The following is a 57,671-nucleotide window of genomic DNA, read 5'->3' on the forward strand; positions in this document are numbered from 1 at the left end:
TACCCCTATGGGTTTAGCTATTGCACAAAACAAGCAAGATATTATAGAATTTTTTAATGTACTATTCCTACTCCTAACTCTAGTCTAGAAGGAGTTTCTACCTGTAGTGGCAATACTAGGTTGCAGAAGTGATTTTTGGGAGCTATTCAAAATCCCATACGCTCAAGGTAAGGAGAAATAGCAGAGAAATAAATATTGAGTTAATAATTTAGAGATTCTTCTTAAGAAATTATTTTCTTGATGATTATGATTTTTTGAATATACACTTTTATTTTGGATTCAAAGAAGACTCAACAATTAGCTGCTCTACATCTTCCACTTTCTCGAGCTTGGTGTTGGGGTTTATGATATTGTACAGCGCAAAGCTCATACAAACCAATCCAACTACTTCCACAGCTACTGCTACTGTGACATCGATTTTCAAAACATAAAATACAACACCGCTCACCAATAACACTGTGCCAACAATACCTGCTACGATTGCCTGTCTTTGCCGTGTTAAGGATTTTCATCTACAGTGTTGCCAGATCCACTACATGGCTCAGCGAAAGATGGGCTGTCAGCTCTATCAACGGAAGTTGACTCTACAGTAGTTGAATCATTTTGCACTTCTTCGCTGCTTTCACATATAGGTTGAAGATCTTCACTATTTATATTACATAATTTAGTGTCAGTTTCTATAGCTTTATCAATTACGTGAGTAGCATCTTTATGCTCTATATTTATTACACTATATTTACATACTTCATGCACTTCCTTACTATTTTCATCTTTAGCTGTAGTAGTTTTGGCTGTTACAACAGTGGGCTTCTGGGTTGCTCTCCTATTAACAAGTTCTCCGGAGAATTTTAAGATTTCTTCTACAGCTTCACTATTTTTACGTGCTTCAGCATAGGTAAATGGGGTGTAAGTCATTTCCTTGCCATTTGAATGTTTTATAATTATTCTCTTTTTTAGAATATCTTTCAAAATACCATTTTCCTCAGAGATCTTTAACACTACTCTCGTAATGTCATTGTCTCTACGTAATATAGCATCTGTAAGTATTGTATGATTTTCTTCCCGACCATCTGAATGTTTTGTGTTCATTTCTTCATTCAGAACTTCCTTTAATAGCTTTTGTTTTTTGGCTTCTTCCAAAAGATCTTTTACAGCTTGATTATTCTTATGACTTATAGCATAATGTAGTAGTGACAACGTCTCCTCTCTACCCTGATATTTGTAAGCTATTTTCGCTAAAAGAATCGTGCTTGCGTTATAGCTGGATTTTTTAAATATTCCATTTCTGAACCTTCCAGCAATACTTTTCCCTTCCTCTATTTCTCTTGCTAGCTTTTGAATATTCTTTCCATCTTTATTTGTTAACTCATATATATCACATACTAATGTCAGTTTTGACGTTTTCATAATGTTTTTCTCTCTATTAAGATTTATTGATTTAGTTGTAGTAGTTGAAATAGCGCAGTTGCTCGCTCCATAAATTTGGTGCTCTTTTTCAATCAAAGGTGTCTTGCTGCTTGAAATGTTTTCCTTGTAAAAATTTAGCTTATCTTTTACATTGAAATAGCATTAAGACGATTTGCCTTTTTTTGGATGTAGAAATTTTCTAGGAATTGTCTTCTTGAGTTCTATGGTATTTTGTTTAACATTGAAACAAGAGTCTGTTGTCGTTTAATCTGCACAGATTGAAGATAAATGAATACCTTCAATACCATGATAAGGGGAGCTGGCGGAGTTTGTCAAGTAGGTTTTTTCGTCTCTATTCCCAATAAAAGTTCGTTATTGGTTATGCAGGAAGTCTAATACTGTCGTAAAAGGAAGTTTTCTTGTGCGTGTGAAACTTTTTTTCCAACACAATGGATCTTCTGAAAAGTTTTCGAGTATATTGTATTTTTAATTTGTAAAATAAGATTTTTCCCTTTTTGCATGTTTCACCTAAAAAGGACACATTTTAGACTTCTTTGTTGAAATAAAACAGAAACAAAAGTGCTGTTTATTACAGCTTTTGGGTAATTAAATGGTAAAAATTTTAGAGAGAAATTTTACACACAATCGCAGACATTTTTCCTTAAGTTGACGCCATTGAGTGAACGGTTACCTTAATTAGAAGTCTAGCTTTAACTTTAAATGGACTACTCAACCGTGACAGACTTAGCTAAATTTCTTGGACAATCGGCATCTAACCCTTTTTTTGCTGCAGTATAGTAAGCAAGGAATTGCATAGCAACACTATAGATGATAGGAGAGATAAAATTATCAGTGTCTGGAAGTTGCACCACATCTGCGCAAACTCCCCTTAGGAATGGCGCTCCTTGCTTATCACTGAAGGCAATTACTTTGCCTTTTCTTGCAATAATCTCTTGTATATTAGATAGCGTTTTAAAGAATAAACTATCATAAGGGATAATTGCTATAACAAGCACAGTAGAATCTATTAAAGCAATAGAACCGTGCTTCATTTCTCCCGCTGCAATGCCAATGGTATTAATGTATGAAAGCTCTTTTATCTTCAATGCGCCTTCCATTGCAACTCCGTATGAACTTCCTCTGCCGATTAAAATAACGTTATTGTGTTCTAATATACTGCCCGATATATGTTGTATTTTCATCACATTCAAAACGTGCTCAACATACTCGGGAATAGAATTGATAGCACTGCTTAGCTGTTTTATTCTCTCTCCACCCAGTATACCTTTTATTTTTCCAAGCTCCACGGCAAAGCATGCTAAAGTTGCAAGTTGCGCAGAAAAGGTTTTTGTTGAAGCAACACCAATTTCTGGCCCAGCAAGAGTATGTAACACAATATCTGAGATCTTTTCAATGCTGCTGTTAAATGTGTTAGTTATACTAATGATTGTTTGCTTCTGTGATTTCGCATAACGCAGCGCTTCTATGGTATCTGCAGTCTCGCCAGATTGAGAGATGAATAACCCAATGCTGCCTTCTTCTAGCTTGACGTTGCTATACCTAAATTCTGATGAGATTTCTAGATATACTCGAACTTGAGCGACACTTTCCAGCCAATATTTTGCTATTAGCCCGGCAAAATAAGATGACCCGCATCCAACTATAGTAATGTAACTCCGCTCAGAAAACAATTTTTTGTTGACCTCTTTATATTGCTTGTAAAATTGATTTATTGTTTTGTTTAATGCACGCGGTTGCTCAAAAATCTCTTTTAACATGAAGCTAGGATACCCATTTTTGCTAATTAGAAAATCACTTGGACTACTATTTTCTATACTACGTTTAACTTGTGTACCATTGTTGTATATACTAACTCCACTAGATTTTATCACTGCAATGTCACCATCTTCCAAATACGATATTCTTTCCACAAATGCACTTAAAGCATTAGAGTCAGATGCAGCAAACACTGTGTTACAGTTATAGCCTATTGCTAAAGGCAAATTTCTCTTCGCAACAAATAAGGCATCTGGATATTCTGCAAATAATAAGACCAAGGCAAATGAGCCATGTAAGTTGTTTAAACACTTAAATAGAGAATCAACTGGCGACAATCCTTCATCAAGATATAAGGTTAGCATATTTGGTATGATCTCTGTGTCAGTATCAGTATGGAATAACATTCCCCTTTCTTCTAGACCCTTTTTTAGCAGATTGTAATTCTCAATTATGCCGTTATGAGCAACAACAACATTATTTGTATGAATGGGATGAGCATTTTTAAGGCCTGGAACTCCATGTGTAGCCCAGCGAGTATGTGCTATACCAACTGTACTGTGAGACATCTTGCTTTCATCAACAACTTCATACAATCTTTTAACTTTACCTTCTGATTTTTTGACTTCTATCTCGCCTTCGTTATTTATGATTGCTATACCTGAGGAATCATATCCCCTATATTCCAATTTCTGCAACCCAGTTAGTAAAGTTGGTATTACTGAATCACCGCTACTTACTACACCAAATATTCCGCACACAAATGGATCACCAAATGAACTTTCTTTTAAAGTTATGCAGCATTTTTGCCTTTATCATCTTTTCCCTTTTTACTTTCCTCTGGTGGTTGATTTTTATTCTTTTTATCACTCTTTTCGATTTTGCCTTTTTCAATTGGTTTAGCTGCCACTTTTTAAGTTTCTTTGTTTAAAACTTCAGATATAGCGGACTTTAGGACTTTCACCTCAACTTTTGGTGCTATTTCTATTATAAATTGTGCATTTGCCTCATCAACTTTATTAACTTCACCTATTATCCCGCCAGAAGTAATGACTGTATCACCACGTTTTATTTGATCTATAATTTTTCTATGTTCTTTTAGTTTTTTGTGGTTTGGGCGAATAATAAGAAAATAAAATACCACAAATATTAAAATCAATGGAATAAAACTAGCAAAAGATGCGCCGATACTTGATGCATTGCTAGTTGCATCTGCTGCAAAAACTTCAGAAATGAGCATATTTAATCCTAATTGTTAATGATAAAAACAAACCTATTTAAGTATTAATTACAATACCATGCCATGTCAAGTCTGGTGAAAACGTTTCTAAATACCGGCAATAATATTGCGGATTTTAGATTATGCTAAAACTAGTATGGCGGGAGTGATGAGACTTGAACTCACGACCTCATGCGTGACAGGCATGCGCTCTAACCAACTGAGCTACACCCCCCCTAATTTCTTTTTAGCGTTTTCGGGCTTCGACTTTAAAGCTAATAAACATGTTGCCCTTTGTCAATATTTTTTGTTTGCGCTTTGCTGTCTTTTCTATTACTATGTAAATAATTTAATTTCACACATGGCTTGTACAAGTAGTCCCATTAGGGTTATGCCATGGAAGATAAACTATTTGGAGGAATGATATATGACAAATTTGCCTGAAGTCACTGTGCGTGATTTAGCCGAATCTGGTGTACATTTTGGTCACAAAATTAGTCGCTGGAACGCAAAAATGGCTCCATACATATATGGAGTGCATCAAGAAAATCGTATACATATAATTGACTTGCGAAAAACATTACCATTGCTACAGGTGGCCATGAAGGCTTTATATGACGTTGCATCTCAAGGTGGTCGCATTCTATTTGTTGGTACAAAGTTTCAAGCTTTTGATATTATTGCAAGTGAAGCGATTCGTTGTGGTCAATATTATGTGAATCATCGATGGCTTGGTGGTATGCTTACTAATTGGGGCACTGTTTCTTCTTCGATAAAAACCTTGATACAATATGAGAAAATATTAAATGACGAGGATAGCATTTTAACAAAGAAAGAATTGGGGAACATTGAAAAGAAAAAGCAAAAGCTTGATAAGGCGCTTGGTGGTATTAGAGAAATGGGAGCAATTCCTGATATCTTATTCATCATTGATACTAATAAAGAGCATATTGCGGTTAAGGAGGCTAAAAAGTTAGGAATTCCAATAGTTGCAATACTTGATACTAATTCTGATCCAGATGATATTACTTATCTAATACCTGGAAATGATGACTCAAGAAAATCAATAGAGCTCTATTGTAAATTAGCTACCGACTCTATATTAGCTGGAATAGAGTCTAGTCTAGCAAGATCTGGAGTTAAGATTGATAATATAAAAGGTGATGAGTTTATTCAAGAAAAAGAAGATAGTATTGTGCAAACTAAAAGGAAACGTAGTAAAGTTTACAAAGAAGAAGAAAGGGAGGTAGTAACAAATGAAGATGAATCCAGATAATATAAGGGAATTACGTGATAGGACAGGGCTTGGCTTAAGTGACTGTAAAAAAGCATTAGAAGAATGTGATGGTGACATCAAGAAAGCCGTTGATAAGTTGCATACAATAGGTCTTGCTAAAGCTGACAAAAAATCTGATAGAGTAGCTTCAGATGGGCTCGTTGCTATGTGTTTGACTGAAAATTATGGTGCATTGGTTGAACTCAATTGCGAAACCGATTTTGTTGCAAGGAATGAGAAATTTATAGAGTTAGTTTCAAATTTAGCATCAATTGCTCATCAAGAACGCTGTATCAGCGTTGATGAGTTAAAAAATGCCAAGTATGAAAGCATTGGCACAGTGCAGGAAGCTATTATGAATGGTACGTCAGTTCTTGGTGAAAAGTTAGAGTTGAGCAAGCTTTGTTACCTAGAGACTAAGGATGGAGTTGTTGATGGTTATGTACACGGTGATGTACGTGGTTTAGGTAAAACTGGCGCTTTAGTTGCATTGCAATCACCCGGTGATAAGGCAAAGTTACAGGAAATTGGAAAACAAATAGCGATGCACATAGTTGCTATGAAGCCTGAAGCTTTGTCTATAGATGATTTAGATCAAATGAAGTTGAAAAATGAACGTTCTATAATTGAAGAGCAAGTAAGGAGCTTAAATAAACCTGAAGAAGTAGCAAAAAAAATAGTAGATGGACGAATGGCTAAGTACTATGAAGAAGTTGTTTTACTAGAACAAAAGTTCATAAAAGATGATAAAATGAAGGTTTCTGATTTTATAAAATCAAGCGAGGTGAGTGCTATTAAATTATCTGATTACAAGTTACTTGTTTTGGGCAGTGCAAACTAAATGGCAAGAAATGTCTTCCTTAGCAGATAAAGTAAAATACTCTAGAGTGTTATTGAAGATCTCTGGTGAAGCTTTGATGGGGTCACAGTCTTTTGGCCATGATATGGGAATAATAAGCCAATTATGCAAAGATATAGCTGACGTTAACAGGCTTGGAGTTCAGGTATGTATTGTTGTTGGTGGTGGTAATATCTTTCGTGGCGCATCTGCGTCTTTAAGTGGCTGTGAAAGAGCAAGCAGTGATTATATTGGAATGCTTGCAACTATAATCAATGCTTTAATTTTACAAAACTTTTTAGAAAAAAATTTAGTAGCTTCTAGGGTATTATCTGCAATACCCATGACCACTGTATGTGAACCTTACATAAGAAGGAAAGCTATTCGTCATTTAGAAAAAGGTAGAGTGGTAATTTTTGCAGCAGGCACAGGCAACCCATTTTTTACTACAGATACAGCTGCAGCCTTACGTGCTGTTGAAATAAATTGTGATGTTATTCTAAAGGGTACACAAGTAAATGGTGTATACTCCGCTGATCCGAAAAAAAATGAGGATGCTGTAATGTATGATAGGCTTTCTTACACGGATTTATTGACTCGTGATTTAAAAGTTATGGATGCATCAGCAATTTCACTTGCTCGTGAGAATTCTATTCCAATTATAGTTTTTTCTTTGAAGGGAGAAAAAATAGTCAATATTATTAAGGGTCAAGGTACTTATACTATAGTTTCAGATTGTAAACAGTAGGTAATTTATGTTAAATGAAATAAAAGCTAAAACAAAAGAAAGAATGCTAAAAACTATTCAGTCCTTTCATGATGATATTAAAGGCGTACGCACTGGTAGAGCTAGCGCATCGTTGCTTGATGGTATAGTTGTAAATATCTATGGTGGACATCAAAAGTTAAATCAGGTTGCAGGCGTTTCAGTTATAGAGAACAAAACCCTATCAATTAAAGTTTGGGATATTAATATTATAGGTGAAGTGAAAAATGCTATATTAAATGCCAACTTGAATTTAAATCCTGTTGTTGAGGGCAATACCATACGTATAGCTCTTCCGGATTTAACACAAGAAACCCGTGAAAAATTAGTAAAATTATTGCATCAGTTTTCTGAAAATGCGCGGATTGCCATCAGAAATATACGCAGAGATGTTATGGAAGAAATAGAGAAAATGAAGGGAAATAAGGAGATCTCAGAAGATGATTTTCATGGTGCTAAGAAGGAAATACAAAATATTACTGATGATAATATAAAAAAGATTGATGGTGAATTGTCCATCAAAGAAAAGGATATATTGCATCACTAAGGTAATATGAAAGAAACCTTCAGTAGTGAATATGAACGTTTTGATTTGAGAGCAAATTCCACAAAGAAGGGCGCCATCCGAGTAGCTGACACTGGGATCCAACTTCTTATCCAACCTCATCAAAAACGTTTATTTAGTACAAGATTAGCTACTTTCTGTGCTAGTTTGCTTGTCTACAAGCAAACTTTTCTGGATCCCAGTGTCAGCTACTCGGATGACAGAAGAGAGTACTGGGGTTACAGAAGAAAGTGTTGGCGGGTGGTTTAGGTGAACTTTAAATGTTGAATCAAGAATCTTTACCGAAACATTTAGCAATTATTATGGATGGTAATGGTAGATGGGCGAACAATCAAGGAAAGGTAAAAATTGATGGTTATAAAAAGGGCAGTGAAGTTGCATACGATATTGCCAAGTATTGTACGGACCTAACCATACCCTACTTAACTTTGTATGCATTCTCTATGGAGAATTGGCTTAGACCCAAAAACGAAACTGACTGTCTATTTGATTTATTTTACTCCGTTTTAACTAATGAAAATAAAGTCAATTTCATTTGCAACTGTAACATTAAGTTGAATTTTATTGGCAATTTAAGTCTGTTATCCAGTAAAATATTGGATCAAATTAAAAAAGCAGAAGAAATGACACATAAGAACGATGGTTTATTACTCACTGTGGCAGTCAGTTACGGAGCAAAGCAAGAAATTACACAAGCTATAAGCAATATTATAAAAGAAAATATTGCTTATGTATCAGAAGAGGAATTTGAAAAATTTCTATATACTAAAGATCTGCCAAAATTGGATTTATTAATTCGCACTGGCGGCGAAAAAAGGTTAAGCAACTTTTTATTATGGCAAGCAGCTTATGCTGAATTATATTTTTGTGATACTTTATGGCCTGATTTTTCTTGTCAAGATTTGAGCAAAGCATTAGAAGATTATACAAAAAGAGAGAAAAAATATGGTAGATAATAATTTTATAATTAGAATATTGTCCTCAATAGTAATATTATTCATATTTTCTTTTGCTACATATTTCAGTGATTTATCGTTTTACCTATTGATTTTTTCAATAGCAGTTTTATCTTCTTTTGAATGGTATAATCTAACCCAAGGAAACAAAATTTTATACGTTTTCGCATTATTATTGATTGCACTACCAAGCGCCTCATTAATATATTTATATAACCTACCACAGGGAAAATACGCATTAGTATGGTTCGTCTTAACCATTTGGGGAATTGACATTACTGCCTACCTATTTGGTAAGAATTTTGGTGGAGCTAAAATTTGCCCAATTCTTAGCCCTGGAAAAACTTGGACAGGACTTCTTGGTGCGATTTTAGCTGGAGTAGTGTGCACAATTTTTGGATCAATATTTTTTGGTCTATTTTCAATTTTTTATTCTCCAATCATTGGCCTTGCAATCGCTATTCTAGCGCAACTTGGCGATTTCACTGAGTCGCTTGTTAAAAGAGCTTACGGTGTTAAAGATAGTGGAAGTATGATACCTGGCCATGGAGGAGTGCTCGATCGTATGGATAGTTTCATTTTTACTGCCCCTCTTCTTGCTATTTACATAAGCTAAGTCTGCAGAAGAAATAAAGTGCCATTAGAGTTCATCCCTAGTCAGCTCCCCAACCGCTTCTACAGTACAGTCATGGACAAACGTCTTTTCACAATAAGGGCAGGCTATTTCCTCTTCTTCTCCCATATCTAAATATATTAATGGATGGCCGGAACCCTCATTATTCTCATCACCATGACAACAAACTTTTCTATTATTAACCCTCACTTTTGACATGCTACTCCTTTAGCTTATAACATTTTATATATTGAATATACCCATTCAGAAATAAAAAACAACAAGCACTATTCTCCATTTTTTATCCTATTCAGGTTAATCAATTCGTTTTGAACGCCTTTTGATACAAATTTGCTAACATCTTCTCCTAATCTTGCTATTTCCTTTACAAAACTTGATGAGATAAATTGAGTATCTTCAGAAGCAGGAAGAAATATGGTTTCGATTTCAGGAAGAAGTTTATAATTTACCCAACTCATTTGAAACTCGTAATCAAAATCCGATACTGCTCTTAATCCTCTAATAATAACAGAAGCATTCTGCTCTTTGGCAAACTTCACTAGCAACCCATTAAAAGATATAACATCTGCATCAATTCCTAGCCCTTTGATTTCACTTTCAGCCATGCTTGTGCGTAGCTTTGTGTCAAAGGCAACATGCTTATTAACGTTTTCTGCAACTCCTATTATTAATTTATCGACTAGTTTACACGCTCTTTTGATTATGTCAATATGCCCAAAAGTTATAGGGTCAAATGTGCCAGGGTAGATTCCTATTCTGTTATTAATGTTCATCCTTTATTTTTATATAAACTACTTTAAAAACTTTTGATAGACATAATAACATTTTTTATCTAAAAATGAAAGTATACAGTTGGCCTGATAGCTCAGTTGGTAGAGCAAAGGACTGAAAATCCTTGTGTCGCTGGTTCGATTCCTGCTCAGGCCACTTCTCTTTCTTACCAAATTTACCTTTTTATTGTAAAACGTTCTATAATATGTTATGGTATTAATATAAGTGTTGAGAAGGTAAACTATATGTATAAATGTTATAGTAGAATATTTAATATCTTATTAATTATAGTTCTATTATTAAGCAATATTACTTATGCTGATGTTAGCGAAAAACCGGCATCTCAACATGTAACCAGAAAAGAAGAACCAGTGTCAACTGCCTTGACGGCAGAAAATACAGTAAATAATGACATAGTTGTTGGTTTGTTGAAAACGGAAGAAGAGACATACCCATATGAGCTTGGGCTATCTCAAAATATCTACGAGATGTTTAATAACTTTGGGGTTAAGACTGTACTGATTGATTATAATAAGATAATTAGCCTTAAAAAAATTCAGACAGAGTCACTTAATCTTGCAAAACAAGATGAAACATTGGCAAAGAAGCTGACATTAGACCGAATAAAAATTGAAGTTGCAAAGTTTATTAAAGAGCACAAAATAAATAGAATATTTATTCCGGATAATTTACACTCAGCACCCACTCCTTGTCGCCAGCTTGTTACTGAAGCAATTGCAAAAATAGTGGATGATAACCCTGCAATTCATTTACTTGGCATATGTGAAGGCATAATGAATGCAAAGGGAATTGAAGTAGTGAGTGTTGTGAGTGATGAAGAGAAGCGAAGATCTCATTTAAAATCAGCACCTAATCCACATAAAGAGGATGCACCTCTCCAGCAGATAAAGATCGTTCCAAACAGTCGTTTAGCAGAATTAGTAGCTAAATTCTTAATACCTAATGAAAATGGCTGGTTTTCAACATATTTTCCAGATGCTCATTCAGGGGCAGTAAGTAATACACCAGAAAATAGAAGAAAATTGGAGTTACTTGGATATAAAGTTGCAGCATTTTCCAGTGATGGGGTAATAGAGGCTATTGAAGATAAGCACGGTAATATTTACTTTCAATGTCATCCAGAAGCCCTTGTTGTAAAATCATATAAAAACCTCTATTTATCAAATCACAAGGAACGTCAAGTGTCTACACTAGTTGCTATAGCGATTATAAATGATTTTCTTTATCGTGCTTAATGGATATGTACCTATAGCTTTAGATTTACCAACGATTTGATAAACGACAAATTCGTCATCCCGCTGCTTGTTAGCGGGATCTAGAGATACCGCGGCGGTATGACGTACTGACTTGCATTAGCTATAAAATAGTAGTTTATATAAATCCCATAGCATGCCGAATGAAGCTTTTTTTGAGAAAATTTGAATTTTCAACTGCAATCAAGCCAAGATTTCTTAGTGCTTTAGCGCAGAATATTCTGTTGGAGAACATCCTATTTAATCCATCAGTTGCAAGCGCCATTGTAAAATTATCAAAGTATCTGTTACGTGAAATTTTCTTTAATAAATAACTACTGCCAACATCAATACCAGATGCTTTTGCAGCAACTATATGCTTTATAACACTTTCTACATCTCTAATTCCAAGATTAAGCCCTTGACCTGCAACTGGATGAATTGAATGTGCTGCATCGCCAATAAGCAAAACTCTACCCTTATATAACTTTTTTGCGAAAACAAAACTTAAAGGATAAAGTTTTCTTTCACCCTCTAATTTTATCTCTCCTAAATAAGAACCAAATCTTTTTTTGAGCTCTATAATAAATTCTTCTTCAGACAGATCCATTAGCATTTTTGAAATTCCAGGTTTTTCTGTCCAAACTATCGAAGAAGTATAGCCACCCTTCATCGGCAGAATTGCAAATGGACCGCCAGGAAAAAAACGCTCTACAGCTAAGTTTTGGTGATGCAGTTCATGCTTTACATTAAATATTATGCTACTTTGTTTATAATCAAATTTCACTGTCGGTATAGAAAATAACTCTGGTAGTTTAGAGTTTTTGCCTTCAGCGCAGATAAGTAGCGATGATATTAATTCCTGGTTATTATCAAGAATAACTTCCACATATCCTGAATCACAAGCAATTGTTTTATAGGAATGTGGAGAGTATATATTTAGTTTATTCAGAAAATTATTGTTGATTGCATTCCATATAGTAGCATTGTTAATAACATAACCCATTGGTTCTTCACCAACCATTTTATGATTGTAATGCACAGTAACCGCATCTAATATGCATATATCAAGTATTGGCTCAGCTTCGCTTTCTATAAACTGCCAAATCCCTAATTTTTCCAATATTTTTTTCGAGCCTTGAGAAATAGCAAATGCTCGGTTGTCATCTACTACACGTGGTAGATTATTTTTTTCAATCACAGCTACAGACACAGAGTCACAACTGAGGCCAATTGCAGTAATAAGACCAAGCAACCCACCACCTGAAATGATTACATCATAATTCATTTTATTCACGCTAATTGTAAAATTATATTTTATCTATTTTGAAAATAGTTTAAACAAGCTTTATAGACAAAGACCTAACATCTTTAGCAATGTCTTCATAAATTTCTGCCAAATCTTCACTTAGCATTAAAGGATTTCCACAATCAGAAGCATGACATATTTGTGGATCCAGAGGAATCCTGCCTAATAGTTTGATGCTCAGCTCCTCAGACATTCTTTTTGCGCCGTCTTTTCCAAATATGTATATTTCTGAGCCGCTTTGAGTAAAATAGCTCATGTTTTCCACAATGCCAATAATCGGTATACTGAGCTTTGTAAACATATCATAAATTTTGCGAGCATCGATTAAAGAGAGCTCCTGTGGAGTTGAAACTATTATCGCCCCGGTTAAGTTAAAATTTTCCATAAGACTTAAATGCACATCGCCAGTTCCAGGTGGTGTATCAACTATCAAATACTCTATATCGGACCATTTTGTTCCCATGAGCAGATTATAAAGTGCTTTTGTGATCATAGGTCCGCGCCATATTGCTGCACGATCCTTGTCAACAAAATAGCCGATTGAAATAGTATGCAGTCCATACCTTTCTATAGGTATTGCTTTTCCACCCTGTATTTCTGGCTTTAATTTTTCAGTGCTAAGCATTTTAGGAATTGAAGGACCATATATATCTGCATCAACCAGCGCAACTTTATGTTTCAACTTTGCTAATGAGAGAGCAAGATTTAGCGCAACTGTGGACTTGCCCACACCGCCTTTACCAGAGGCCACAACGATTATATTTTTCACTCCTTCGATATGTAATTTAGCTTTTTGTTGCCCAGTTTGTTTTTGACAAGTAGCAACCACGATCACTTTTGTCACCCCCGGTATAGCTTTAACAGCTTGCTCACAATTTCTTCTTAATTCTTCGTTTGCTTGCGTGTTACCGGCAACTTCAAGCGCAAAACCAATGTCCCCGCCTTTAATAATGATTGAGGATATTATGCCAAGAGCGATCACATCTTTACCGCTTTTTTGCTCTATGACTTTTTTTAAGCTCTCTCTTACAATTTCTTCGTTGATCATTAGACCTCTTACATAGCAGATCCCAGTGCGGAACATTTGTTTCGGAAACAGTATGTTAAATATTATAGCAGGTTTTGCCTAGAACACAAGCCAAGTAGCTTGACACTGGTTCACTCAAACAGGGTCGGAGGTAAAATCCCTGACCCTGAAAACGCTGGTGTTAGTTTTTTTCATCCACTGCAGATATTGCACGGTACTATCCACTTGGTCGTCGTGGCGAGTTTCTGGGAACATTAAAATCTCATACTCAAAGTCATTGAGCCATACTGCTTGGTGCGGCAGAAAAACCTTGCCAGACTCTATAATCGGAACAATTTGATAAAATCGAGTGAGTTTGTCATCATGTGGTACTATTTCGATAATTGGTAAATCACTGTTTGTTTTTAGCTCTTGCACCAATTGCTGACCACTTGTTTTTGCTTCGATTAAAATTGCGTGTGGCGTCCATCTTGCAGCTAGTGACAGAACTTGCTCTTTAAGCTTTGGATACTCAAGCTTTGCGCGATATACATCAAGTAAATAGATTTATTGCCCACTTTTGTCCAGGTGGTGCAGACGCTAAAGTTGCTCATGCTGCTTGTTGAAACTGCAGTGTCCCAGCTCTGAGTGACATATGAGAGACTATCAGAAAAATTTCTATAGCGCTTCAGCCACTCTCGTTTAATTATACCACTTGAAAGTGGCAGAGGGTTCTGTTGATATGGTGCAGCAAAAGCGTAACTCCCAAGTTCAACTTTTATCATCTCAACTTCTTCTTTTCCTCCATAAAGGGGATATAGCAACTGACCTTCTTCTCTTGAATATAATATCCTTACAGGTGACGCTGGTTTATTATACAACCTCCTGGTCGCACAGTGCCGAGCTACTCGGATGACAGGAACAGGAGGCATTGGCTTTTTGATTGAATAAATAACCTGCTTATTTTCAGAAATCATTGGCAAACAAATATGATGCCATATGTTTTTTGGCTTGGAGAAAAGATGTCCGGTTAAGTCTTCCTGATGTAGCCTATGCATCACAAGAACAATGACTCCTTTTTTTCTGTTGTTAAGCCTGGTTACTAGAGTCTGATCGAACCAGTTTGTAGCGCGCTTTCTAAACATTTCACTCAAAGCTTGAGCAGAACTGAGCGGATCGTCCACGATGATGAAATCACCACCTTCACCGGTTAGTGTTCCTCCAACGGACGTTGCGATTCTAAATCCTCTCTGCACTGTTTGGAATTTGTATTTAGTATTCTGGTCTTTGGATAGTTCTACTTCTGGAAATAGCTTTTTATACCAACCAGATTGCATTACGCACCTTGTATCAAGCGAGTGCTTTTCGCTGAGCAGCCGAGAGTAACTTGCAACTATTATTCTTGCCGTTGGCTGATTTCCCAGTATCCATGCGGGCCACGCAACGCTTATGCACATGGACTTCATTGAACGCAGAGGCATATTGAATATTATTCGTTTCACTTCACCAGCGCTCGCTGCTTCTAGCCTGTCTGCTATGACTTTTATGTACCGATAATTATTATACTCACACCCCGGCACTACCGTTTGAAAGCATAACTTAATGAATTTTAGAAAGTTCATGTGTGTATTTTAGTGAGCTGCCACCCCAGCATCCTCTCCCTGTCATCCCAGTGCCCAGACACTGGGATCCAGTTTAGCTATAAAATTTAAGAAAATATTTAAGCAAACGAAAAAAAAGGCAAAAGAAGCCCCTTGGTCATTATCCGCTTTAAAATATTGGCGTTTTTTATGTTTTAAACGCTTGATAAGCGAGATTAAGCTGCTTTTAATTGCAACTAACCTACGCTGCAAATGTTTAAGAAATTTACCAAGCAGAAAAAAAGACAAAGAATCCCCGAGTTAGCTAGTCTTTTACTATCTTTGTCAAGTATTGGCATTTTTTGATGTCTTGTAACGCTTTGTAAGCGCGTTCAGCTTATTTAGATAAAAATCTAGATGTAGATGAAGTTTTGTAAAGACATACAGTATCTATATACTGCAAAAAATTGAACATAAGACGCCGATACATTAAGTAATCCTTACCTTTTAATCTGCAGATTAGCGAAAGCAAATACAATAGCTTCACTGTCATGATAAGGGGGCTGGCAAAATGTGTCAAGCAAGTTTTTTGTTTCTGCGGGCTACCTGAATAACGGCTACAATGTTTGTACAATTGTGCGTCATGCGCTGACCCATTTGTTGTGCTTAACAAAAGCAAATGTTCGTACAGTACGCTGCTACCCTGCAAAAAGAAACCTCTACTCCTTATTCTTTGCCCTTCCTGCACGCTTACGTTCATTTGGATCAAGGAATTTCTTGCGTAAACGTATAGATTTTGGAGTTACTTCCACCAATTCATCATCATCTATATACGCTATCATATCCTCCAGTGTCATTATCTTTGGAGGAGTGAGTTTTATGGCTTCATCACTACCTGAAGCTCTTACGTTTGTTAATTGCTTACCTTTTAGCACGTTTATCTCCAAATCATTGTCACGGCTATGCTGGCCGACAACCATGCCACAATATACCTTATCCTGTGGCTTGATAAACATAATTCCCCTGTCTTGCAAATTGAAAATTGCATACGCCACAGCCTCACCCTTATCTGTAGAAATTAAAACTCCATTGCGCCTTCCAGAAATTGGACCTTTATGTGGAACATAACTATGAAATAAACGGTTAATTATGCCTGTGCCCCGAGAATCAGTTAAAAACTCTCCTTGATAACCAATTAATCCTCTTGATGGCACTAAAAACGTTAATCTTGTCCTACCATTACCAGAAGGTCTCATGTCAGTCACTTCACCTTTTCGGAAGCTGAGTTTTTCCATGATGATTCCACTATATTCATCATCTACATCAATTACTACTTCCTCTATAGGTTCAAGTTTTTTGCCATCTTCTTCCTTAAATAGCACGCGAGGGCGTGATACTGAAAGCTCAAAACCTTCTCTCCTCATATTTTCAATTAACACTCCAAGCTGTAGCTCACCACGTCCACCTACTTCAAACGCTTCACCACTTGATGCCAAAGTTACGGTAATTGCAACATTTGTTTCTGCTTCTGCATATAAACGATCCTTTATAACGGTTGAGGTAAGCTTTGTTCCCTCTTGTCCGGCAAAAGGTGAATCATTAACACTCAGAGTAATCGCCATCGTCGGCGGATCAACTGGAGTTGAGCTTACTGCAGTTGTAACCTCTGGTACTGCTATAGTGTCAGAAACTGAAGCTTTCTCAAGTCCTGCAATTGCAATTATGTCTCCCGCCACAGCTTGTTCTACTGGAATACGTTTCAAGCCAGAAAATGAGAGCAACTTAGTTAATCTCCCTCGTTCAATTACTTTACCGTCCAGATCAAGTACCTTAAGATCTGAATTGACTTTTGCAACGCCCTGATAAATCTTTCCTGTCAATATTCTGCCAAGAAACTTATCAGACTCAAGTAGAGTGACCAACATAGCAAAAGGGGCATTTTGATCATAAACAGAAGGTTTTATATAATCTATAACCGTTGAAAATAATGGGCTTAAATCTTTTCTTTCATCAGAAAGCTCCTTAGCACACCAACCATTTCTACCTGAAGCATACAACACTGGAAAATCTAGCTGCTCGTTGGTTGCATCAAGGTTAAAAAATAACTCATATATTTCATTTAATACTTCATCAATTCTGCTGTCTGGTCGGTCGACCTTATTGATTATCACAATTGGCTTCAAATTTGCTTTTAGTGCTTTTGACAACACAAATTTAGTTTGTGGCATGGGACCTTCCGCAGCGTCAACCAGCAGCAACACACCATCTGCCATGCACAATACCCTTTCTACTTCTCCACCAAAGTCTGCGTGCCCTGGCGTATCAATAATATTGATTTTTTCATCACCCCACATTATTGATGTGCATTTTGCAAGTATTGTAATTCCGCGCTCACGTTCTTGGTCGCCACTATCCATAACTCGCTCTTGAACTTCTTGATTCTCACGGAACGTGCCACTTTGTTTTAACATGTTATCAAGCAAAGTAGTTTTACCGTGGTCAACGTGTGCGATTATTGCTATATTACGGATCGATTTAAATTCGTTCATTTTCTATCATTTCAAAATTAATTTAGTAATAAGTATACATAAAATACACTTGGAGTAAATAACTAAAGCTGTGTATAAGTGCTGTGTTTCCAAGATATTATAGGATTACTTTGTTAAATATTCTCTACTCCCAGGTTTTGTTATGGGTAGTTGTTTTAATTCACTTGGAAGTTCTTCCTCACTGTAGTTTTGGATGTTCAGTTCAATCAAAGATATGACAGGAAAAGGCAGTTTCGTTTCACTATTCCTCTTTATTAAAGAAGCTTCAGCAATGACTTTACCTCCCTCCCCTTCTGCACATTTCACTGCTTCAAGTGAAGATTTGCCTGTGGTTATCACATCCTCGATAAGTAATATTTTCTCACCCTTTTTGATCTTAAATCCACGGCGTAATTCAAACTTGCCATTAACGCGCTCGCAAAACATTGTCTTTATTCCAAGCTGCCTGCCAATCTCATAACCTACAACTATTCCGCCAATTGCAGGAGATAATATTAAATCTATGGAGCTATTTAATTCTTTTTTTATTTTATCTGCTAATAATGCGCAAACTTTCATGGCTCTGCTTGGATTTTCAAAAATCTTCGCACACTGTATGTATGTGTCACTATGCAGTCCGGATGATAAAACAAAATGCCCATGCAAAATTGCTTCTGCTTCTTTAAATTCTTTTATTATTAGGTTGTTTTCGTCTAATATCATTTTTTAAGTTTCACTATTACATTCTTTATTAATTATCTGAGTGATACAAATATCAGACCACACGTTTATTGCAGTTTCAAACATATCGATGATTGTATAAATAGGCAAAATCAGTCCCATAATATGCAGAGGAACATTCATCGACATGAGATAACTGGTTGCCATAAAATAGCACCCCATCGGCACTCCAGCGTTACCAATTGCTGCACTAGTTGCTAAAAAAATCCATATAAACATTTCACTTAAGGAAAATGCGCATCCATTCATCTCTGCAACAAACATTACAGTGATTATTATAAATGCAGCACATGCATTCATATTAATTGTTGTGCATATTGGTAAAATAAAGGACGACAATTTCTTTGGCACCTTTAGCTTATTTTGCACACAGTCTATAGTTGTTGGCAATGTTGCACTGGATGATTTAGAAAAAAACGCAAGTGTGAGTGCCGGCATAACCCCTTTCAGCGTTTGAATTGGTGATATGCCTTTATACCACATAAGTAGCGGTAAAATCAGAAATGCCTGCACAAAATTTGCAGACATTATGCAAACAAAATACCATAAAAGACTGTAGAACTCGCTACCACCTTTTAATTCGTGCAAAAAACATGTAATAAAAGACCACACAGCAAGTGGAACAAGCTTTAGTAACCCCTGAGCAATTTTAAGTAACGTATCGAAAAGTGCAGAGAATATTTGATGTAATATGTCCTGCTTTTCTTTTGAAAGTGAAACAATAGCTCCACCCATCAAAAAAGCGATCAATATGCTACCAATAACGTTATTTTCAAGAAAAACTTGCACAAAATTCGAAGGAATGAGTGATTTTAAGTATGAAAAGTAACTGTAATTGTTATTATCCAAACTTCCTATCGTGTTACATATGAAATTTTTTTTCACTGGGTCTATTAGCAGGTAAAACAATAATGCAACAAACGCAGCTATAATAGTTGTAAGCAGCGTATAAAATAGTGTTTTCTTAACTAAGGTTTTAATTTCGATTGAGTCTTTAAGTCCTGAAATTGTGGAAACTATTGATAGAAAAACTAAAGGTAAACTTATTAATTTCAATAAACTAACAAATATGTCACTAAACAGCTTTGCTATTTCAAATATAATCTCACTGTTTAAATAGTAAGCAACTATTGCAAACAGTATAGAAAAGAGTATTGCAAACTTGTGCATTGAAAATAAAACTTCAAAGTAACATTATACAACAATTTTGCTGTTTTGGAATCAGATTGATAGACAAAATAACTTTATAGATTAGGGAAAGATAAGTAACATTTCATTATTAATTAAGTGTTAAAAATATGTCATGCGATGTACTTTAAATTCAGGTGCACTTAGCCCATTCTGGTGATAACAAATTGGAATAGATAAGGTATGATAACTAACTTTTCTGTGAGTATATAGTTTTGCCAGACACAACAGTACGTACCACGTGCCCTTTTACTTTGCGCCCATCGAAAGGGGAATTCTTTGATTTACTAGCAAAGTTGTCAGTTTTAATTTCCCATTCATGATTGAGGTCAACTAAAATCAAGTCTGCAGCAAGGTTTTTTTGTATACGACCACGTGATACGTGTATTATATCTGCAGGCTTATATGTCAATTTTGCAAGCACATCAAGTAGACCCATTTGCCCACTGTGGTAAAGTTCAAGTGAAAGGGGCAGCATTGTTTCAAGGCCAACAATACCAAATGCAGCATTTTCAAGTGGAAGATCTTTAGAATTACGATCATGCGGAGCGTGATCGGTTGCAATGCAATCAATCACACCTGTCTTTAAACCTTCAACCATAGCTAAACGATCTTCTTCAGTGCGAAGCGGCGGGTTCATTTTTGCAATTGCTCCATGTTGTTTTACTATATTTTCAGTCAAAGTGAAGTGATGAGGGGTTACTTCACATGTAACATTTAATCCCAAATCTTTCGCACGTTTAATAGCATCAAGTGAATCTTTTGAAGAGACATGTAGAATATGGTAGTACACATTTTCCATATCTTTCATGAGCAGTATATCGCGACTTACTATAACCGATTCTGACGCACTCAAGATTCCCTTTACTCCCAATTCTTCAGAAATTTTACCTTCGTTGATTGCACCACCTGCTGATAAATTTAAATCTTCTGCATGTTGAGCAATAGGAACACCCAGCATACTTGAATAAAGCAGCGCCTGTCTCATAATCATTGGGTTCATAACTGGCATGCCATCATCAGTGAACCCAACCGCACCTGCTTCCTTTAAAAGTGCCATTTCAGTCAACTTTTCTTCCGAAGTGGTGATTTTAGCGTAAAATTCAATGTTTACATGTGAAGTTTCAAGTGCTCTATATTTCAAATATTTAGCCAAAACAACGCTATCAATTGCTGGAACAGTGTTCGGCTGACAAACTACAGTTGTAACGCCTCCCGCAGCTGCAGATTTGCTGCCTGTATATATAGTTTCTTTATCTTCTTGGCCTGGTTCACGAAAATGTACGTGAATGTCAATAAGGCCTGGCATTAGAACAAGGCCTTTACAGTCTATTGTTTCATCGACTCCACTTGTTGAAAATAATGATTCACCAAAGTCAATAATTTTATCCCCTTCAGTCAATAATGAACCTTTTATATCAAGTTTAGTTTCCGGGTCGATAATACGAGCATTAGTATACGCAATTTTATAGCCTTCCTTTTGCCCTGTTTGCAACAAATTCCAAGTTTGAGTCATTATATTTGAGTATCGATTATAAAATAAATCTAAAGTTTTTTTAACAAAACACAACCAAATAAAAACGCAGACTAAAGTTGCGAGAGCTGTCTTGAATTAAAATTGTCCCAAAAATTTGGCTCTTATAACCTAGTTAGCTCAGTTTTAACGTTAATGTGTGAAACTCTTAGCTCTGTTGGAGGATTTTCTAGCTGAACATCTAACTTATTCTGTATGTTAAATAAACAAATCAAAGCTGAATCAAAATTTTCATCACACTGCTTCGCTTCATGCATACCATCGATTATTTCCTCTAATTCTTCCACATCATCCAGTTCTTGCGGCGCACTTTTTAATATCGCTTTTATTTGGCTTAAGTTTTGACAAATTTTCTCCTGATATCCAGCAATTCTCTCTTGATATATATCAATCATTTTTTGACATGCGTTGCCTCTAAATGGATGTTCTTTTTTCTCTTTTATGTAAGAACTTTGAAAGTCTTTACAGTTAAGGATTGCTTCTCTATGTTTTTTTATGTCATTAATTGCACTGACTATCAACTTATCTATTTTCTTCAAATTTTCTTCCCGTCCTTCTCTTTTAATTATACTTTTGGATTCATTTTTCATTTGGTTCATTTTGTCATACAGGTTTCTGCATTCTTTATAAGATACAATTGGTTGTAATATTCCTTCTTCTACACCTTTATTGTAAAAATTCTTCAACTCATCACTTGATAGTACTGTTATAGCATCTTCCCTTTTGCCTTGTGATTTAGGATACTTTTTATTCAATGAACTAACATGATTTAACAAGAAATCTTTAACTAGCTTTTCCTTTTTAACTTCAGCTAATTTTTCTAGTGTTTCTATATATTTCAGAACTTCCGCAAAGAGCTGTCCACCAGATGGAGCAAATCCTTGAAGTGGTTTACTCTGAGCTTTATAAAAATCGGTTTGTAAAAAATCTTCAGCTTGTTTTTTTATTACTGAAAGTTCATTGAAGGCTTTTTCTGGATTGATTTTTCTCAAAATACCAACAGTTTTTCTAATCGCTTTTTCTCTCTTTTTATTATCTTGCTTTTCATTTAATATCAGATGTTCAGTTTTGGTAAAAGCATTACCTTGATCACTCTTTGCAATGTTACAAACGATGTTTTTTACAACTTTTTCAGTTGCTGCATAATCTATTTCTTTTGCAAAGCAGTCAACAAATGATTGCCAAACTTTTTTATTAACAAGCTTACTTGTCTTATTTTCAAAATCTTCTCTACTTTTGAATCCTAAAATAGTATAGAGATTTTTTTCAACTATTGGTTCGGCATGTTGTTTTGCCACTTTACCTTTTATATTGAATGGAAATTTACTAATCTTAGTTGTACCCACAATGTTACCTCAATATTAACGCTATCTATAAAAGTATAAAGATTTAATATTTAATTTTTAATTAATACTAGCACAGCTAACTACGGGGGCATTATGCTAGCATCAATAGCAAGCGTCAATTAACACTTTAACTTCTAACTTGTCATCAGTAATATTGTTTATATAAAAACTATAATTTTTTATGCCTGAACTTGGGAATATATTGCTATTGGTAGCCTGCTTATTGTCTTTGACATATTTGTTTTTACCACTTAGTTCTTGTCGGTTTATTACCACTGCCATATTTTTTTGTGTATCAACATCAATGGCTATTTTGATCTACTGCCACATTACAAATGATTTCTCACTCGAAAACGTATATTACCACTCACACACAACAAAACCTTTGATCTATAAGATTTGTGGAGTTTGGGGAAATAAAGAAGGGTCTATGTTGCTTTGGACATTAGTGCTTACCTTTTACCTATTTCTGATGGGTATTTTTACTGATAACGACAGTAAATTGAAGAAAGTATCCTTGATCACCCAAGGCTTGATTTGCTTTTGTTTTTTACTGTTCACTTTACTTGAATCCAGCCCCTTCACTAAAATGCCAAGCGTTGAAAAAGATGGATTGGGTTTTAATCCGATATTGCAAGATATAGGCCTTGCTATTCATCCACCGATATTATATTTGGGGTACCTTGGATTTAGCGTTCCTTTTTCGCTCTCTATAGCTGGATTAATTGCAAATACTGAAGGAAATGTTTGGGCTAAAATTGTCAGGCCTTGGGTACTTATTTCTTGGTCGCTGCTCACTTTGGGCATCAGCTTGGGTAGCTGGTGGGCATATCGCGAACTTGGGTGGGGTGGATTTTGGTTTTGGGATCCAGTGGAAAACGTTTCTTTGATGCCGTGGCTAATTGCAGTGGCGCTGACACATTTGTTGCTCGTTGTACGAAATTTCAATACTTTAAGGAATTTCGCTATTTTACTTACGCTTACAACTTTTCTATTGAGTGTAACTGGAACATTTCTAGTCCGCTCAGGAATACTCACCTCAGTGCACACGTTTGCAGATGACTCAAGGTATGGACTGTATATATTAGCTCTACTTGGTGTAATTACAGTCAGTAGCTTAGTAATATTTGTAGTGTTTACGAGAAAAAATCGCACATCTTTCCAGTGCTCAACATTGGAATCCAGAAAGAAATCTGCTACTCAAGTGACAGAGGGTAGAAGATTCTTTTCACGCCTTACGATGATGCTGATGAACAATTTATTATTCATCACTGCCTTTTTCATCGTGTTCGTTGGCACTTTATACCCTACAGTGCTTGAGTATTTAACCGGTGAATTAATTTCAGTTGGAGCACCATATTACAATTCTTTATTTAATCCTATTGCACTGGCTATTCTAGTGCTCACCATGATCGGGCAATACTGCCGTTGGCAGGGAAATAGTCTATTGCCAATATTCCGTGAATACAGATTTTCATTCTGCAGTGCTGCAGCTATTTTGCCGTTTATCTTTCACATGGAGCTAACAATTGTGCTATCAATTACTATCTCCATAGCATTATTAATCTTTGTTTTAGAAGCATACAGTAAAAGAATTCGTTTGTTTAAGAGCGAATCAATTTTATTAGCAAGAAGAGTTTCTAAATCCTACTATGCAATGATTGCAGCTCATGCTGGAGTGGCAATTTTAGTGCTTGGTATAGCTTATTCAGTTGGTTGGCAGGAGAAAAAAGAAAATTACTTAAAAATAGGGAATAGCATAACAGTCAATAAATTTAAAGTTACTTTACGAAATATTGAGCTAATAAAAGAAAAAAATTTCCATGCAGTGAGAGGTAGAATGGATATCAGGAATTTGCTGAATAACAAGATATTGGGTGAAGTAACTCCTGAATATAGATTTTACCTTGCGGAAGGTCAGAAAAATGTTGAAAGCAGTATCTACCACAATTTGCTTTCTGATATTTATGTTGTAATTGGAGAGATTGATAAGAGTAAGAGCAAAATTGCAGCTAAAGTGCACTATAAACCTGGAATGTCTATAATCTGGCTTGGATCCTTCCTCATCGCTTTTGGTTCGCTCCTTGCTGCTTTGCCTTCTAGTGGACGAGCAAGGGTTGTTTAGCTGTGGGTTATACGGTATTTAGGAAGGATTATATTAAATCTCACTAAGAAAGAGAGGCATCTTATAAAAGCTCGCAACAAAAATTTCATATAGTTATTACTATAGATAGCTATCTTATGAATATATGAAAAAAAAGTTATAAAAAATAATATACTATCATAAAACCTTATGGTAAAGCATATGTTTGTTTATATAAAGAAAGTAATATGAGCAACTCCAACGATAGCGATGACAAAAAGCACACTGACTCTATAAATTACAAAATAGGGCAAAAGATAAAATACTGGAGGTTAAAGCTAAAATATACTCAGGAGAATTTGGCAAATAAAATTGGAGTACCAAAACAGCAAATACTGAGACAAGAACAAGGGGTAGATGACATTTATCCACACGAACTCTATGCCATAGCAAAAGCGTTATCAGTTAATATCGGAGCTCTACTCCCTAAAAGTGAACATAGTTGTTGGGATAAAGATAGGATGAAAGTGTTGAAAAATCTTGTCGGAATACATGAAGAAATTGAAAATCATGGATTAGACGAGGCATTTTATTTACTAGCCAGGTCTATCCAGGTTAACGAAAAGAGTACTGTAAAAGCAACCAAAGTAGAATTGGCAAAGAGTCTAGCTAAAGCAGAAGTTTCTGTTGATATTATCTCTCAAGCAACAGGCTTATCTACCGATGAATATAATAATACAGAAGGAGAAATTCGTACTGATTCTGTAGATTGTACAACAGGACAAAGGATAAAACGCTGGAGGGTAAAGCGAAAATATACTCAGGCAGATTTAGCAAGTAAATTCGGGATATCACAACAGCAAATACAAAGATATGAAAAAGGGGACAATGTTCCACACAAAATGTTATGTGCTTTAGCGGAGGAATTAACAGTTGATTCTATAGCTCTATAGCCTAGACCAAAAAGAGGTAAAAACAAGAATAGTGAGGCAGGGATATTAAGTTTGATGGGAGAATGTAACGAGATTAATAATCAAGAATTATTGGATGTATTGGATTTGTCATCCTGTGTTTTATGTGGAGGCATGTGGGCTGGCAAAAAAGAGGTTATAAAAAGAGTTAAGGTTGAAGTTGCATGGAATCTACTTAGGTTAGACATCTCTATTGATGTTATTCTCCAAATAACTGGCTTATCAACTGATGAAATTGTATGACTCCAATCATAGAATAAACTAGTGAATTTTTTAAAAAGTATATAAAATTCAAGTGATTATTTTAAGTAAATAGCATGGCAGTTAGACTCATTCCAGATAACCTCAATATCAAGTTTAGTAAATATAGGGATTTGACTGCATTAATTAGCATTATTTTTATCATCTTTTCAATGCTCATTGTTGTGTTACGTGGAGTGAACTTAGGCATAGACTTTGCAGGCGGAATTTTGATAGAGATAAAATCTTCAGATGAGAATCACTCTATTCTCGATGCATTAAAAGAAAATGGTTTTACAGTGCAGAGTTCAAAAGCGGGTGATAATTTAGTCATGCGTTTTAAAGATGAAGGAGATGAAGATAAAATCAAAAAGATAAAAAGCATACTAGAAGAAAAGCTAGGTAGCTCAATAAGCTATCGTAAAATAGACTATGTTGGCCCACAAATAAGCTCAACACAAATATTTGAAGGAATGTTATCCATGTTGATCGCAATTGTTGGAATATTTTTTTACGTTTGGTTTAGATTTAATTGGCAATGTGGATTCAGTGGAATAACAGCACTGATTCATGACGTGATTTTAACTGTTGGTTTTATTAGCCTAACTGGCATTGAGTTTAATATTTCATCAGTTGCAGCTCTCCTCACTGTCATTGGTTATTCAATCAATAACTCAGTAATTATATACGATCGGATTCGAGAGTATTGCAAGAGTGGTAAAAGTGGGCGGATGAGTGAGATGGTAGATGCAAGTATCAACGCTACATTATTTCGCACTATATTAACCTCGGGTACAACCCTTCTTGCTGCTCTTCCTTTGACATTAATCTGCACAGATGCAGTGAGAGACTTCAGCTTGATCATTTTTTTTGGTATTTTGATTGGCACTTGTTCTGCAATATTTATTTCTGCTCCTATATTAACCTACAGAGCTTTGATAAGTAGATTGTAGAAGTGTTTAGTCGCGGTATAATATCAACTTATTATCTCTTATAGTGAAATGAAAATACCTTAAAAAGCTCATTCCAAGTAGTGAATGAGACATAGAATGAGTGTTAACGCTCGCCTGTACATCATTAACTAAAAAATTCCCTATTTTAACCTGAGGGATGTGAACAACACCAGCTTTTATTTGACCTTTCGCAGTTTCATATATTTTAAAATCCTGAACGTTTTGTAAGTTAATACCAACATGTAATGCGTCTTTTTGTGATAGAACAATATCGGTTGCTCCGGTATCAAGCAAAAACGTTATATTGCGATCATTGACCTGAGCCTGAATATAAAAGTGTCCATCGTATGATTTCGTAAATTCGATACTTCCACTATTCTGACCACTATTCTGAATTCTCCCTTTATATGGTAAAAAAGTACTGAGAAATCTGTCGCTTAGTTTGTCCCTTTGTGAATCAATAAGCATTGAAGTGGCAGCTATTATTAGTAACCAAATAACTAGATTTTTCACCGCGTTCATATTGTTAAAATTTGAAGCTATTAAAATAAATTTTAAAGATTAGCGTTAAAAGTTATTATTAAAAATAAGTAAATTTTATTGTTTTAGTACAATATTTAATATACACTTTAAGAAGATATGTTTGATTTAATTTCATGTCAGAAGCAAAAAGCTTAATTTTAGCAGCTATCCTTTCCATGTTAATCATGGTATCTTGGCGCATTATTTATGATAATTTTTTTAGTGCAAACCAAAACCAGCCATTGATTGAAAATATTGAACATATCGAATCTTTTAACGACCTTGCTCCTATAATACACCAAAATCGTTCTGAAATTATTAATTCCACTCGAGAACAGAGGGTTAGTTTAACCAATAACATGATTAAAGGATCAATTTCTTTGAAAGGTGCAAGGTTTGATGACTTAATCTTAACTAACTACCACTTAGAACCGAGTTCTTCTTCTCCACAAGTGGTGTTACTGTCACCTGCAGAATCAAAAGATGTATATTTCGCAGAATTTGGGTGGCTCGATCCGAATGAAAAGATTAAAGTTCCAGATTCTAAAACAGTCTGGCAAGCAGATAAACTCAATCAAAAAGAGGTCGATTTATTTTGGGATAATGAAAATAGCATTTTATTTAGAATGAAAATTAGCCTTGACGATAACTACATGTTTAAAGTTGAGCAAATTATTGAAAACAATACAAAAGATAATGTAGTTTTGGTTCCTTATGGTAGAATTAACCGTAAACGTGACAATATCAACGAATCTTATTGGATATCCCATGAAGGAGTACTGGGTGCATTTGATAATAAACTAGAGGAGTGGACATATAAGGATATTTCCAAAAAACATTTAATAAAAGCAAGCACGAGTGAAAAAAATTGGTTTGGTTTTGCTGATAAATACTGGCTTACAGCCATCATACCTGAGAAATCCGATAAAATAAATGTAAGCATTAAACACACGAACGTTAATAATACTGATAAATTCCAAGTAGATTTTGTCAAGCCTTATAAGAGCATACTTCCTGGCGCAAGTGTTTCTAATGTGAATTATTTTTTTGCTGGAGCAAAAAAGTTGAATTTACTGGATTCTTATAAGGATACTCTCAATATACCTTTGTTTGATAAAGCTGTAGATTTTGGTGTTCTTTATTTTATAACCAAGCCGGTGTTTTTATTACTTGAATATTTTAACTTCATTTTAAGAAATTTTGGCTTAGCAATATTACTGCTCACTTTGGTGACCAAGCTTTTGATGCTTCCTTTAGCGAATAAATCATATGTTTCGATGTTTAAAATGAAAAGCCTGAAGCCTGAATTAACTCGTATAAAAGAGCTGTATAAAAATGATAGTCTGAAACAGCATAAAGAGACGATTGCATTATTCAAAAAAAACAATATAAACCCAATATCGAGCATTTTTCCCATGCTAATACAAATCCCAGTGTTTGTTGCTCTATATAAAGTATTGTTTGTTACTATAGAAATGAGACATGCACCTTTTTATTTATGGATTAAGGACCTTTCAGCTCCTGATCCAACAAACATTTTCACATTATTTGGGCTATTTAATTACAATTTTCCTGTTTCTATAGGTATTTTACCTATAATTTATGGAATTACTATGTTAATTCAACAAAAATTGAGCGGGAACGATCATGCCAAAAAAGATAACGTTCAAATGAATGTTATGAAATTTTTACCTTATATTTCTGTCTTTATTGTTTCTTCCCTTCCTGCCGGCCTGGTAATATATTGGATATTTAGTAATATTATAACTCTAATTCAACAATCATTAATAAAGTTGTTTTTAACAAGAAAAGTGGGGATGAATGTCGAAAATACTAATAGTTAATTCGGTTTATTATACTGAAATAGCAAACCTTTTGCTTGAGTGTGCAATTGATAAATTCAAAGGAAATAATGTTGATTATGACATAATTGAAGTTCCTGGTGCATTTGAGATACCAGCTACAATTCTCTTTGCAGTCAAAAGCAAGAATGCTAATTATGACGGTTATTTAGCTCTTGGGTGCGTAATTCGCGGTGAAACTGATCATTATCAATATGTTTGTAAAGGGGTAATCGAAGGTTTAAATGAGGTTGTTATGCATTATTCAATACCCTTTGGTATGGGCGTAATTACCGCTGACAGCAAAGATAAAGCACTAGTTAGAGCTGACAAAAACAAAAAGAACGTTGGTGGCCATGCAGCCTCAACTGTTTTGCATATGATAGATTTACACAATAAATTAAAATAATGGAGGAAAAACCAGTAGATAAAAAGTGGCGCATAAAAAGAAGTACGGCAAGATTTCTTGCTGTACAAGTTGCTTATTCAAATATTTTTGTAGGTTACAACAAAAGCACTTTTAAATTGGAAAATTGTGAGCTTAAGGACTACATAAGTAAGTTGAGAGATATATTTGAATGTGAAGAATTTGAACATCAGTTCTTAGAAAACTTGTTATATAAGGTTATAAAAAGCAGTAAAGAATATGATAAAATAATAGAGTCTTACTTAAACCCAAGCTGGTCCCTTTCACGGTTAAATCTTATAAGCTTATCTATTTTGCGTGTTGCAATATCTGAGTTAGCTAATTGTGATACACCAGTTCCAGTTGTCATTAATGAATATACTAACATTGCATCTGATTTACTTGATAAACCAAGCGAAATTGGTTTTATTAATGGGTTATTGGATAAGGCAAAAGATGCAGTTAAATTAAATAAAAATCCTTAGCAATTATAGCCAGCTTTACCTCAAGCACAGGGTATCAGCTACTTGCATGACACCATTTATTGTACACTCACTTTTTCTTGATTTTTTGGTTTATCTTGTCTACCTACTTTGCTACTCTGCTGAACGGATACATTCCCATAATGAACTTGAGTAACCGGCACTAAAAAATAAAGAAGCAGACTTAATCTACCTCTTTATTTTAGCTGTCTAGCTTTTTGCTTTTTCTTCAGAAGTAACTTGTTCAACAACAGCTTCTTGTAAATAGAAGTCGAACACTTTAGCATCATTTTCTTTAGTACTTAAGCCTAACTCGGTCACTAGCTTACCGTTACATATTGGAACGTATTCACCACCCTCATCGTTTTTCATTGCTTGTGACTTTATAGGTAAAAGCATAATATAAGGTACCACATCATTGATTGCTTCTTGCTTCTTTGTTACAATAAAATAGCCTTCTTTGCCCTTTTGGTTAACAAAATCTATACGATATTCACCGTATATAAGATTACCGTTTTTATCCTTATTTTTGTTATTTTCTTTGATATACTTAAACTCTCCTTTTGTTATTCGTAATACTGATTGTGTATCACTCACACTAACAATCCTCCAAGCTTTCAACTCAGAAATTTCGTTATTTTTGCTGATAGCATATATTGCTAAATAAGTCAGCGCAGCAGCAACAAATGCTAAAACGCCCATTCCAAGTGGTGTAACTGCAAAAGCTGCTAGCTTGCAAGTTGAAGGCCTCCAAAGCGGTGTTAGAAAGTATTGCTAATCCACCTATAACGTATATAGCAGTAAATGCAGCAAATACAGTGTTTGCTTTGTGGAGCTGGCCACGATGATTCTTAAAAATTGGCATAACGACCTCATTTAATAAAATATTAATATGCTTAAATTGTGTATAAAAGAACTGTCATAGTCAAGCTTTTTCGTAAGTTACCTACCACTTGAGCCAAAGCCCCCTGCATTGCGACCGGTTTCTTCTGTGGATAATTCTTCTCTGTCATCCCAAATTACCTGAGATACAGGAGAAATAAGGATTTGTGCAATTCTATCTCCTCTTTTTATCTCATACGACTGATTACTTAGATTAATCAGGCAAATTTTAACCTCACCTCGATAATCAGAGTCTATAGTGCCCGGAGAATTTAAGACAGTGATTCCATGTTTTGCAGCAAGACCAGAACGTGGGCGGATTTGCCCCTCAAAACCGTTTGGTATTGCAATCACAATTCCAGTTGGAACAAGTAATCTCTCAAGTGGATTTAAAACAGCAGAGTCATTCAATGCAGCATAAAGATCCATACCAGCACTCTGCGTAGTTGCATAACATGGAAGAGACAAGTCTTCTCCGTGTGATAATCTTTTTATTTCTACTTTAATTTTACTTCTTTGCACTCCAATTTAACAACTATGAAGATTCAATTATAGCATGTAAATTGTATCTGCAAAAGTAATAAATGTTACATCGTAAATGATGTCATTCTAGTGCGTGACGCTAGGCCATAAAATAAGTTTTTCGTTTCTATATGCGCTACCTTAAGACTTTAATTATACAACGTCTTAACGCACTTAACCCCATCGACATATAAATTTGCATGACTTTTTTGAGTATTAAGCAATGCAAGTCCAATGTTGTCTACACTAGAGCGCAGTTCCCCTATTTCCTCATTATTTTCATTTGTCACTTTAGTGCCAATATCTGGAAGTGCGTTATCCCCCTCAACAAGATAAAGTTTTCTTCTGAATATTTCTTGTCTGCTCATTCGATTTACGACTTCCTGACCTATGTAACACCCCTTATTAAAGCTTATACCGTTTGCCTTATCGATTAAATATTGCAATGGGAACGATGAATTTTGTACCATATCTTTTGCTCCATCTGGGACAAGGTTTTTAATTCTAACTTTTTCATACTGAATAAAATCTCCAACCGGTTCTTTTATTTCATCTTTATGTATGATCCTCATTCCTAGCAGCTTGTGCCTTGGATCTTGAAAAATAACTTGTGACTTACTACTACACTCCGCCAACTTAGTATCAAACAAAACTCCAACCTTATATAGTGCACTAATGTCTTTAATTTTCACTCTCAAATAAGTTTTAAGTAAATCTAGTTTCTCGATTATTTGCTGTAAGTGCACATTTTCGCACTCTAAGAAAATATATCTACCATATTCAATAAGAAAAAAATCATATAGGTATTTTCCCTGAGGGCTAAGCAATAAAGAGTAAATAGCTTTTTGGCTATCTAGCTTATTAATATCATTGGTTATAATGCCCTGCAGAAAATCTCTAGTGTCAGGCCCATATAGCACTATCACACCACGACTTAAGAATGGTATATAACTCATGAAATCTCTATAAATAAACCTAAATTTTATTATATAACATTAGGCTCTTTTAGAAACTGCTTTTGGCGTGCATATTTTATATGGTGTGCATATTTTACAAGCTCCAGCCCTTGAAATCTAACTTACGAGTATATATATAAAGTTATAGGTTAATTTGTTGAGAGGAAAAGCAAATGTCAAGTATAAGTTTAAATGTATTGGATGATAGCGTGCTGATCAAGCCTATTAGCGAGGAAAAGCAGGGTGGAATTATGCTTCCATCAAGTGCTGAAAAGAAACCTACTAAAGGTGAAATTGTAGCAACTGGTGAAGGTTCACGCAACTCAAATGGCGAACGCATAGCTTTAACTGTAAAGGCTGGTGATAAAGTGTTCTATCGTCAATGGGCTGGTACAGAAATAGAACATAATGATGAAAAGCTTATCGTGATGAAAGAGTCCGATATACTTGCTGTCATTAAATAGCAGTCTTTATTTTACTAAACTGAAACAAAGCGCAACATGGCGCATTGTAAATAGTTGTATTATAGTTTTCTAAATTTTTTATTAACAAGAGGTGATAAAAATGACTAATGTAGTAGTATCAGGTGAGCAGTTACAAGAAGCCTTTCGTGAAGTTGCAGCAATAGTGGATTCAACGGTAGCAATAACTGCGGGACCTAGAGGAAAAACAGTAGGGATTAATAAGCCCTATGGAGCACCAGAAATTACAAAAGATGGTTATAAGGTGATGAAGGGTATCAAGCCTGAAAAACCACTAAATGCTGCAATAGCAAGCATCTTTGCCCAAAGTTGTTCTCAATGTAACGACAAAGTTGGTGATGGTACAACAACGTGCTCAATATTAACTAGCAGCATGATCATGGAAGCTTCAAAATCAATTGCTGCTGGAAACGATCGTGTTGGTATTAAAAACGGAATACAGAAGGCAAAAGATGTAATATTAAAGGAAATTGCATCAATATCTCGTACAATTTCTCTAGAGAAAATAGATGAAGTAGCGCAAGTTGCGATAATCTCTGCAAATGGTGATAAGGATATAGGTAACAGTATCGCTGATTCCGTGAAAAAAGTTGGAAAAGAGGGTGTAATCACTGTTGAAGAAAGTAAAGGTTCAAAAGAGTTAGAAGTTGAGCTGACTACTGGCATGCAATTTGATCGCGGTTATCTCTCTCCGTATTTTATTACAAATAATGAAAAAATGATCGTGGAGCTTGATAATCCTTATCTATTAATTACAGAGAAAAAATTAAATATTATTCAACCTTTACTTCCTATTCTTGAAGCTGTTGTTAAATCTGGTAAACCTTTGGTTATTATTGCAGAGGATATCGAAGGTGAAGCATTAAGCACTTTAGTTATCAATAAATTGCGTGGTGGTTTAAAAGTTGCTGCAGTAAAAGCTCCAGGTTTTGGTGACAGAAGAAAGGAAATACTCGAAGATATAGCAACTTTGACTGGTGCTAAGTACGTCATAAAAGATGAACTTGGAATCAAGATGGAAGATCTGACACTTGATGATCTTGGTACTGCTAAAAATGTTAAAATTACTAAAGATAATACCACAGTTGTCAGCGAAAATAGCGATTCTGACAGTGTGAAAGCTAGAATCGAGCAGATCAAATCTCAAATTGAAACTTCAACTTCTGATTATGATAAAGAAAAGCTAAGAGAACGTTTAGCGAAATTATCAGGTGGTGTTGCTGTGCTAAAAGTTGGTGGAGCAACTGAAGTGGAAGTTAAAGAACGTAGAGATAGAGTTGAAGATGCGCTGCATGCAACAAGAGCTGCAATTGAAGAAGGCATAGTTCCAGGTGGTGGAGTTGCACTTCTTTATGCTTCATCTGTTCTCGACAAATTAAAAGGTGCAAGTGACGAAGAGCAAATAGGCATAAACATTATCAAGAAAGTTCTCAGTGCTCCAATTAGAAGGTTAGTTAAAAATGCTGGTCTTGAATCTGCTGTTATCATTGACTATTTGATTAAGCAGAATGATAAAGAGCTTATATACAACGTTGAGGCTATGAATTACGCTAATGCATTTACATCTGGTGTGATTGATCCAGCAAAAGTAGTGCGTATTGCTTTTGAAACAGCGATATCTGTTGCGAGTGTGCTGATTACTACTGAATCTATGATAGTTGATGTACCAAGCAAAGAAAATGCTTCATCTCCTATGGGCGCAGGAGAAATGGGTGGCATGGGTGGATTCTGAGTAGAGTGAAGCCGTGGAGCAATTGCTCCACGGTAGTTCCAAAAAATCTCACATTTTACTATTCGTTAAAGGTAATACGTTTGGTGCAGAAAGTCACTACTGTTTGCATCCTTTTCACCCCTTTATATTGTGGTTATCTAATAACAAAAAGGCAGCATAAGAAAACTATAACCCCTGGTGTATTTATACTAGCATAATGCTATATTAATAAATAATCTATATAATGCTATTAAATATAATACTTAAAATCTAAATCACTTTCTCTATAAAAGGAGAAATTTGCCTTAATAAAAATAGATATATATTTAATATTGTTTTTATTTTTTTCTTGCACCCAACTATATGCTGACGAGGAAATTGCAAAATTTGATTTACTTATTGGCGAGATAAATGAAGCAAACCTCACTCTTAAAGGTGCAATAAAGGTTACAGTAGAACCAAGCTGGCACATATATTATAAAGATCCTGGAGATTTCGGTCTTCCCACTTCTTTTGATTGTAAGGGTAACACATTAAACATAGATATTTACTGGCCTATTCCAAAGGAACATAGAGATAAAGTAGGAAGAGAGATATTTATCAGTAACGTATATAAGGATATGGTATTATTTCCCTTTAAGATGAATGTGTTTTCAAATCAAGGGTATATTGACCTTAACTTCCATATAAATTATGCGATATGTAAAGATAGGTGCATCCCTAAAAATGTTGAGATAAAAACCAGGCAACCACTAAAGGATTTTATAGATTCTGATATCAATAAACTTATAAATGAGTGGTATGAAAAATAGGGTTTTATAGCTAACACGTCATACCGCCGCGGTATCTCGGCATAGATTCCGCTAACAAGTAGCGGAATGACGAATTTGTCGTTTTTCAAATTGTCGGTAAATCTAAGTCAGTTTAGCTATAGCAGGCTATTAGCTTACTATAGCTTTTGTAGTGTGACTCTCATAAACAATAAATTAGGTATTTTCAATTTTTGTTGTATACTTAAATAAAAATCTCACTTTTACAGATGGATACAGTAAAGTTTGTTTTATTACTGCCAACAATATTACTCATGCTAGTTGCTGGTGTTTACCTATCGGTTAAACTAAAATGGCTACAGATATTTAGATTGCCGTACGCCCTTTCACTCATTGGAGTTAAAAGAGGGGAAAATAAATTTTCTTCTATAGCCGCCCTGTTTACAATCTTAGGGGGAAATTTAGGAGTAGGAAACATTTCAGGAACTGCTGTTGCTCTAAAAAACGGAGGACCGGGCTCTATTTTATGGATGGCAATAATTATTGTTATCACTTCTGTGATAAAATATGTCACTTGTTATCTAAGTATAAAAACCAGAAAGGAAAAGAACGGACGGTTTATAGGTGGCCCTGTAGCCTACATGGCTGATGCATTTAATTCTAGAAAAGCTACAATTGTGTTTCTGGTTGTTATGATGATGGTTTCAATAACAGTTGGTAACCTTGTTCAGGTAAATTCTCTATCAATACCACTTAACATGATAGATGTGCCTGTAGTCATTGGTGGCATTGTAATGGCCATAATATTTTTTGTTGTTGCAGTTCTCAGCTTAAAAAAAATTAAAATTTTTATATCGGCTATGATACCAATAATGACGGTAAGTTACCTCATACTTTGCGGTATCATATTATTTAAGTTTAGTGAAAATATCCTTCCTTCTCTAAAATTAATAACAAGCAGTTTTTTTACAACTAGTAGCTTTAACTCTGGTTTATCTCTAGGTTTGATTTTAGAAATGTTGACTATTATTCAAGTCGGAACTTTGCGAGGTATTTTTGCAACAGATATAGGGCTTGGCCTCGAAGGAATTGTGCACTCTTCAATTGTTCCTAAGAAAAATAATAATAAATTTATTATTGAACAGAGCCTAATCACAATAATATCGCCTTTTATAGTTGCATTCATAGTGTTTATTACAACAATGGTACTGCTTGTCACAGATTCTTGGGTCACTGATTTAGAGAGTACTAACATGTGCATATTTGCTTTTAGAAAAGCTATGAATTGGCCCTATATTGACTATTTAATTATGGCCATAATGTTTTGCTTTGCCTTTACTACTATTTTTACTTGGTTTTTTTGCTCAAAACAGACAATACGCTATGTGTCTATGGATAATAAATACACTAAAATCTGGATTGTAATTTTTACCATGATCATTCCGCTTGGTGCGATGGGTAAAGTCCGATTGCTATGGGATGTCGCTGATATCTCGATTGCTGCTTTGTTATTTATCAACATACTCGCTATACTCAAGCTAACTTCTAAAGATCCAGAAGTATTTACTGTGAGCAACAGATATTTAAAATTAGGCGCCAACTAAAAGTTGCCATCTGAGTAACAACACAACCTTCCTTAATAAAAATTCAACCAATGCTCGTGATAATTATATTAGCTAGAACTAAAGGCAGAGGGTTATTAGTGAGGGGTATATGAACACTAACGATACACAACAAGAACACATTTATAATGAGCGCATTCAAGAATTTTTTCCTTTATTTGATAAAAAGGACGACCCAATTTATAATGCTAGAGTTGATTTTAACACAGTAAAGTTTTTAATAGAATGCGCCGATTGGGATTGGAACGAAGATAAAGACAAAAATAAAGCATGTGGAGTTATTCTTCAGGAATGCGACAAGACAGCTAGACAAGAGCTTGAAGATAAAGCTAAAGAAGAGTTGAATAAATATATTACTAATGCTAATAACATTAATGATGATGTTAAAGATAAAAAAGTTTCAATATACGGTAATCATGCTAGTATTACACTGGAGGATAACAAGAAAGAGTTCAAAATCAGCGAATTTTTAAACAGTGATTTTTGTCAGAAGAATGGAATCTCGGGATTTTCAACGTTGCATAGTGATGGAAAGAGCGGAATGCATGGTTTTGTTGCCGAGGAAGGAGGGAAAAAAATAAGACATTATGTTGTAACCGATGGTTCATATGAAATGACGCTAAATTGGTATGTGAATGGGGAAAAGTGTACTATTAAAGTCAATATTGATAAAGAAGGTGTAGACCTTATTGAACCTAACAGTGTTACGGAGCAATTAAAGAAGCAATTAGAAGTAAATCAAGACGTAAAAATAGGTGGTTTATTCTTGCATGAAATAAAATTCAGGGAAAAAGGAAAAGTGAATGAGGTGCAACATGACGGAAAAGACAATCAAGTCCTTAACAAATCATCTGAAATCGCAATAAAAAGTAACAGTAGAGATATTGAGCAAGAGGTCAAAAAACCTGTTCAAAAACACCAAGCTACTCATATGAATCGAGAAACTGGGTCTCAGACCCCTCCGCTGCCACCACTTAGAACTAGTTCACTTCCACCTAAAGAAAATGTTGTCAATGAGCAAGGGAGGAATGCCTCTGCCAAGCCTGTGAGCCAAGATGGTGGGCAAAGAGATAAACAGAATAATCCAACACCTAATAATCAGCAAAAAGGTGCAACTTCTGATCCTTCGGACAGTTCTACTTTCACCAAGTCTGTAAGCCACAATCAAGATAATAGGCAAAAAGATGAACGGTATGACAATCCTACATTTGGACATGCTGTACCTGGAAGCCAAAAACCAGATAGAAGTGAGCAAACACCTAATAATCAGCAACAACCTAAAACCCAGCAACAAGAAGGAAATAGCAAAGGCGATCTATTACAAGACATCAGAAATTTCAAGAGAAACAGCTTACGGCGCACTGGTGTTGTTGATGGTAGCGGAGCATCAATGGAAGGAGGCAGGAAAAATGAATCAACGTCTTCTATATTAGAAACATTAAAGGACAAAGTTCCTTACTTGCCTTATTCAAATATACATGAACATGACAGTGATAACTGTGGTGCTAGTGATGCTGAGTGGGAAGAAAGTAAACAGCCACTTTCTGTTCAAAAACCCAATAGCAAAAGTGACTCGGGCTATTCACCTCAAATTCATGCTCAACCTCAAGTAGATCCTGAGCAGCCAAAGAGGAGCTTAGAGAACATTGAACAAAGTGACCAAACTCCACCTGAAAATCTTCTTAAAGAAATCAGAGATAGATCACAGCAAGATAATAGAGGATTAAGGCAAGTTGATCCTACTGATAAACTGTCACAAGATAAAGAAGATGGGTTGCTAAAAGACAGTTCAACAGATGTAAAAACAAACGATTCGGGCTATTCATCTCCAACTCATGCCAATCATGGACAATCTCAAGTAAATCCTGGACAGTTAAAAGCGAGCCTAATGAATGTTGAACAAAGGGATGACACTCTACTTACGGAATTTATCAGTAAGTTGGATAAAGAAACTCAGAAGTTCCCACTAAAACCGGTGGATCAAAAAGGAATTAGTGAACAAACCAAAGAACATTTATTAGCAGCAGGATTGCTAAAAGACAGCTCAACAGATGTAAAAACAAATGATTCGGGCTATTCATCTCCAACTCATGCCAATCATGGACAATCTCAAGTAAATCCTGGACAGTTAAAAGCGAGCCTAATGAATGTTGAACAAAGAGATGACACTCTACTTACGGAATTTACCAGTAAGTTGGATAAAGAAACTCAGAAGTTCCCACTAAAACCAGTGGATCAAAAAGGAATTAGTGAACAAACCAAAGAACATTTATTAGCAGCAGGATTGTTAAAAGACAGTTCAACAGACATAAAAACAGTGGCAGAACAAGAAAACAATGACACTAATTCAATTGTAGATAAAAATAGTAATCTATATAAATTACTAGAGAAAGATGAAGCACAACTGAAAATTGGAGTAATAGAAGAAGAAAGAAAAGATACTTTAACGGAACACACTGATAGTTATGATCGCAATAGAATTGCATTAGGTAACAGAAATAAAAGGCCACTGGATTGGGCTAAACGTATTGCTGAGTCACAAGAAAAAGATACTAATAAAAGTATTTTAATGTAAATTGAGGTTAGGGAATGTTCAAAAAAGTGTGTCAAACCGCATTTTTAACTCAACTCAATTTTCAATCTACCAGGAAAGAAAATATCAAGTTGAGATATAGTTAAAGCCCAATTAGGTATAGCCATAGTGGGAGTGTTAAATAAACCATACGCGTCAAGTTAAGGCCCAATATAGCACCATTTAAAGTGGGTATCTTGTTTGTTACATTTATTTTTTGGGAAATTTTGATCTAAAATAAGATAATTCTTTTAGAAGAGTCTATAAATTACTAGCTTTATTACTTAATATCTAAAATAATTTTTACCACTTTTCTTTTTCCTTATGCTACTTTCCCTTAACTTGACGCGTATGGTTTATTTAACACTCCCGATAATCTCGTTATACCTGATTTGGAAACAAAAGAATCTTAATCCCTTTCAAAACCTTCTATCTATTGTCTCTTAAGCTACACCTCTGAACGGATACATATATTTCTAGACTCCTGATACAATGTTGAACATTTTTTTTGCATTTTGAATTCTATGGTATTTTGTTTAACATTGAAGCAAGAGTCCAGGCACTGCCTTTGTGTTTGAGGCAAAACCGGCTATAACACTTAACACACTGCCTTTGCAAACAAATGTTCGTACAGCTATATGCTGCACACTAGAATAACAGAAAGCAGAAACCTTACTTAATTGGTTTAAAGTGATTCGTACCCCTCCCCTTTTGAAGAAAAGTGCTAAATTATAGGTGATATAATGTGCTCATTCACTTTTTTAGCTATTGGTACTATAATATTTTCCATTGCAAGAAACGCTATAATTGGCGCAATTACTCCTATTGTTGCACCTGCTAAAGCTGCAGAGCCCATTCCAAGAATTGCACCAGGAAAAATAGCAGTTGCGGCTGCAGCAAGGCCAACTCCAATTGCAGCGCTTGCAACGCATGAAACGGCCATCTCGAAAAGATCTTTCTTGTAGAATTCTACTTTGCATATACCATATGCAGCGAGTAATATTACAGGAACGTCAGCAACAATTCCACCTATAACCAAAGGTGACAAAGCTGTGAAACTCAATCCCAAACCTGTAAGTGCACCTATTACTGATGCTGCACTGCAGAATATTAAAAAACCTTTAGTGTTGTCATCCATATACTCTCCCTAATTAATTGATATATTACCATTTGTTCATATTTCTGTAAAGCAGAAAATTTTAGTGGGGCGAGCGACCAGGATTGAACTGGCGACATTCAGTACCACAAACTGACGCTCTACCAACTGAGCTACGCCCGCCAAGATATAAAATATCTAACATACGAGCGCAAATAGTCAATTGATTATTTAACTCTCCTTTTGTAGAGGGTTTTAAGTTTAGCCAATAAATATTTTCATTGATACTTTTACTATTATAGTTAATTGTATTGATACTAATGAAGTAGTGGTATGTTTAAAAGTATTTTCACATTTAGTTTTTTTACGGCTATTTCAAGGATCTCAGGGTTAATAAGAGATGTATTAATTGCTACGGTTATTGGTGCAAACTCTCTTGCAGACATATTTTTTTCTTCGTTTCGTTTTGCCAATCTATTTCGCGCATTTTTTGCAGAGGGAGCATTTACCACGTCCTTTATACCGTTATATTCAACAGAATCACACGATGATAAAAAGGCATTTAATTTTGCAAGTAGTGTAATATCCATTACGTTTATTATCTTAGTAATTTTTTGCCTTATCATGCAAACTTTCTCCCCTTATATGATTCAAATTTTTGCTCCTGGATTTGACCAAAGTAAGTTTACCCTTACTGTTACTTTATCAAGAATTATGATGCCCTACATAATCTTTGTTTCAATTGCATCACTTATTGGTGGAATGCTGCAAGTAAAGCAGCATTTTGCTTCAACAGCTATTGCACCAATCGTTTTGAATCTCTGTTTAATCATCAGTTTGTTTGTGCCTTACGTAAAAACTCCAGCGCACAAACTTTCTATAGCTGTCCTTATAGGAGGAATTTTCCAGCTACTTTTGATACTATTTAGTGCATACAAGTTAAAGGCAGCTTTTTCTTTTAGCCTTGAATTAAGCAATGAAGTAAGGTTGTTTTTTAAGCGTGTGATACCTGCAATTATCAACAATTGTGTAACTCAAATAAGTGTATGGATTGACACAATCATGGCGAGTTTTATACCAAATGCGGTGTCCTATATATATTATGCCGATAGACTAAATCAACTACCGCAGGGAATAATCGGTACTGCAATCGGTACAGTGCTTCTTCCTTTAATTTCAAAACAGGTAAATAATACTGAAAATATAGTCAAAATACAGAACAAGGCTCTCAACATAGGATTAATGTTAATTATGCCAACAACTGCTGCCTTTATTATTATTCCCGACATAATTTTACTTACGCTTTTTTCTTACGGCCGGTTTGATCATTATGCAGTGCAGCAAACTGCTCCCACGTTAATAGCATTTTCTCTTTCTTTACCTGCATTTATTATAAATAAAGTATTGCTACCCACGTTTTTTGCTAAAGGCAATCTAAAAATACCAACTATGTTCTCACTAATGTGCCTTGGAATTAATGTAGTGCTAAACCTTTTGTTAATGAACGAGTATCAGTACACGGGGATTGCTATCGCTACTTCCGTTTCCACTTGGATAAACTCCATTCTATTAATTAGTTATTTAACAATAAATAAAATGTATAAGGTTAGCCAAGCGTTATTGTTAAATATCATGAAAATTTTTGTAGCAACGGTAGTCATGTCAATAGCCCTTTATATTTTTAATTCTTTGTTGGCAGGATTATTTTTTGATAAAATATTGGCTCGTATTGTTTATTTAACGACTTTAATAGCTTTGAGTGTTATTGTTTATTTTGGTATTCTTTACCTAACTTTTAGAGGAAGTTTGGATAATTTAAAACATGTATAAACTATGAAGCTCTCGATATATGCCATATTATCAATCTCGCTGCTATTAATTCTCATGCACGTTGCTGCAACTTTTAAGGATTGGAGTGGCTACAGGAAATATATCATAAAAGAGTTGGAGAGAACGTATGATGCTAAAGTGCATATTGGAGGGAAAATTAAAGTTTCACTCATTACTCCAAAGCTCACTATTCATAATGTATATATACAATACAACGAAAATAAAGAGCAAAAACTATCAGATTTAATTAGTGTAAGAAAAATTGAAATAAGGCCATCGTTCCTATCGTTGCTTTTATTCTCGTTGCAACCAAAGTCAATCACATTGTTTGGCATGAAAAGCAATAAAGAAAATTTAATTAATATTATAAATACAAAAGCCAGTGGTAACACAGTCGATATAGTAATAAAAGATAGCCAAGTAAGTTTTAAGAATGATTTCGCTAATTATAGCAGCATTGTTAATATAAAGGAAGTTACTGCAAAAAAAAATAGGCAATTCTCTGGTAAAGTAAAGGTAGGTGATAATAATTACGATTTTTCAGGAAAGGTTAATATCACAAAAAAGAATGCATACATTAGTGTTGAATCAAATTTTGTAAATTTGCTATTTACAGGTAATAGAAATCAAGAAGAACTCCAGGGTAATTTAACACTAACGATTAATAATAGTTCCAGTTCTGTGAGTGATTTAGCAAAAATCATTAATCTTAGCTTTCTCTCTTGTGTTATTCCTAGTGAAAATATTGAGATATCATCTAATATCAACCTCGATGAAAATGAGTTTACGGTAACTGACTTGAAAATTGATTCCAAAAGCATGCAAGCCAGTGGTACAATACAAAATGATAGAAAAGGCGATCACACTAATCTCAATATTAGCTTCAGCAAAGTTGACTTAGATTCCATACAAAATGATTCACAAAGAACAACGAATATGAAAGACCTTCTGGAATGCTTTAGAGCAGTTGTGCCAAAGAACTTAAGCTTAAATTTTAATATGGAAGCTTCTAACATTCAATATCAAAACAAAATATTGGACAATTTCCGTGCTGTACTAAAATCCACTGATGGCAAAGTAAAAGTTAATACGCTTCTTAAATTTCCTGGAATCAATAATATATCTTACTTATCAGGAGAGATCTCAAACAATAATGTCCTATCTGAATTCAACGGTGATTTGTTAGTAGAAGGAAATGATTTTGAGTCATTCATTTCATGTTTTTTTCCTTCTATAAAGATGAAAGAAAACCAGAAAAATCAATTTACACTAAGTTCTAAACTGCACCTTGCACCAAGAATATTATCTATCTCAGACATTAGACTGCTAAATAATAAGGAATCCTTGCAAGGGTCAATTAGAGTAAGCCACACAAAAAAACTCAGTGTGATTGATGGTAAATTTAGCATGCATAATCTTGATGCAGATAAATATGATCATTCATTATTTAGCAGTTTATCTAAAATGCAACGGCTGAAAAATTTTCAGTATGATGCAAATATAAAGGCCAGTGTTAATAACCTTACATTGAATGATACGAAAATTAAAAATTTGGATTTTTTGCTGAAAATGGAAAAAGGTAAGCTAGTTGCAGATAAAATAAAACTATCTGGAGAAGATTTCGATATTACCGGTAATGCAAAAATATTAGTAGATCAAAAATACGCCAAACCTTTATTAGATGTGAACCTTACGGGCAATAAATTTAATGGAAATATCTTTAAATTACCAAATTTAGTAGAGGTAAAAAGAAATTCAAGAAACGAGATAGATCAAATTCAATGGTCAACAAAGCAGCTTGATTTTTTGGATGATAAAGAAGGCTTTGATGCAAATGTGCAAATCAATACTGCGGAATTTAAAACCGAGCAGAATGTTTTGAAAGATTTTAATTTGGATGCGGTAATGAGAAACAACGTTATCACTATCAGACAGGCAAGTTACGTATTAGAACACGGGCAAGTGTTTTTTCAGGGTTATTTAAGATCAGACTCAATGAATACAAGATTTTCTATTGTAAATTTGGACACTAAAAAGATTGGTAAGGTTATAGGAATTGACAATGTAAATGGTCAGATAAGCTTAAGTGGTGCAATCAAAACTCAAGGAAAAAGTTTTCATGATTGGGCTAATAGCTTATCAGGAGATGTAAACTTACAAGCGCAGGGAATAGAAGTTACTAATGTAGATTTCAATTCATTTATCGCTAATTTGTTAAGCAGTAAGAATAAGTCTGAAATTTCCACATTTGCTTATGTTGATATATATAATGGCAGTACATTTTTTGAAAATATTAGCGGAAAAGCAAGTATTAAGAGTGGTATATGTTCAACTAGTTTACAATTCGGGATTGATCAAGCATCAGGGTCGATCTCTTCTAATTTAACCTTATCTAACTTCGCTTTAGCTTCTATATTCAGGTTCTTTTTCATACCACCAAACTATAGTAATCCAATCTATATCGATATGCATTTGGATGGCCCTATTTGGCGTCCTAAGATGAGTTTTGATGTAGACCAAATCTTCATAGCTCTGGTTGGCAAGAGGAATAGTTAATTTACTAACATCTGTTTATAAGAGTCATATGTGCTTGACAACTGGCTAATATTAGGTTAATATATTGATATGAGCATTAAGTTGTAGGTAAAAAAAATGTTTAGCATGTTTTCGAATCTTTTTGGCAGAAGTTCTAATAATCCAAGTATTATTGGAAGTAATGTAGAAGTTAGCCCTATAAAAGAAACAGTGACTCCTGTAGATATTGATGAGGGTTTTGAAGAGATTGATCTTGCAGAAATCGATGAGGAAGAATTTTTCGAATGTACAGCAACACAAGAAGAACTAAATTCGTTGCTTGAATCTGAATCACAAGGTAAAACTATTTCTTATGCCCTTAAGCCATTGCTTTATACTGCAAAATATGGAGCCAAAGCACTATCAGCAACAACGGTAGTTGTATCGTACGCCTTAAATGGGGCTTTATATGGTATAGCTGGTATATCTTATATTCCCTATAGTGCATCAAAGATACTTGAGGAGATTAAAGAAAAAGATAAAAATACAGTAGGATACAAGATGATCACTGCTTCTCAGAATTTGCTAGATCTTACGTCAGGTGCTATATATACTGTGTCATATGTACCATATGGTGCTGGAGTAGTTTTAAATGGAGTGTCTGGTATAGCAAATCAATTAGATTCCTCTTTATCTCCTAAAAAAATAGAGCAGATCTGTACTAAATCAGATTTGTTTGTAGACAACTTATCCAGTAAATTAAAGGGAATAAAAATAGAGAATTTTTCACAAGCTCTAGCGGTAGCTTGTTAGGTGTGTACGGTTTAGGAGACAATAAACTCATCTGAACGGATATCTTCAAGCATATCTGTTCAATGGTGCGGCAGAAAATGGTTGCGCAGACAAAGTTGCTATAGCTAGTGCAACCCTACGTCATACCGCCGCGGATAGATTCCGCTAACATGTAGCAGAATGACGAACCCTCGGTAAACCCAAAACTATAGGATAAAATAGACTAAATATGGTGTAATTTGGCTGATTTTTTTAATATTTTACAAAGTACAAAGCAAAAACTTAAACTCTTTTAAGTTGTCTTTTAGCCGCACAACTGAACGGATCAAACTTAACCTAACTCATCACCACCTGGCAGTGGTGGCAAGCCAAATGCTTCCCTTTTTTCATTGAGTGTAATAAAGCTTGCGTTTTCTACGTATTTCCACAACTTTTGCCTCTTTTCCATGAGAATTTCTATTGCATCTTTGTCGTACGACAAGCACAGATCCTCGCCAAATTTTGGTGTTAGCCAAGAATTCAGGTGACAGATAATATTTTCTAGCGTTGGTAAAACCGTCTGTTCCCAGAGGGATAAGCGTGCTTCGACTAAATTGCTATAAGTGTTATCACATGGTATGCCAAGCAACTGCGGCGGGACGCCAAAAGCCAGGGCAATATCACGAGCTGAACTGTGTTTGGACTCAATAAAATCCATATCCCTTGGTGATAAGCTCATTTCTTTCCACTCCAAGCCTCCTTCAAGCAATATCGGTCTTCCAGCATTGACAGAACCTGAATAATGATCATTTATTTGCTCTTTTAAGCGTTGGTACTGCTCTTGACTTAAACTTCCACCACTCCCGTCCTTCGCTGATTTCACAACTATTGCACCACTTGGTCTTGCCCCATTTTGCAACATCGCTTGATTCCAAGCACCCGCCTGATTATGCTGATCTATACTGTATGCAGCTGCCTCAATTGGTGATAATCCATACCAATCATTCAAAGGGTTAAAGGTCTTTAGGTGCAACACTGCTGAACGTCCGGTTAGTTTATCAACTTTAAAGTCATAACCGTTGTTATTTATGGTATAACGATAGATATAAGGAACGTTATTTCTCCCTGGAACAATTTCAATCCTATCAGGGCGCAGAAGATAAAGCTCTGTTGGTGGTTTTCTATTGTTCTGCGACTCAACCATCAATATATAAGAATTGCCGTTAACTAACCGATAAGTTACAATCCCCTCAATAAATTCCGATTTTGATGTCATTGGATTAGGAGAATAAAGTAATTTCAGTAATGGATGGGCTTTTAGTTGCGATTTTCCCTGTTCAGTAAGCTGGCAGAGAGTAAAAGCTACCGAAGATGCAGCACTTGCAATCATATTAATTGCTCGAAAGGCAATAACATTTTTTATGTAACCTTCCTCAGCAAAACTTACATAATCACGCTTACTCCAACTTGGTTCCATCATTAGCTGCAAAGCAGAATATTTACTGCTTTTCTTTCTTTGAAAAATGTTGAAATTCATATGTGCCTCATGAAAGATGTTTAAAAGTTAAAAGTGTTTTAGATTCTGTAGTTAAACTAAGATATAGATCCCAGTGTCACGCACTGGAATGACAAGAAGAGGGCACTTGGATGACAGGAAAAGAATGCACTGCTATACTAAAAAGAAAAGAAATTGAACATGACAGAATGGCTAATATCTAATCAGCTTATTGATTATAACTGTGCCGTAAAATCTATGGAAGAAAAAATTCAACAAATTTACAATAATTCAGCAGACGAATTGGTATGGCTACTCCAGCACCCTCCACTTTATACTGCAGGAATCAGTGCAACAGATGATGATATTGTTGAAAAACTATTTCCTATATATAAAACAGGAAGGGGTGGTAAACACACATATCATGGTCCAGGACAGCGCATCATATATTTAATGTTAAACCTTAAAAAAAGAAATAAATGCGACATAAAGCTATATATTAGAGACCTAAGTAAGTGGATAATAAATGTTTTAAAGCAATTTAATATACTTGGAGAATTTAAAGAGGATAGAATAGGTGTTTGGGTGAATAACAATGGAGTAGAAAAAAAAATTGCAGCTTTTGGTATTCGCTTAAGAAAATGGGTAACTTATCATGGCATAGCGCTTAACGTCTTTCCAGATCTCTCTCACTATAAGGGTATTATTCCTTGTGGACTGCAAGGTTATGGCGTCACATCAATGGAAGAACTAGGAGTGAAAGTTCCACTCTCTGAATTGGATGATATACTAAAAAAAGAGTTTTATAAGATATTTTAATGATCATTTACCTTTTATATTTTATTTTCACTTTATGTGCTAACACAGGTATTCATGCAATCGACCGAGTTGATATTATTGCTCCTTCTTCCAAGGGAAAAGAATCAGATCTGACTACTATAAAAGAATATGTAGAAGCTTCGGATTTTAATCCCCATATTTCGGAAAAAATATATAGTAATGACAATCCATTTTATTCCAACTCTGATGAATTCAGAGCAAATGATTTGGTTAGTGCACTAACTAATGATAGTAAAATAATTTGGTGTATCAGAGGAGGAGAAGGGGCTTCTCGGTTAATTCCCTATCTAGAAAAGTTACCCAATGATAAAAAAGAAAGGATTGCTCAAAACAAAAAAATCCTCATAGGCTATAGCGATATAACTGCCTTGCACATCTATCTACAAGCTAAATATGATTGGCAAACTCTTCACGGCACCATGTTGGAAATGATAGTAAATAGCTCCGTTTCTGAAAGCTCTGTTGAAAAATTGAAAGAGTTAATTCTTAACAAGCGGGATTCTATCAGATTTGATAACCTAAAGATGATAAACAATGGCATTAGACTAAAAGATGGCAGATTAGAGTCTAAAGTCATCGGTGGTAATATGACTTTAGTTGAAAATAGTATAGGAACTGCTTGGCAAATAAATGCGAAAGGTAAAATTCTATTTTTAGAGGACATAAGAGTTTACCCATACGCAATAGAGCGTAGTTTAGATCACCTAAAACAAGCTCACATTTTTGATGGAGTGCATGCAGTAATCTTTGGGGATTTCGTTAACTGTTATAATGATAATCTTGTTGAAGTTGTAAAAGAAAGGTTTGCAAAAAGTATTAACTTTCCTGTATTTACAATGAAAGGGGTAGGCCATGGACATACAAATGACCCTTTACCTCTTAACACTCACGCTATTATTAGCGTTCAAGACGAAAAAGAAGGTTTGTTTTTTATGGATGTGCAGAATGTTAGCTAATCTTATAGCTAATGCGAGCTCTACGTCATGCCGCCGCGGTATCTCTTAGCCGCTAACAAGTAGCGGGATACTTAACCTTCATACCGCAATTCATTCGCGGTATCTCAGCCGCTAACAAAGCGGGATGACGAGTTATTATACCGCCGCGAACCGTCATACCGTCACGGTATCTCTAGATCCCGCTAACACGTAGCGGGATGACGATTGTCATTTAGCCATAAATGTTTAAGAAATTCACCAAACGAAAAAAAAGATACCGTCTCGCTAGTCAACAAGAAAATTATAAAAATTGAATCTCAAGCTGTATTGTAAAATCAAAAAGTACTTCCTATTCATATCCTGTGTAGCGGTATACAGATTATAGTTAATGTATATGTTGATAAGTTTCGTTGGAACGAAAAAGATTTAGTAGCTTACGAAGAAAGAATAATGGATCTACGCAAAGAAGAAGCCATTCTTGAATACAGACTTGATCTTGCTACTGAAAAAGGTAAAAAAATTGATAAAGAGGAAGGGAAAATTGAAGTCGCAAAAGCAATGCTGGCTAATAATGTTGATGTCAACACTATTGTTAAGTTTACTGGCCTCTCAATGAGTGAGATCAAAGAATTGCAGAATTAAGTGTGAATGGTTACAGAGTAATTTCAAAGTGCATTTGCAGTTGGACTGGCTGAATGGATATATTTAATGAAAGTCCCATTTCACGGTGTTCAAATCTACTCCTTCTTGTACCATCTCCCAAAGTGGGCTCATTTCTCTCAGTCGGCCAATATTTTTAGCAACAAGATCTGCTGCGTACAAAACTTCTTCTTTAGTTGTAAATCGGCCTAGGCCAAATCTAATTGATGAATGCTCAAGGTCGTAGCCATTATTTAGCGACCGTATGACATAGGAAGGCTCAAGAGACGCAGACGTGCACGCAGAACCAGAACTTACTGCTAAATCCTTGATTGCCATGATGAGAGACTCACCCTCAACATAGGGAAAGCTCAAGTTTAGGTTGCCAGGAATTCTATTTTCATAATCACCATTTAAAACGATATCAGGAAATGCTTCTTTTATCTTATTGTACAAAATATCTCTCAGTCCTTCCAATTTGCTTGCTTCTGTTTCCATTTCTTCTTTAGCGATACGTGCCGCTTCACCAAAACCAACTGCAAGAGGTGTTGGAACTGTTCCAGAACGCATACCTCTTTCTTGTCCACCACCACTAATCAATGGTATCAGCCTAACACGAGGATTCTTTCTACGGACATATAATGCGCCTATTCCCATAGGTCCATAAATTTTGTGGCTAGAGAGACTCATAAGATCAATGCACATCTCATTAACATCAATTGGAACTTTTCCAAAGCTTTGAGCTGCATCTGTATGGAAAAATATATTATGCTTTCTGCATATTTTACCAATCTCCTTTACAGGCTGAATTACTCCGATTTCATTATTTACCATCATCACTGAAACCAGGATTGTTTTATCAGTAATTGCTTCCTCAAGCTTTGATAAATCTATAATTCCGTTTTGCTTAACAGGCAAATATGTAACTTTAAAGCCTTCATTTTCCAGATGCCGACAAGAATCCAGAACACACTTATGCTCCGTGCAGACAGTTATTATATGATTTCCTTTATTTTTGTAAAAGTGAGCAATGCCCTTGATTGCTGTATTATTTGACTCAGTTGCACCTGAGGTAAAGATAATTTCTTTGCTATCTGCGTTCACCAGATCAGCGATGTGTTTCCTTGCTTTTTCCACTGCTTCTTCAGCAGTCCAACCAAATGAATGGCTGCGAGAGTGTGCATTACTGAACTCACCAAAATAAGGTATCATTACCTCCAAAACACGTGGATCCACTTTAGTAGTAGATTGATAATCAAGAAATATTGGTAATTTTATTTTAGTATCATGTATTTTCTTACTTTCAACATTCATAAAGCTACCACAGGGACAAAATTTACAACTATTTAATAGCACTAAAACTTAATTTTTTCAAGGTATAATCTTGCATCAACAAACATTGTCACCAAAGGGATGATGAGTTGTGTGTATGACGCTGGTTCACTCTGTGATGGTGTCATTCCAGCGCCCCTATGATGTCATCCGAGTAGCTCCTTTTTTTGTCATCCGAGTAGCCCCTTTTTTGTCATCCCAGTGCCCAGACACTGGTTCACTCTATAATGGCAGTGCCTCTATGATGTAAGGAATCCAGTTTTTATGCAATCTCATCAAGAACGTTGTGTTTTAACGTAAGGTTGGCTACTTTTACACTCACTAACTTAGCTAGATCCCAGTGTCTGGGCACTGGGATGACAAAAAAAGGAGCACTGGAATGACACCTTCCTGCCCAGTTCATGTTGCTATAAATATTAAGAAATTTACCAAGCGAAAAAAAAGGCAAAAGAAGCCCTGGGGTTATTATCCGCTTTAAAATATTGGCGTTTTTTATGTTTTAAACGCTTGATAAGCGAGATTAAGCTGCTTTTAATTGCAACTAACCTACGCTGCAAATGTTTAAGAAATTTACCAAGCAGAAAAAAAGACAAAGAATCCCCGAGTTAGCTAGTCTTTTACTATCTTTGTCGAGTATTGGCATTTTTTGATGTCTTGTAACGCTTTGTAAGCGCGTTCAGCTTATTTAGATAAAAATCTAGATGTAGATGAAGTTTTGTAAAGACATACAGTATCTATATACTGCAAAAAATTGAACATAAGACGCCGATACATTAAGTAATCCTTACCTTTTAATCTGCAGATTGGCGAAAGCAAATACAATAGCTTCACTGTCATGATAAGGGGGATGACGGAGTTTGTCAAGGAAGTTTTTGTATTTTAATTTTAGAATTTTATAGGCTTTTGTTTTCATGAAATTATGTTCTCATGGGTAAATTAATGTTATCCTTTTTTGTTGATCTAAAGTTTTTTATGTTCATACACTTACGTGTTCATAGTGTTTATTCGCTGCTTGAAAGCTCGGTTAAAATTGAGGAGCTGATAGGCCTTTGTTTGCGAAATAAAATGCCAGCGGTTGCAATTACTGATTCAGGCAACTTGTTTGGCTCGCTCGAATTTTCAGAATATGCAGCAAGTAGGGGAATACAGCTAATAATAGGATGCAATATTATAGTTAAACATTCAGAACAAAATTTACCTATATTATTGCTTGCAAAAAATGAGCAAGGGTACACTAATTTAGTCACTTTGGTGAGTGAGTCTTTTAAAAAGCGCAAGAATAACAGCGATATTCCTTACGTTGATTTTGATGAGCTATTGAATTTAAGTATGGGTCTGATCGCTTTAACCGGTGGATATTTGGCTCAACTATTGTTGGGGCAAGATAAAGAAACGGTTGAAAAACTGCTTTCAGCATTCGATGGTCATTTATATGTTGAATTGCAGCGTCATGGGCTGAATAAAGAGCTAGAGCTTGAAGAAGCTTTAATAGATTTTGCTTATCAGCGCAATGTACCACTGGTTGCAACGAACGATGTGTTTTTTCCAAATAGTTCTGATTATGAGGCTTATGACATATTAACGTGCATATCGGAGGGGAGTTATGCCCTGGAGAATAACAGAAAGAAGTTAACTACCGAGCATTACTTCAAATCTGTGGCAGAAATGGAGGAACTGTTCAGCGACATTCCCGAAGCAATTCATAACACTTTAGTGATAGCTAAGCGGTGCTCTTACATGCCAAGAAGCAGGCAGCCTATCTTGCCTAAATTTCCTTGTCGAGAAAATAAAACTGAGAATGAAGAACTGAGGGAGCAGGCAGTTGCAGGATTAGAATTCCGCATTGCGAATGAGACAGATATAGACCTTAAACAATACTACGATCGGCTGAATTACGAACTAAGCGTAATAACTTCGATGAACTACGCTGGCTACTTTTTGATAGTTTCTGATTTCATTCGTTGGAGCAAAGCAAATGGCATTCCAGTTGGTCCAGGAAGAGGCTCTGGTGCTGGATCAATTGTTGCTTGGAGCTTACAGATTACAGACCTTGATCCAATAAAGTTTGGCCTAATATTTGAAAGGTTTTTAAATCCCGATCGTGTATCAATGCCTGACTTTGATATCGATTTCTGCCAAGAGAAAAGGGACCTGGTTATTGATTATGTTCAGAAAAAGTACGGTTATGTTGCTCAAATAATCACTTTTGGAAAATTGCAAGCAAGGGCAGTATTGCGTGATGTTGGTAGAGTATTGCAAATGCCTTACTCTCAAGTGGATAAAATATCTAAAATGGTTCCATTTAATCCAGTAAATCCTGTAACTTTATCGCAAGCGATAGAGCTTGATCAAAACCTGCAGAAAGAACGGGATAGTGATGAGGTAATTGCAAAGCTTCTTGATATATCACTAAAGCTTGAAGGAATATATCGTCACGTTTCAACTCATGCTGCTGGAATTGTAATATGTGATCAAAAGTTGGAAAATTTTGTTCCTGTGTACTACGATCCAAATTCGGCTCTGCCAATCACTCAATACAGCATGAAATATGTGGAGAAAGCTGGGTTAATAAAATTTGATTTTCTTGGACTTGGTACGCTAACACTAATAGATCATGTATGTCGTTTAATTAATCGTGATGAAAAAAAGATCGATATTTCTTCAGTTCCTTTGAATGATCAAAAAACCTATGAGATTCTCTCTAGCGGTGATTCAATTGGAGTGTTCCAGCTTGAAAGTTCGGGAATGAGAGAAGCTTTAATCAAATTAAAGCCAGATTGCATTGAAGATATTATCGCTTTAATTTCCCTTTATCGTCCAGGACCTATGGATAACATTCCAACTTATGTTGCAAGAAAGCATGGACTTGAAAAGCCAGATTATATTCATCCGTTACTTGAAGGAGTGTTAAAAGAAACATTTGGGGTAATAATCTACCAGGAGCAGGTGATGGAAATAGCCCGTATTCTTTCCGGGTATAGCTTAGGGGAAGCAGATCTGCTGAGACGTGCCATGGGTAAGAAAATTAAGGAAGAGATGGATAAACAACGTGAACTTTTCATCCAAGGAGCAACAAAGAATGGCGTTGATTATGACAGGGCAAGTTATATCTTTGACCTTGTTGCAAAATTTGCTGGTTATGGATTTAATAAATCTCACGCAGCTGCATATGCGGTTATATCTTATCAAACGGCTTACCTTAAAGCTAACTATCCATTAGAATTTTTTACAGCACTAATGAATCTAAATATTGATGATAGAGATAAACTGAATTTATTTTATCATGCAGCAAAGTTTAGTGGCGTTACCGTTCTTCCACCTGATATAAACAAGTCTCAAGCTGAATTCTCAATAGAGGGTGAGTGCATACGTTATGGTATTGCTGCCTTGAGGAATGTTGGTTTTTCTATAGCAGAAGGAATAGTGAACACACGTTCAAGCGCTTATAAGGACATATGGGAATTCATTCAAAATTCAGGTCATATAATAAATAAGAGAGCGCTAGAAAGCCTAATTAAATCCGGGGCATTCGATAGCGTGCATAAGAACAGAAAGCAGCTATATGAGTCAATGGACATGCTGATTTACTTTGCAAATAAAAACAAACAGGATAGGGAATCAAGTCAAGCTGCTTTGTTTGGTAGTCTTGATGTCCTTAAACCGAAATTTGAGAATGTGGAAAATTTTGATGAAGAGGAAAAATTAGAGCATGAGTTATTTTCACTAGGATTTTATTTAACTAATCATCCACTTGAAAAATTTAGAATTCTTCTGGAAAAGTTAAATATTGGGTTTATCGGAGAAAATAGAACAGCAAAAACTGCTGGGGTAATATTAAATGCACGTATGAGAACTTCAGAGCGTGGAAGATTTGTTATACTCACACTTTCTGATCCCCATAACGTTTCTGAAATAGCATTTTATAATAATGAAATAATAGAAGAAAAAAGAGATTTATTTTCACCAGGAACATTTGTGATAATTGATCTTGAAGCTTCGGAAAATACGACAAGATTAGCAGGCAAGGATATATCTGAGTTTACAAAAAGAATCGCTTCTACAATAAAGGAATTAGTTCTCACCACTGAGTGCACGGATTCGCAAAAAGCCGCTATGGAATTAAATGCAATATTAAAAGATAAAGGCAGAACCAAAATAATGCTAAAACTTCTTCTCGAAAAACATAAAGTGAGCATCTTATTACCAGGTGCATACTCAATTGCTCCTCAAGTTATTTATGAAATATCTAATTTAAGCTGGATTAAAGGCGTAGAAATTAATACAAATAACTTGCTTATATAAAAAAGCTTTATATAATGAAATATTTAATCGGTATTAAAGGAAGATATAGTGAATCTTTATGAATTTACTTTTATAGCACAACAAGGATTATTACAGCAAGAAGTAGAGGAGATGGTCCAAGAGCTAGCTGTTTCATTGAAAAATATTAAAGCAGATGTTATTTTCCAAAAGATCAAGAGTCTTATGGAAAGGCAAAATAGTACGCTTACAAAACAAGAGTTAGAAACGCGTGCTGAAAACATTAAAGAAGGTCTAGTTGCTTACTCTGATTTCTTGGAAGATCTTACAAAAATTTTATGGGTTGAATTGGAAGAAGATCTTTCAAATTTGAAAGAAGTGAAGTCAAAAATCGATAAAGAGTTGAAAGATGACCTAAAAGATTTAGGAATAAAGCAAGATTTTATAAAATTTCTAGGAGGCAGTGAGCAAATTACTAAAAGTGCGTTTATCCATAATGCAGTAAATGCTTTGAAGAGAAATATTTCAGAATATCTAATAAAGATTTTTCAAGATATTTTGAAAGATTTTAGAATAAACGGTCCAACTCAATCGAGCAAAGCATTGGAGATGCTTTTGAAAAACATTGAAGCATCGGGATTAATCAAGTATGAACATTGGGGTCTTTTGGATTTTGCATATCCAATAAATAAGATGAAGAGCGGTCATTATTGTATAATGTGCATAAGTTCTACTGCAAACATTCTGGATGAATTTGTGCGTAGAATGAAACTTAATGAGAACGTTATTCGCCACTTGTCTGTGCAGGTTGATAAATTTTTTGAAGGTAAATCTTATATGATGAATAAACAAATTGAGGAGCAAAACGCATAATGATGAAAAGACGAAATAGTTTTAATAATTCTTACGTATCTGTAAATAATAGGACTGGCTTTAGGCGTTCTAAAGTTTGCCCTCTTGCTACGTCTAAAGATGAAGAAATAGATTATAAGAATACAGATTTATTATCCAAGTTTACCTCTGACTATGGTAGGATATTACCTAGAAGGTTAACAGGCGTATGTGCAAAAAAACAAAGGAAGTTACGCTTAGCGATCATAAGGGCACGTTTTTTAGCTCTTGTTCCTTACTGTACTAAAAAAGTTTAGGTAATTTATGTTGATAATTTTAAAGGAAAATATAAGGACTTTAGGTAAGCTTGGTGAAGTTGTCAAAGTTAAACCAGGTTATGCACGTAATTTTCTTTTTCCACAAAGAAAAGCGGTGAAAGCTACCAAGGAAAATTTAACAAAGCTAGAGGAGCAACGTTTATTACTGGAAGAAGAGAATATAAAAAGATTAAATGTAGCAAAAGAGCTTGCATTGTCACTACATGATAAGTTTGTGGTATTGATAAAGCAAGCTTCAGAGGATGGTAAAATTTTTGGTTCTGTAACAACACGTGAAATTGCGAAAGTTTTACTACAAGAAGGACATGCGATAGATCATCGTAGTTTATCTTTTGGTGGAATAAGCATCAAAAACTTGGGTGAATACCAAGTAAACGTAGAATTACATAGTGAAGTAGTAGTACCAATTACTATATACGTCGTGAAATCCGAAACAGATGCGCATGAATTAAGGCAAGTAAAGTTGCAAAATCAGAAGTCTGAGCAACAAGAGGCAGGGCAAGGTGCGAATAAAGAAGCTACTGATGGTGGTGAAGCTGATTAAAGATGATCCCTCGTTATAGCCGTAAAGAAATGTCTTCCATGGCTAAGCTGGTGTCATCCCAGTGCGTGACACTGGGATCTAGCATGTTCAAAGATAAGACGGGGGTCATTTAATGATCCCGCGCTATAGCCAAAAAGAAATGTCTTCCATTTGGGAGGAAAATAATAAATTTAATATATGGCTTAAAACAGAAAAATTAGCGTGTGAAGCTCAAGCAGAGTTAGGAGTGATTCCAAATAGTGTTGCTCAGAAGCTCTCTGGTGCTATTGAATTTGATATTGAACGTATCAACGAAATTGAATCCATTGTAAAACATGATGTTATAGCTTTTCTGACATATGTTGCTGAAAAAGCGGGAGTTGATGTTCGTTATCTCCACTATGGAATGACAAGTTCTGATGTTTTGGATACATGCCTTGCGGTGCAGTTGAAAGAGTCATGTGATATTTTACTCGGGAATCTAAAAAATTTACTTGCAGTATTGAAAAAAAAAGCTGAGGACTATAAAGATATTGTTTGTGTTGGGCGCAGTCATGGA

At 35.2% G+C, this 57,671-nt stretch carries 51 protein-coding genes, 3 tRNA genes and 3 pseudogenes (2 of these 57 running past the window's edge); 32 read left to right on the forward strand and 25 right to left on the reverse strand.

Annotated features, from left to right (window positions below; all coding sequences use genetic code 11):
- Positions 1–88 carry the end of an ankyrin repeat domain-containing protein gene (locus AAGD91_RS03480; protein WP_341820618.1) on the forward strand. Its footprint begins 2,357 nt before the window's first position, so only the last 88 of its 2,445 coding nucleotides appear in the window; the start codon falls outside the window, past its left edge; it ends in the stop codon at positions 86–88.
- Between the two features lie 180 nt (positions 89–268).
- On the opposite strand, the gene AAGD91_RS03485 is transcribed toward AAGD91_RS03480, so the two are convergent.
- The 6 genes and pseudogenes from AAGD91_RS03485 to AAGD91_RS03505 all read right to left on the reverse strand — a co-directional run bounded on the left by AAGD91_RS03485 (position 269) and on the right by AAGD91_RS03505 (position 4,637).
- Positions 269–457, reverse strand: a complete 189-nt coding sequence (locus AAGD91_RS03485; RefSeq protein WP_341820619.1) for a hypothetical protein — start codon at positions 455–457, stop codon at positions 269–271.
- 41 nt (positions 458–498) lie between these two features.
- The gene (locus tag AAGD91_RS03490) at positions 499–1,503 is read right to left on the reverse strand and encodes a hypothetical protein (protein ID WP_341820620.1); all 1,005 of its coding nucleotides are present in this window, start codon (positions 1,501–1,503) and stop codon (positions 499–501) included.
- A 288-nt stretch (positions 1,504–1,791) separates the two neighbouring features.
- Positions 1,792–1,928: pseudogene (locus tag AAGD91_RS06365) on the reverse strand (IS4 family transposase); the annotation flags it as partial.
- 204 nt (positions 1,929–2,132) lie between these two features.
- Complete coding sequence (gene glmS, locus AAGD91_RS03495) at positions 2,133–3,944, reverse strand: glutamine--fructose-6-phosphate transaminase (isomerizing) (RefSeq protein WP_341820621.1); 1,812 nt, start codon at positions 3,942–3,944, stop codon at positions 2,133–2,135.
- 152 nt (positions 3,945–4,096) lie between these two features.
- Positions 4,097–4,423, reverse strand: coding sequence for a preprotein translocase subunit YajC (gene yajC, locus AAGD91_RS03500; protein WP_341820622.1), 327 nt, complete (start codon positions 4,421–4,423; stop codon positions 4,097–4,099).
- Positions 4,424–4,560: 137 nt separating this feature from the next.
- A tRNA-Asp gene (locus AAGD91_RS03505) sits at positions 4,561–4,637 on the reverse strand.
- A 192-nt stretch (positions 4,638–4,829) separates the two neighbouring features.
- On the opposite strand from AAGD91_RS03505, the gene rpsB reads away from it, so the two are divergent.
- From rpsB to AAGD91_RS03535, 6 genes are all read left to right on the forward strand, one after another.
- Positions 4,830–5,678, forward strand: a complete 849-nt coding sequence (gene rpsB, locus AAGD91_RS03510) for a 30S ribosomal protein S2 (protein WP_253309669.1) — start codon at positions 4,830–4,832, stop codon at positions 5,676–5,678.
- A complete protein-coding gene (gene tsf / locus AAGD91_RS03515; protein ID WP_341820623.1) occupies positions 5,659–6,519 on the forward strand; it encodes a translation elongation factor Ts in 861 nt (286 codons plus the stop codon). The genes rpsB and tsf overlap by 20 nt, the downstream gene beginning before the upstream one ends.
- A gap of 10 nt (positions 6,520–6,529) precedes the next feature.
- Entirely contained in the window at positions 6,530–7,264 is a 735-nt protein-coding gene (gene pyrH / locus AAGD91_RS03520; protein WP_341821509.1) for a UMP kinase, read from the forward strand.
- Between the two features lie 7 nt (positions 7,265–7,271).
- Positions 7,272–7,829, forward strand: coding sequence for a ribosome recycling factor (gene frr, locus AAGD91_RS03525; RefSeq protein ID WP_341820624.1), 558 nt, complete (start codon positions 7,272–7,274; stop codon positions 7,827–7,829).
- Positions 7,830–8,107: 278 nt separating this feature from the next.
- Positions 8,108–8,803, forward strand: coding sequence for a polyprenyl diphosphate synthase (gene uppS, locus AAGD91_RS03530; RefSeq protein ID WP_341820625.1), 696 nt, complete (start codon positions 8,108–8,110; stop codon positions 8,801–8,803).
- On the forward strand, positions 8,793–9,419 hold the full coding sequence (locus AAGD91_RS03535; RefSeq protein WP_264732170.1) for a phosphatidate cytidylyltransferase: 627 nt from the start codon (positions 8,793–8,795) through the stop codon (positions 9,417–9,419). The genes uppS and AAGD91_RS03535 overlap by 11 nt, the downstream gene beginning before the upstream one ends.
- Positions 9,420–9,443: 24 nt before the next feature.
- Here the strand turns inward: AAGD91_RS03535 and AAGD91_RS03540 are convergent, their stop codons facing one another.
- Positions 9,444–9,635, reverse strand: a complete 192-nt coding sequence (locus AAGD91_RS03540; RefSeq protein ID WP_341820626.1) for a zinc-finger domain-containing protein — start codon at positions 9,633–9,635, stop codon at positions 9,444–9,446.
- 68 nt (positions 9,636–9,703) lie between these two features.
- Positions 9,704–10,210: a pantetheine-phosphate adenylyltransferase gene (gene coaD / locus AAGD91_RS03545; protein WP_253309665.1), complete on the reverse strand. Its 507-nt coding sequence runs from the start codon at positions 10,208–10,210 to the stop codon at positions 9,704–9,706.
- Between the two features lie 81 nt (positions 10,211–10,291).
- On the opposite strand from coaD, the gene AAGD91_RS03550 reads away from it, so the two are divergent.
- A tRNA-Phe gene (locus AAGD91_RS03550) sits at positions 10,292–10,364 on the forward strand.
- A gap of 89 nt (positions 10,365–10,453) precedes the next feature.
- Positions 10,454–11,464: a gamma-glutamyl-gamma-aminobutyrate hydrolase family protein gene (locus AAGD91_RS03555; protein ID WP_341820627.1), complete on the forward strand. Its 1,011-nt coding sequence runs from the start codon at positions 10,454–10,456 to the stop codon at positions 11,462–11,464.
- A 136-nt stretch (positions 11,465–11,600) separates the two neighbouring features.
- On the opposite strand, the gene ubiH is transcribed toward AAGD91_RS03555, so the two are convergent.
- The 9 genes and pseudogenes from ubiH to AAGD91_RS03600 all read right to left on the reverse strand — a co-directional run bounded on the left by ubiH (position 11,601) and on the right by AAGD91_RS03600 (position 22,975).
- Entirely contained in the window at positions 11,601–12,749 is a 1,149-nt protein-coding gene (gene ubiH, locus AAGD91_RS03560; protein WP_341820628.1) for a 2-octaprenyl-6-methoxyphenyl hydroxylase, read from the reverse strand.
- A gap of 49 nt (positions 12,750–12,798) precedes the next feature.
- On the reverse strand, positions 12,799–13,818 hold the full coding sequence (locus AAGD91_RS03565) for an Mrp/NBP35 family ATP-binding protein (RefSeq protein ID WP_341820629.1): 1,020 nt from the start codon (positions 13,816–13,818) through the stop codon (positions 12,799–12,801).
- 114 nt (positions 13,819–13,932) lie between these two features.
- Positions 13,933–15,398 (reverse strand): annotated as a pseudogene (terL, locus tag AAGD91_RS03570) (phage terminase large subunit).
- A 677-nt stretch (positions 15,399–16,075) separates the two neighbouring features.
- Complete coding sequence (typA, locus tag AAGD91_RS03575; RefSeq protein WP_341820630.1) at positions 16,076–17,905, reverse strand: translational GTPase TypA; 1,830 nt, start codon at positions 17,903–17,905, stop codon at positions 16,076–16,078.
- Positions 17,906–18,010: 105 nt separating this feature from the next.
- Positions 18,011–18,607, reverse strand: coding sequence for an orotate phosphoribosyltransferase (gene pyrE, locus AAGD91_RS03580; protein ID WP_341820631.1), 597 nt, complete (start codon positions 18,605–18,607; stop codon positions 18,011–18,013).
- A 3-nt stretch (positions 18,608–18,610) separates the two neighbouring features.
- Complete coding sequence (locus tag AAGD91_RS03585; protein ID WP_341820632.1) at positions 18,611–19,795, reverse strand: dicarboxylate/amino acid:cation symporter; 1,185 nt, start codon at positions 19,793–19,795, stop codon at positions 18,611–18,613.
- A 208-nt stretch (positions 19,796–20,003) separates the two neighbouring features.
- Positions 20,004–21,329 (reverse strand): dihydroorotase, encoded by a 1,326-nt coding sequence (locus AAGD91_RS03590; RefSeq protein ID WP_341820633.1) that lies wholly within the window; start codon positions 21,327–21,329, stop codon positions 20,004–20,006.
- A gap of 122 nt (positions 21,330–21,451) precedes the next feature.
- Positions 21,452–22,693: a hypothetical protein gene (locus AAGD91_RS03595; RefSeq protein ID WP_341820634.1), complete on the reverse strand. Its 1,242-nt coding sequence runs from the start codon at positions 22,691–22,693 to the stop codon at positions 21,452–21,454.
- A 102-nt stretch (positions 22,694–22,795) separates the two neighbouring features.
- Positions 22,796–22,975: a hypothetical protein gene (locus tag AAGD91_RS03600; protein ID WP_264328606.1), complete on the reverse strand. Its 180-nt coding sequence runs from the start codon at positions 22,973–22,975 to the stop codon at positions 22,796–22,798.
- 22 nt (positions 22,976–22,997) lie between these two features.
- On the opposite strand from AAGD91_RS03600, the gene AAGD91_RS03605 reads away from it, so the two are divergent.
- The 4 genes from AAGD91_RS03605 to secF all read left to right on the forward strand — a co-directional run bounded on the left by AAGD91_RS03605 (position 22,998) and on the right by secF (position 26,940).
- Positions 22,998–24,818 (forward strand): heme lyase CcmF/NrfE family subunit, encoded by a 1,821-nt coding sequence (locus AAGD91_RS03605; protein ID WP_341820635.1) that lies wholly within the window; start codon positions 22,998–23,000, stop codon positions 24,816–24,818.
- Positions 24,819–25,024: 206 nt separating this feature from the next.
- Positions 25,025–25,729 carry a helix-turn-helix transcriptional regulator gene (locus AAGD91_RS03610; protein WP_341820636.1) on the forward strand — a complete coding sequence of 235 codons (705 nt, stop codon included), beginning with the start codon at positions 25,025–25,027 and terminating at the stop codon, positions 25,727–25,729.
- A 54-nt stretch (positions 25,730–25,783) separates the two neighbouring features.
- Positions 25,784–25,990 carry a hypothetical protein gene (locus AAGD91_RS03615; RefSeq protein ID WP_341820637.1) on the forward strand — a complete coding sequence of 69 codons (207 nt, stop codon included), beginning with the start codon at positions 25,784–25,786 and terminating at the stop codon, positions 25,988–25,990.
- Between the two features lie 74 nt (positions 25,991–26,064).
- Positions 26,065–26,940, forward strand: coding sequence for a protein translocase subunit SecF (gene secF, locus AAGD91_RS03620; protein ID WP_341820638.1), 876 nt, complete (start codon positions 26,065–26,067; stop codon positions 26,938–26,940).
- A 6-nt stretch (positions 26,941–26,946) separates the two neighbouring features.
- Here the strand turns inward: secF and AAGD91_RS03625 are convergent, their stop codons facing one another.
- Entirely contained in the window at positions 26,947–27,462 is a 516-nt protein-coding gene (locus AAGD91_RS03625; protein ID WP_182182693.1) for a TIGR02281 family clan AA aspartic protease, read from the reverse strand.
- Positions 27,463–27,596: 134 nt separating this feature from the next.
- Here AAGD91_RS03625 and yidC point away from each other — a divergent pair, with 134 nt between their 5' ends.
- The 3 genes from yidC to nusB are packed head-to-tail and all read left to right on the forward strand — an operon-like array spanning position 27,597 to position 30,194.
- Positions 27,597–29,306 carry a membrane protein insertase YidC gene (gene yidC / locus AAGD91_RS03630; RefSeq protein WP_341820639.1) on the forward strand — a complete coding sequence of 570 codons (1,710 nt, stop codon included), beginning with the start codon at positions 27,597–27,599 and terminating at the stop codon, positions 29,304–29,306.
- The gene (locus AAGD91_RS03635; RefSeq protein ID WP_341820640.1) at positions 29,284–29,712 is read left to right on the forward strand and encodes a 6,7-dimethyl-8-ribityllumazine synthase; all 429 of its coding nucleotides are present in this window, start codon (positions 29,284–29,286) and stop codon (positions 29,710–29,712) included. Before yidC ends, AAGD91_RS03635 begins: the two co-directional genes overlap by 23 nt.
- Positions 29,712–30,194 carry a transcription antitermination factor NusB gene (nusB, locus tag AAGD91_RS03640; protein ID WP_341820641.1) on the forward strand — a complete coding sequence of 161 codons (483 nt, stop codon included), beginning with the start codon at positions 29,712–29,714 and terminating at the stop codon, positions 30,192–30,194. The genes AAGD91_RS03635 and nusB overlap by 1 nt, the downstream gene beginning before the upstream one ends.
- Before the next feature lie 207 nt (positions 30,195–30,401).
- On the opposite strand, the gene AAGD91_RS03645 is transcribed toward nusB, so the two are convergent.
- From AAGD91_RS03645 to AAGD91_RS03655, 3 genes are all read right to left on the reverse strand, one after another.
- Positions 30,402–30,893 (reverse strand): hypothetical protein, encoded by a 492-nt coding sequence (locus tag AAGD91_RS03645; RefSeq protein ID WP_341820642.1) that lies wholly within the window; start codon positions 30,891–30,893, stop codon positions 30,402–30,404.
- Between the two features lie 240 nt (positions 30,894–31,133).
- On the reverse strand, positions 31,134–31,595 hold the full coding sequence (gene dut / locus AAGD91_RS03650; RefSeq protein ID WP_341820643.1) for a dUTP diphosphatase: 462 nt from the start codon (positions 31,593–31,595) through the stop codon (positions 31,134–31,136).
- 149 nt (positions 31,596–31,744) lie between these two features.
- Positions 31,745–32,551: a folate-binding protein gene (locus AAGD91_RS03655; RefSeq protein WP_341820644.1), complete on the reverse strand. Its 807-nt coding sequence runs from the start codon at positions 32,549–32,551 to the stop codon at positions 31,745–31,747.
- 173 nt (positions 32,552–32,724) lie between these two features.
- Between AAGD91_RS03655 and AAGD91_RS03660 the strand changes: the two genes are divergently transcribed.
- The 5 genes from AAGD91_RS03660 to AAGD91_RS03680 all read left to right on the forward strand — a co-directional run bounded on the left by AAGD91_RS03660 (position 32,725) and on the right by AAGD91_RS03680 (position 39,711).
- Positions 32,725–33,015 carry a co-chaperone GroES gene (locus tag AAGD91_RS03660; RefSeq protein ID WP_373457551.1) on the forward strand — a complete coding sequence of 97 codons (291 nt, stop codon included), beginning with the start codon at positions 32,725–32,727 and terminating at the stop codon, positions 33,013–33,015.
- A gap of 100 nt (positions 33,016–33,115) precedes the next feature.
- Positions 33,116–34,765: a chaperonin GroEL gene (groL, locus tag AAGD91_RS03665; protein ID WP_341820645.1), complete on the forward strand. Its 1,650-nt coding sequence runs from the start codon at positions 33,116–33,118 to the stop codon at positions 34,763–34,765.
- Between the two features lie 287 nt (positions 34,766–35,052).
- A complete protein-coding gene (locus tag AAGD91_RS03670) occupies positions 35,053–35,556 on the forward strand; it encodes a protein-disulfide reductase DsbD domain-containing protein (RefSeq protein WP_341821510.1) in 504 nt (167 codons plus the stop codon).
- Positions 35,557–35,783: 227 nt separating this feature from the next.
- On the forward strand, positions 35,784–37,118 hold the full coding sequence (locus AAGD91_RS03675; protein WP_341820646.1) for an alanine:cation symporter family protein: 1,335 nt from the start codon (positions 35,784–35,786) through the stop codon (positions 37,116–37,118).
- Positions 37,119–37,227: 109 nt separating this feature from the next.
- The gene (locus AAGD91_RS03680) at positions 37,228–39,711 is read left to right on the forward strand and encodes a hypothetical protein (protein ID WP_341820647.1); all 2,484 of its coding nucleotides are present in this window, start codon (positions 37,228–37,230) and stop codon (positions 39,709–39,711) included.
- Positions 39,712–40,432: 721 nt separating this feature from the next.
- On the opposite strand, the gene AAGD91_RS03685 is transcribed toward AAGD91_RS03680, so the two are convergent.
- Together AAGD91_RS03685 and AAGD91_RS03690 are read right to left on the reverse strand one after the other, a co-directional pair.
- Positions 40,433–40,846: a hypothetical protein gene (locus tag AAGD91_RS03685; RefSeq protein ID WP_341820648.1), complete on the reverse strand. Its 414-nt coding sequence runs from the start codon at positions 40,844–40,846 to the stop codon at positions 40,433–40,435.
- Between the two features lie 65 nt (positions 40,847–40,911).
- A tRNA-His gene (locus tag AAGD91_RS03690) sits at positions 40,912–40,987 on the reverse strand.
- Positions 40,988–41,137: 150 nt separating this feature from the next.
- Between AAGD91_RS03690 and murJ the strand changes: the two genes are divergently transcribed.
- From murJ to AAGD91_RS03705, 3 genes are all read left to right on the forward strand, one after another.
- Positions 41,138–42,634, forward strand: a complete 1,497-nt coding sequence (murJ, locus tag AAGD91_RS03695) for a murein biosynthesis integral membrane protein MurJ (protein WP_341820649.1) — start codon at positions 41,138–41,140, stop codon at positions 42,632–42,634.
- A gap of 3 nt (positions 42,635–42,637) precedes the next feature.
- The gene (locus AAGD91_RS03700) at positions 42,638–45,190 is read left to right on the forward strand and encodes an AsmA-like C-terminal region-containing protein (protein WP_341820650.1); all 2,553 of its coding nucleotides are present in this window, start codon (positions 42,638–42,640) and stop codon (positions 45,188–45,190) included.
- 96 nt (positions 45,191–45,286) lie between these two features.
- Positions 45,287–45,961, forward strand: a complete 675-nt coding sequence (locus tag AAGD91_RS03705) for a hypothetical protein (protein WP_341820651.1) — start codon at positions 45,287–45,289, stop codon at positions 45,959–45,961.
- 310 nt (positions 45,962–46,271) lie between these two features.
- On the opposite strand, the gene AAGD91_RS03710 is transcribed toward AAGD91_RS03705, so the two are convergent.
- Complete coding sequence (locus tag AAGD91_RS03710) at positions 46,272–47,456, reverse strand: phage portal protein (protein WP_341820652.1); 1,185 nt, start codon at positions 47,454–47,456, stop codon at positions 46,272–46,274.
- Between the two features lie 159 nt (positions 47,457–47,615).
- On the opposite strand from AAGD91_RS03710, the gene lipB reads away from it, so the two are divergent.
- The 3 genes and pseudogenes from lipB to AAGD91_RS03725 all read left to right on the forward strand — a co-directional run.
- Entirely contained in the window at positions 47,616–48,233 is a 618-nt protein-coding gene (gene lipB, locus AAGD91_RS03715) for a lipoyl(octanoyl) transferase LipB (protein ID WP_253309637.1), read from the forward strand.
- Complete coding sequence (locus AAGD91_RS03720; protein ID WP_341820653.1) at positions 48,233–49,210, forward strand: LD-carboxypeptidase; 978 nt, start codon at positions 48,233–48,235, stop codon at positions 49,208–49,210. The genes lipB and AAGD91_RS03720 overlap by 1 nt, the downstream gene beginning before the upstream one ends.
- 375 nt (positions 49,211–49,585) lie before the next feature.
- Positions 49,586–49,831, forward strand: a pseudogene (locus tag AAGD91_RS03725) (transposase); the annotation flags it as partial.
- A gap of 63 nt (positions 49,832–49,894) precedes the next feature.
- On the opposite strand, the gene AAGD91_RS03730 reads toward AAGD91_RS03725, so the two are convergent.
- Positions 49,895–51,142 (reverse strand): IscS subfamily cysteine desulfurase, encoded by a 1,248-nt coding sequence (locus AAGD91_RS03730; protein WP_341820654.1) that lies wholly within the window; start codon positions 51,140–51,142, stop codon positions 49,895–49,897.
- 990 nt (positions 51,143–52,132) lie between these two features.
- Here AAGD91_RS03730 and dnaE point away from each other — a divergent pair.
- The 5 genes from dnaE to purB form a co-directional block, all read left to right on the forward strand.
- Positions 52,133–55,462 (forward strand): DNA polymerase III subunit alpha, encoded by a 3,330-nt coding sequence (gene dnaE, locus AAGD91_RS03735; RefSeq protein ID WP_341821511.1) that lies wholly within the window; start codon positions 52,133–52,135, stop codon positions 55,460–55,462.
- 48 nt (positions 55,463–55,510) lie between these two features.
- On the forward strand, positions 55,511–56,293 hold the full coding sequence (rpsF, locus tag AAGD91_RS03740) for a 30S ribosomal protein S6 (protein WP_341820655.1): 783 nt from the start codon (positions 55,511–55,513) through the stop codon (positions 56,291–56,293).
- Positions 56,293–56,568: a 30S ribosomal protein S18 gene (gene rpsR, locus AAGD91_RS03745; RefSeq protein WP_341820656.1), complete on the forward strand. Its 276-nt coding sequence runs from the start codon at positions 56,293–56,295 to the stop codon at positions 56,566–56,568. The genes rpsF and rpsR overlap by 1 nt, the downstream gene beginning before the upstream one ends.
- A gap of 7 nt (positions 56,569–56,575) precedes the next feature.
- Positions 56,576–57,133 (forward strand): 50S ribosomal protein L9, encoded by a 558-nt coding sequence (gene rplI, locus AAGD91_RS03750; protein WP_341820657.1) that lies wholly within the window; start codon positions 56,576–56,578, stop codon positions 57,131–57,133.
- A gap of 112 nt (positions 57,134–57,245) precedes the next feature.
- Positions 57,246–57,671, forward strand: partial view of an adenylosuccinate lyase gene (gene purB / locus AAGD91_RS03755; RefSeq protein WP_341820658.1) — the 5' end (the start) only. It continues 867 nt past the right edge of the window; only the first 426 of its 1,293 coding nucleotides appear in the window; it begins with the start codon at positions 57,246–57,248; its stop codon lies off the right edge, out of view.

This window comes from Wolbachia endosymbiont (group A) of Myopa testacea (assembly GCF_964027115.1).
Lineage (GTDB): Bacteria > Pseudomonadota > Alphaproteobacteria > Rickettsiales > Anaplasmataceae > Wolbachia.

Coding starts and splice junctions, on each gene's coding strand:
- yajC (WP_341820622.1), bottom strand. CDS start 4,423: ATGCTCATTTCTGAAGTTTTTGCAGCAGATGCAACTAGCAATGCATCA.
- rpsB (WP_253309669.1), top strand. CDS start 4,830: ATGACAAATTTGCCTGAAGTCACTGTGCGTGATTTAGCCGAATCTGGT.
- tsf (WP_341820623.1), top strand. CDS start 5,659: ATGAAGATGAATCCAGATAATATAAGGGAATTACGTGATAGGACAGGG.
- pyrH (WP_341821509.1), top strand. CDS start 6,530: ATGTCTTCCTTAGCAGATAAAGTAAAATACTCTAGAGTGTTATTGAAG.
- frr (WP_341820624.1), top strand. CDS start 7,272: ATGTTAAATGAAATAAAAGCTAAAACAAAAGAAAGAATGCTAAAAACT.
- uppS (WP_341820625.1), top strand. CDS start 8,108: ATGTTGAATCAAGAATCTTTACCGAAACATTTAGCAATTATTATGGAT.
- AAGD91_RS03535 (WP_264732170.1), top strand. CDS start 8,793: ATGGTAGATAATAATTTTATAATTAGAATATTGTCCTCAATAGTAATA.
- AAGD91_RS03540 (WP_341820626.1), bottom strand. CDS start 9,635: ATGTCAAAAGTGAGGGTTAATAATAGAAAAGTTTGTTGTCATGGTGAT.
- coaD (WP_253309665.1), bottom strand. CDS start 10,210: ATGAACATTAATAACAGAATAGGAATCTACCCTGGCACATTTGACCCT.
- AAGD91_RS03555 (WP_341820627.1), top strand. CDS start 10,454: ATGTATAAATGTTATAGTAGAATATTTAATATCTTATTAATTATAGTT.
- ubiH (WP_341820628.1), bottom strand. CDS start 12,749: ATGAATTATGATGTAATCATTTCAGGTGGTGGGTTGCTTGGTCTTATT.
- AAGD91_RS03565 (WP_341820629.1), bottom strand. CDS start 13,818: ATGATCAACGAAGAAATTGTAAGAGAGAGCTTAAAAAAAGTCATAGAG.
- typA (WP_341820630.1), bottom strand. CDS start 17,905: ATGAACGAATTTAAATCGATCCGTAATATAGCAATAATCGCACACGTT.
- pyrE (WP_341820631.1), bottom strand. CDS start 18,607: ATGATATTAGACGAAAACAACCTAATAATAAAAGAATTTAAAGAAGCA.
- AAGD91_RS03585 (WP_341820632.1), bottom strand. CDS start 19,795: ATGCACAAGTTTGCAATACTCTTTTCTATACTGTTTGCAATAGTTGCT.
- AAGD91_RS03590 (WP_341820633.1), bottom strand. CDS start 21,329: ATGACTCAAACTTGGAATTTGTTGCAAACAGGGCAAAAGGAAGGCTAT.
- AAGD91_RS03600 (WP_264328606.1), bottom strand. CDS start 22,975: ATGGCAGTGGTAATAAACCGACAAGAACTAAGTGGTAAAAACAAATAT.
- AAGD91_RS03605 (WP_341820635.1), top strand. CDS start 22,998: ATGGCTATTTTGATCTACTGCCACATTACAAATGATTTCTCACTCGAA.
- AAGD91_RS03610 (WP_341820636.1), top strand. CDS start 25,025: ATGAGCAACTCCAACGATAGCGATGACAAAAAGCACACTGACTCTATA.
- AAGD91_RS03615 (WP_341820637.1), top strand. CDS start 25,784: ATGGGAGAATGTAACGAGATTAATAATCAAGAATTATTGGATGTATTG.
- secF (WP_341820638.1), top strand. CDS start 26,065: ATGGCAGTTAGACTCATTCCAGATAACCTCAATATCAAGTTTAGTAAA.
- AAGD91_RS03625 (WP_182182693.1), bottom strand. CDS start 27,462: ATGAACGCGGTGAAAAATCTAGTTATTTGGTTACTAATAATAGCTGCC.
- yidC (WP_341820639.1), top strand. CDS start 27,597: ATGTCAGAAGCAAAAAGCTTAATTTTAGCAGCTATCCTTTCCATGTTA.
- AAGD91_RS03635 (WP_341820640.1), top strand. CDS start 29,284: ATGTCGAAAATACTAATAGTTAATTCGGTTTATTATACTGAAATAGCA.
- nusB (WP_341820641.1), top strand. CDS start 29,712: ATGGAGGAAAAACCAGTAGATAAAAAGTGGCGCATAAAAAGAAGTACG.
- AAGD91_RS03645 (WP_341820642.1), bottom strand. CDS start 30,893: ATGGGCGTTTTAGCATTTGTTGCTGCTGCGCTGACTTATTTAGCAATA.
- AAGD91_RS03655 (WP_341820644.1), bottom strand. CDS start 32,551: ATGAGTTATATACCATTCTTAAGTCGTGGTGTGATAGTGCTATATGGG.
- AAGD91_RS03660 (WP_373457551.1), top strand. CDS start 32,725: ATGTCAAGTATAAGTTTAAATGTATTGGATGATAGCGTGCTGATCAAG.
- groL (WP_341820645.1), top strand. CDS start 33,116: ATGACTAATGTAGTAGTATCAGGTGAGCAGTTACAAGAAGCCTTTCGT.
- AAGD91_RS03675 (WP_341820646.1), top strand. CDS start 35,784: ATGGATACAGTAAAGTTTGTTTTATTACTGCCAACAATATTACTCATG.
- AAGD91_RS03680 (WP_341820647.1), top strand. CDS start 37,228: ATGAACACTAACGATACACAACAAGAACACATTTATAATGAGCGCATT.
- AAGD91_RS03685 (WP_341820648.1), bottom strand. CDS start 40,846: ATGGATGACAACACTAAAGGTTTTTTAATATTCTGCAGTGCAGCATCA.
- murJ (WP_341820649.1), top strand. CDS start 41,138: ATGTTTAAAAGTATTTTCACATTTAGTTTTTTTACGGCTATTTCAAGG.
- AAGD91_RS03700 (WP_341820650.1), top strand. CDS start 42,638: ATGAAGCTCTCGATATATGCCATATTATCAATCTCGCTGCTATTAATT.
- AAGD91_RS03705 (WP_341820651.1), top strand. CDS start 45,287: ATGTTTAGCATGTTTTCGAATCTTTTTGGCAGAAGTTCTAATAATCCA.
- AAGD91_RS03710 (WP_341820652.1), bottom strand. CDS start 47,456: ATGAATTTCAACATTTTTCAAAGAAAGAAAAGCAGTAAATATTCTGCT.
- lipB (WP_253309637.1), top strand. CDS start 47,616: ATGACAGAATGGCTAATATCTAATCAGCTTATTGATTATAACTGTGCC.
- AAGD91_RS03720 (WP_341820653.1), top strand. CDS start 48,233: ATGATCATTTACCTTTTATATTTTATTTTCACTTTATGTGCTAACACA.
- AAGD91_RS03730 (WP_341820654.1), bottom strand. CDS start 51,142: ATGAATGTTGAAAGTAAGAAAATACATGATACTAAAATAAAATTACCA.
- dnaE (WP_341821511.1), top strand. CDS start 52,133: ATGTTCATACACTTACGTGTTCATAGTGTTTATTCGCTGCTTGAAAGC.
- rpsR (WP_341820656.1), top strand. CDS start 56,293: ATGATGAAAAGACGAAATAGTTTTAATAATTCTTACGTATCTGTAAAT.
- rplI (WP_341820657.1), top strand. CDS start 56,576: ATGTTGATAATTTTAAAGGAAAATATAAGGACTTTAGGTAAGCTTGGT.